Source organism: Burkholderia sp. 10_S31 (assembly GCF_056930375.1).
In genome coordinates, this window is the sequence record NZ_JBXOWK010000003.1 from 1 (window position 1) to 55,749 (window position 55,749).

Annotated in this window: 56 protein-coding genes, 4 tRNA genes, 3 rRNA genes and 1 pseudogene (1 of these 64 only partly in view); 60 read left to right on the forward strand and 4 right to left on the reverse strand. The window is 60.8% G+C overall.

The window, feature by feature from the left end:
* The 54 genes and pseudogenes from AC1Z3W_RS19905 to dsbD form a co-directional block, all read left to right on the forward strand.
* Positions 1-203 (forward strand): annotated as a pseudogene (locus tag AC1Z3W_RS19905) (hypothetical protein); the annotation flags it as partial.
* Between the two features lie 208 nt (positions 204-411).
* A 16S ribosomal RNA gene (locus tag AC1Z3W_RS19910) occupies positions 412-1,944 on the forward strand.
* 394 nt (positions 1,945-2,338) lie between these two features.
* Positions 2,339-5,220, forward strand: a 23S ribosomal RNA gene (locus AC1Z3W_RS19915).
* A gap of 128 nt (positions 5,221-5,348) precedes the next feature.
* Positions 5,349-5,461: ribosomal RNA gene (rrf, locus tag AC1Z3W_RS19920) — 5S ribosomal RNA — on the forward strand.
* Together the 16S, 23S and 5S rRNA genes form the textbook arrangement of a ribosomal RNA operon.
* 1,284 nt (positions 5,462-6,745) lie before the next feature.
* Complete coding sequence (locus tag AC1Z3W_RS19925) at positions 6,746-6,988, forward strand: hypothetical protein (RefSeq protein ID WP_141661777.1); 243 nt, start codon at positions 6,746-6,748, stop codon at positions 6,986-6,988.
* A gap of 161 nt (positions 6,989-7,149) precedes the next feature.
* Positions 7,150-7,235 (forward strand) — tRNA-Tyr (locus AC1Z3W_RS19930).
* Positions 7,236-7,278: 43 nt separating this feature from the next.
* Positions 7,279-7,352: transfer RNA gene (locus AC1Z3W_RS19935), tRNA-Gly, on the forward strand.
* Between the two features lie 25 nt (positions 7,353-7,377).
* Positions 7,378-7,452 (forward strand) — tRNA-Thr (locus AC1Z3W_RS19940).
* 65 nt (positions 7,453-7,517) lie between these two features.
* A complete protein-coding gene (gene tuf, locus AC1Z3W_RS19945; RefSeq protein ID WP_006482910.1) occupies positions 7,518-8,708 on the forward strand; it encodes an elongation factor Tu in 1,191 nt (396 codons plus the stop codon).
* Between the two features lie 59 nt (positions 8,709-8,767).
* Positions 8,768-8,843, forward strand: a tRNA-Trp gene (locus AC1Z3W_RS19950).
* Between the two features lie 42 nt (positions 8,844-8,885).
* The gene (secE, locus tag AC1Z3W_RS19955) at positions 8,886-9,266 is read left to right on the forward strand and encodes a preprotein translocase subunit SecE (RefSeq protein WP_124834844.1); all 381 of its coding nucleotides are present in this window, start codon (positions 8,886-8,888) and stop codon (positions 9,264-9,266) included.
* A 1-nt stretch (position 9,267) separates the two neighbouring features.
* Positions 9,268-9,825 carry a transcription termination/antitermination protein NusG gene (nusG, locus tag AC1Z3W_RS19960; protein WP_006400672.1) on the forward strand — a complete coding sequence of 186 codons (558 nt, stop codon included), beginning with the start codon at positions 9,268-9,270 and terminating at the stop codon, positions 9,823-9,825.
* Positions 9,826-9,965: 140 nt separating this feature from the next.
* Positions 9,966-10,397 (forward strand): 50S ribosomal protein L11, encoded by a 432-nt coding sequence (gene rplK, locus AC1Z3W_RS19965; protein WP_006400671.1) that lies wholly within the window; start codon positions 9,966-9,968, stop codon positions 10,395-10,397.
* The gene (rplA, locus tag AC1Z3W_RS19970) at positions 10,398-11,096 is read left to right on the forward strand and encodes a 50S ribosomal protein L1 (RefSeq protein WP_017333534.1); all 699 of its coding nucleotides are present in this window, start codon (positions 10,398-10,400) and stop codon (positions 11,094-11,096) included.
* A gap of 307 nt (positions 11,097-11,403) precedes the next feature.
* Positions 11,404-11,901, forward strand: a complete 498-nt coding sequence (rplJ, locus tag AC1Z3W_RS19975) for a 50S ribosomal protein L10 (protein ID WP_021161756.1) — start codon at positions 11,404-11,406, stop codon at positions 11,899-11,901.
* Between the two features lie 63 nt (positions 11,902-11,964).
* On the forward strand, positions 11,965-12,339 hold the full coding sequence (rplL, locus tag AC1Z3W_RS19980) for a 50S ribosomal protein L7/L12 (protein ID WP_011350669.1): 375 nt from the start codon (positions 11,965-11,967) through the stop codon (positions 12,337-12,339).
* 377 nt (positions 12,340-12,716) lie between these two features.
* Complete coding sequence (gene rpoB, locus AC1Z3W_RS19985) at positions 12,717-16,823, forward strand: DNA-directed RNA polymerase subunit beta (RefSeq protein ID WP_057924812.1); 4,107 nt, start codon at positions 12,717-12,719, stop codon at positions 16,821-16,823.
* A 21-nt stretch (positions 16,824-16,844) separates the two neighbouring features.
* A complete protein-coding gene (gene rpoC, locus AC1Z3W_RS19990; RefSeq protein ID WP_057924811.1) occupies positions 16,845-21,089 on the forward strand; it encodes a DNA-directed RNA polymerase subunit beta' in 4,245 nt (1,414 codons plus the stop codon).
* A 237-nt stretch (positions 21,090-21,326) separates the two neighbouring features.
* Entirely contained in the window at positions 21,327-23,174 is a 1,848-nt protein-coding gene (gene recQ, locus AC1Z3W_RS19995) for a DNA helicase RecQ (RefSeq protein ID WP_057924843.1), read from the forward strand.
* 226 nt (positions 23,175-23,400) lie between these two features.
* Positions 23,401-23,781 (forward strand): 30S ribosomal protein S12, encoded by a 381-nt coding sequence (gene rpsL, locus AC1Z3W_RS20000; protein WP_006400662.1) that lies wholly within the window; start codon positions 23,401-23,403, stop codon positions 23,779-23,781.
* Between the two features lie 172 nt (positions 23,782-23,953).
* Positions 23,954-24,424, forward strand: coding sequence for a 30S ribosomal protein S7 (gene rpsG, locus AC1Z3W_RS20005; RefSeq protein WP_006477195.1), 471 nt, complete (start codon positions 23,954-23,956; stop codon positions 24,422-24,424).
* 123 nt (positions 24,425-24,547) lie between these two features.
* Complete coding sequence (gene fusA / locus AC1Z3W_RS20010; protein ID WP_057924810.1) at positions 24,548-26,650, forward strand: elongation factor G; 2,103 nt, start codon at positions 24,548-24,550, stop codon at positions 26,648-26,650.
* Between the two features lie 41 nt (positions 26,651-26,691).
* Positions 26,692-27,882, forward strand: coding sequence for an elongation factor Tu (gene tuf / locus AC1Z3W_RS20015; RefSeq protein WP_011350666.1), 1,191 nt, complete (start codon positions 26,692-26,694; stop codon positions 27,880-27,882).
* Positions 27,883-28,167: 285 nt separating this feature from the next.
* Complete coding sequence (rpsJ, locus tag AC1Z3W_RS20020; protein ID WP_004199280.1) at positions 28,168-28,479, forward strand: 30S ribosomal protein S10; 312 nt, start codon at positions 28,168-28,170, stop codon at positions 28,477-28,479.
* Positions 28,480-28,657: 178 nt separating this feature from the next.
* A complete protein-coding gene (gene rplC / locus AC1Z3W_RS20025; protein WP_006752926.1) occupies positions 28,658-29,308 on the forward strand; it encodes a 50S ribosomal protein L3 in 651 nt (216 codons plus the stop codon).
* A complete protein-coding gene (gene rplD / locus AC1Z3W_RS20030; protein WP_006477192.1) occupies positions 29,308-29,928 on the forward strand; it encodes a 50S ribosomal protein L4 in 621 nt (206 codons plus the stop codon). The genes rplC and rplD overlap by 1 nt, the downstream gene beginning before the upstream one ends.
* Positions 29,925-30,239 (forward strand): 50S ribosomal protein L23, encoded by a 315-nt coding sequence (gene rplW / locus AC1Z3W_RS20035; RefSeq protein WP_004199275.1) that lies wholly within the window; start codon positions 29,925-29,927, stop codon positions 30,237-30,239. Before rplD ends, rplW begins: the two co-directional genes overlap by 4 nt.
* A gap of 2 nt (positions 30,240-30,241) precedes the next feature.
* The gene (gene rplB, locus AC1Z3W_RS20040) at positions 30,242-31,069 is read left to right on the forward strand and encodes a 50S ribosomal protein L2 (RefSeq protein ID WP_006482900.1); all 828 of its coding nucleotides are present in this window, start codon (positions 30,242-30,244) and stop codon (positions 31,067-31,069) included.
* Positions 31,070-31,079: 10 nt separating this feature from the next.
* Positions 31,080-31,355 (forward strand): 30S ribosomal protein S19, encoded by a 276-nt coding sequence (rpsS, locus tag AC1Z3W_RS20045; protein WP_004199273.1) that lies wholly within the window; start codon positions 31,080-31,082, stop codon positions 31,353-31,355.
* A gap of 12 nt (positions 31,356-31,367) precedes the next feature.
* Positions 31,368-31,697, forward strand: coding sequence for a 50S ribosomal protein L22 (rplV, locus tag AC1Z3W_RS20050; protein ID WP_004199272.1), 330 nt, complete (start codon positions 31,368-31,370; stop codon positions 31,695-31,697).
* Positions 31,698-31,708: 11 nt separating this feature from the next.
* Positions 31,709-32,509, forward strand: a complete 801-nt coding sequence (gene rpsC, locus AC1Z3W_RS20055; protein ID WP_006482899.1) for a 30S ribosomal protein S3 — start codon at positions 31,709-31,711, stop codon at positions 32,507-32,509.
* Positions 32,510-32,511: 2 nt separating this feature from the next.
* Positions 32,512-32,928: a 50S ribosomal protein L16 gene (gene rplP, locus AC1Z3W_RS20060; RefSeq protein ID WP_006482873.1), complete on the forward strand. Its 417-nt coding sequence runs from the start codon at positions 32,512-32,514 to the stop codon at positions 32,926-32,928.
* A 9-nt stretch (positions 32,929-32,937) separates the two neighbouring features.
* Positions 32,938-33,132 carry a 50S ribosomal protein L29 gene (gene rpmC / locus AC1Z3W_RS20065; protein WP_006400652.1) on the forward strand — a complete coding sequence of 65 codons (195 nt, stop codon included), beginning with the start codon at positions 32,938-32,940 and terminating at the stop codon, positions 33,130-33,132.
* A complete protein-coding gene (rpsQ, locus tag AC1Z3W_RS20070) occupies positions 33,129-33,401 on the forward strand; it encodes a 30S ribosomal protein S17 (RefSeq protein ID WP_043191859.1) in 273 nt (90 codons plus the stop codon). The genes rpmC and rpsQ overlap by 4 nt, the downstream gene beginning before the upstream one ends.
* A gap of 309 nt (positions 33,402-33,710) precedes the next feature.
* Positions 33,711-34,079: a 50S ribosomal protein L14 gene (rplN, locus tag AC1Z3W_RS20075; protein WP_006752929.1), complete on the forward strand. Its 369-nt coding sequence runs from the start codon at positions 33,711-33,713 to the stop codon at positions 34,077-34,079.
* A 9-nt stretch (positions 34,080-34,088) separates the two neighbouring features.
* Positions 34,089-34,397: a 50S ribosomal protein L24 gene (gene rplX, locus AC1Z3W_RS20080; RefSeq protein ID WP_006477187.1), complete on the forward strand. Its 309-nt coding sequence runs from the start codon at positions 34,089-34,091 to the stop codon at positions 34,395-34,397.
* 16 nt (positions 34,398-34,413) lie between these two features.
* Complete coding sequence (gene rplE, locus AC1Z3W_RS20085; protein ID WP_006477186.1) at positions 34,414-34,953, forward strand: 50S ribosomal protein L5; 540 nt, start codon at positions 34,414-34,416, stop codon at positions 34,951-34,953.
* Positions 34,954-34,960: 7 nt separating this feature from the next.
* Positions 34,961-35,266, forward strand: a complete 306-nt coding sequence (gene rpsN, locus AC1Z3W_RS20090) for a 30S ribosomal protein S14 (protein ID WP_006482884.1) — start codon at positions 34,961-34,963, stop codon at positions 35,264-35,266.
* A gap of 14 nt (positions 35,267-35,280) precedes the next feature.
* The gene (gene rpsH / locus AC1Z3W_RS20095) at positions 35,281-35,676 is read left to right on the forward strand and encodes a 30S ribosomal protein S8 (RefSeq protein ID WP_006477185.1); all 396 of its coding nucleotides are present in this window, start codon (positions 35,281-35,283) and stop codon (positions 35,674-35,676) included.
* An 18-nt stretch (positions 35,677-35,694) separates the two neighbouring features.
* Complete coding sequence (rplF, locus tag AC1Z3W_RS20100) at positions 35,695-36,225, forward strand: 50S ribosomal protein L6 (RefSeq protein ID WP_006758786.1); 531 nt, start codon at positions 35,695-35,697, stop codon at positions 36,223-36,225.
* 12 nt (positions 36,226-36,237) lie between these two features.
* On the forward strand, positions 36,238-36,603 hold the full coding sequence (gene rplR, locus AC1Z3W_RS20105; protein ID WP_006477183.1) for a 50S ribosomal protein L18: 366 nt from the start codon (positions 36,238-36,240) through the stop codon (positions 36,601-36,603).
* Between the two features lie 14 nt (positions 36,604-36,617).
* Positions 36,618-37,136 (forward strand): 30S ribosomal protein S5, encoded by a 519-nt coding sequence (rpsE, locus tag AC1Z3W_RS20110; RefSeq protein WP_006752931.1) that lies wholly within the window; start codon positions 36,618-36,620, stop codon positions 37,134-37,136.
* A 15-nt stretch (positions 37,137-37,151) separates the two neighbouring features.
* Positions 37,152-37,334: a 50S ribosomal protein L30 gene (gene rpmD / locus AC1Z3W_RS20115; protein WP_006400644.1), complete on the forward strand. Its 183-nt coding sequence runs from the start codon at positions 37,152-37,154 to the stop codon at positions 37,332-37,334.
* Between the two features lie 26 nt (positions 37,335-37,360).
* The gene (gene rplO / locus AC1Z3W_RS20120) at positions 37,361-37,795 is read left to right on the forward strand and encodes a 50S ribosomal protein L15 (protein ID WP_006482880.1); all 435 of its coding nucleotides are present in this window, start codon (positions 37,361-37,363) and stop codon (positions 37,793-37,795) included.
* A 42-nt stretch (positions 37,796-37,837) separates the two neighbouring features.
* Positions 37,838-39,187, forward strand: a complete 1,350-nt coding sequence (gene secY, locus AC1Z3W_RS20125) for a preprotein translocase subunit SecY (protein ID WP_006400642.1) — start codon at positions 37,838-37,840, stop codon at positions 39,185-39,187.
* A 9-nt stretch (positions 39,188-39,196) separates the two neighbouring features.
* The gene (gene infA, locus AC1Z3W_RS20130) at positions 39,197-39,415 is read left to right on the forward strand and encodes a translation initiation factor IF-1 (protein WP_004521905.1); all 219 of its coding nucleotides are present in this window, start codon (positions 39,197-39,199) and stop codon (positions 39,413-39,415) included.
* A gap of 20 nt (positions 39,416-39,435) precedes the next feature.
* Entirely contained in the window at positions 39,436-39,552 is a 117-nt protein-coding gene (gene rpmJ / locus AC1Z3W_RS20135; protein WP_004199844.1) for a 50S ribosomal protein L36, read from the forward strand.
* Between the two features lie 38 nt (positions 39,553-39,590).
* Positions 39,591-39,956, forward strand: a complete 366-nt coding sequence (gene rpsM, locus AC1Z3W_RS20140) for a 30S ribosomal protein S13 (protein ID WP_014898353.1) — start codon at positions 39,591-39,593, stop codon at positions 39,954-39,956.
* 28 nt (positions 39,957-39,984) lie between these two features.
* Positions 39,985-40,386, forward strand: a complete 402-nt coding sequence (gene rpsK, locus AC1Z3W_RS20145) for a 30S ribosomal protein S11 (protein WP_004197937.1) — start codon at positions 39,985-39,987, stop codon at positions 40,384-40,386.
* A gap of 156 nt (positions 40,387-40,542) precedes the next feature.
* Positions 40,543-41,166, forward strand: a complete 624-nt coding sequence (gene rpsD, locus AC1Z3W_RS20150; RefSeq protein ID WP_006752934.1) for a 30S ribosomal protein S4 — start codon at positions 40,543-40,545, stop codon at positions 41,164-41,166.
* Between the two features lie 124 nt (positions 41,167-41,290).
* Complete coding sequence (locus tag AC1Z3W_RS20155) at positions 41,291-42,268, forward strand: DNA-directed RNA polymerase subunit alpha (protein ID WP_006477176.1); 978 nt, start codon at positions 41,291-41,293, stop codon at positions 42,266-42,268.
* A 147-nt stretch (positions 42,269-42,415) separates the two neighbouring features.
* Positions 42,416-42,811 (forward strand): 50S ribosomal protein L17, encoded by a 396-nt coding sequence (rplQ, locus tag AC1Z3W_RS20160; RefSeq protein ID WP_006477175.1) that lies wholly within the window; start codon positions 42,416-42,418, stop codon positions 42,809-42,811.
* A 207-nt stretch (positions 42,812-43,018) separates the two neighbouring features.
* Positions 43,019-43,345, forward strand: coding sequence for a divalent-cation tolerance protein CutA (gene cutA / locus AC1Z3W_RS20165; protein ID WP_057924809.1), 327 nt, complete (start codon positions 43,019-43,021; stop codon positions 43,343-43,345).
* Positions 43,338-45,185, forward strand: a complete 1,848-nt coding sequence (gene dsbD, locus AC1Z3W_RS20170) for a protein-disulfide reductase DsbD (RefSeq protein ID WP_483508347.1) — start codon at positions 43,338-43,340, stop codon at positions 45,183-45,185. The genes cutA and dsbD overlap by 8 nt, the downstream gene beginning before the upstream one ends.
* 52 nt (positions 45,186-45,237) lie before the next feature.
* Here dsbD and hemB read toward each other — a convergent pair whose 3' ends face one another.
* Positions 45,238-46,236: a porphobilinogen synthase gene (gene hemB / locus AC1Z3W_RS20175; RefSeq protein WP_057924807.1), complete on the reverse strand. Its 999-nt coding sequence runs from the start codon at positions 46,234-46,236 to the stop codon at positions 45,238-45,240.
* A 253-nt stretch (positions 46,237-46,489) separates the two neighbouring features.
* A complete protein-coding gene (gene yihA, locus AC1Z3W_RS20180) occupies positions 46,490-47,149 on the reverse strand; it encodes a ribosome biogenesis GTP-binding protein YihA/YsxC (RefSeq protein ID WP_044848923.1) in 660 nt (219 codons plus the stop codon).
* A 216-nt stretch (positions 47,150-47,365) separates the two neighbouring features.
* Here yihA and AC1Z3W_RS20185 point away from each other — a divergent pair, with 216 nt between their 5' ends.
* The 5 genes from AC1Z3W_RS20185 to msrQ all read left to right on the forward strand — a co-directional run bounded on the left by AC1Z3W_RS20185 (position 47,366) and on the right by msrQ (position 53,505).
* Positions 47,366-48,019: a c-type cytochrome gene (locus AC1Z3W_RS20185; RefSeq protein WP_483509571.1), complete on the forward strand. Its 654-nt coding sequence runs from the start codon at positions 47,366-47,368 to the stop codon at positions 48,017-48,019.
* A 207-nt stretch (positions 48,020-48,226) separates the two neighbouring features.
* Positions 48,227-50,443 carry a cytochrome c biogenesis protein ResB gene (locus tag AC1Z3W_RS20190; protein WP_057924805.1) on the forward strand — a complete coding sequence of 739 codons (2,217 nt, stop codon included), beginning with the start codon at positions 48,227-48,229 and terminating at the stop codon, positions 50,441-50,443.
* A gap of 4 nt (positions 50,444-50,447) precedes the next feature.
* A complete protein-coding gene (ccsB, locus tag AC1Z3W_RS20195; RefSeq protein ID WP_057924804.1) occupies positions 50,448-51,638 on the forward strand; it encodes a c-type cytochrome biogenesis protein CcsB in 1,191 nt (396 codons plus the stop codon).
* A gap of 161 nt (positions 51,639-51,799) precedes the next feature.
* Complete coding sequence (gene msrP / locus AC1Z3W_RS20200) at positions 51,800-52,795, forward strand: protein-methionine-sulfoxide reductase catalytic subunit MsrP (RefSeq protein ID WP_483508349.1); 996 nt, start codon at positions 51,800-51,802, stop codon at positions 52,793-52,795.
* A 20-nt stretch (positions 52,796-52,815) separates the two neighbouring features.
* Positions 52,816-53,505 (forward strand): protein-methionine-sulfoxide reductase heme-binding subunit MsrQ, encoded by a 690-nt coding sequence (gene msrQ / locus AC1Z3W_RS20205; protein WP_124834839.1) that lies wholly within the window; start codon positions 52,816-52,818, stop codon positions 53,503-53,505.
* Positions 53,506-53,590: 85 nt separating this feature from the next.
* Here msrQ and lptM read toward each other — a convergent pair whose 3' ends face one another.
* Entirely contained in the window at positions 53,591-53,872 is a 282-nt protein-coding gene (gene lptM, locus AC1Z3W_RS20210; RefSeq protein ID WP_057924802.1) for an LPS translocon maturation chaperone LptM, read from the reverse strand.
* A gap of 36 nt (positions 53,873-53,908) precedes the next feature.
* Here lptM and cyaY point away from each other — a divergent pair, with 36 nt between their 5' ends.
* A complete protein-coding gene (cyaY, locus tag AC1Z3W_RS20215; protein WP_057924801.1) occupies positions 53,909-54,235 on the forward strand; it encodes an iron donor protein CyaY in 327 nt (108 codons plus the stop codon).
* Between the two features lie 96 nt (positions 54,236-54,331).
* Here the strand turns inward: cyaY and AC1Z3W_RS20220 are convergent, their stop codons facing one another.
* A protein-coding gene (locus AC1Z3W_RS20220) for a penicillin-binding protein 1A (protein ID WP_141661776.1) crosses the window boundary here: on the reverse strand, positions 54,332-55,749 show its 3' portion. It continues 970 nt past the right edge of the window; 1,418 of the gene's 2,388 nt are visible here — the last part of the coding sequence; its start codon lies beyond the right edge, outside the window — the gene reads right to left on this strand; the stop codon is at positions 54,332-54,334.

Here is a 55,749-nt window from a genome sequence, read left to right on the forward strand (position 1 = left end):
AGAATCACGCCTCTTTCGCGCTAACGGAAACGCAGCGCGGGAGAAGAAGGGAAGCGGTGCGGTTGAGGGCGGGTTGTAGAGCCCCGGCGCACACGGAGTTGAACCCCAGCCGTCGCAACGAAGCAGTTAAAAAAGTTGTTGACGAACTGAGAAACACGGTTCATAATCTCGCTTCTCTGCTGCTGAAAACGCAGCGCTGCTGAGAAACACGAAGTTCCTCGCAGAAACGCTCTTTAAAAATTAACAGCCGATAAGTGTGGGCGCTTGATGGCCGCGAGCTGATCCTCGGATCAGATAGCGAAAGTATCAAGAGTCTCACACTAAAGTAAGTCAGGTTTATGAAGTGATTCATATACCTGTCAGCTTTGAGTGAGCGACCGGTTCGAAAGAACCGAAAACAGTAACAGGTTTAAACTGAAGAGTTTGATCCTGGCTCAGATTGAACGCTGGCGGCATGCCTTACACATGCAAGTCGAACGGCAGCACGGGTGCTTGCACCTGGTGGCGAGTGGCGAACGGGTGAGTAATACATCGGAACATGTCCTGTAGTGGGGGATAGCCCGGCGAAAGCCGGATTAATACCGCATACGATCTATGGATGAAAGCGGGGGACCTTCGGGCCTCGCGCTATAGGGTTGGCCGATGGCTGATTAGCTAGTTGGTGGGGTAAAGGCCTACCAAGGCGACGATCAGTAGCTGGTCTGAGAGGACGACCAGCCACACTGGGACTGAGACACGGCCCAGACTCCTACGGGAGGCAGCAGTGGGGAATTTTGGACAATGGGCGAAAGCCTGATCCAGCAATGCCGCGTGTGTGAAGAAGGCCTTCGGGTTGTAAAGCACTTTTGTCCGGAAAGAAATCCTTGGTTCTAATATAGCCGGGGGATGACGGTACCGGAAGAATAAGCACCGGCTAACTACGTGCCAGCAGCCGCGGTAATACGTAGGGTGCAAGCGTTAATCGGAATTACTGGGCGTAAAGCGTGCGCAGGCGGTTTGCTAAGACCGATGTGAAATCCCCGGGCTCAACCTGGGAACTGCATTGGTGACTGGCAGGCTAGAGTATGGCAGAGGGGGGTAGAATTCCACGTGTAGCAGTGAAATGCGTAGAGATGTGGAGGAATACCGATGGCGAAGGCAGCCCCCTGGGCCAATACTGACGCTCATGCACGAAAGCGTGGGGAGCAAACAGGATTAGATACCCTGGTAGTCCACGCCCTAAACGATGTCAACTAGTTGTTGGGGATTCATTTCCTTAGTAACGTAGCTAACGCGTGAAGTTGACCGCCTGGGGAGTACGGTCGCAAGATTAAAACTCAAAGGAATTGACGGGGACCCGCACAAGCGGTGGATGATGTGGATTAATTCGATGCAACGCGAAAAACCTTACCTACCCTTGACATGGTCGGAATCCTGCTGAGAGGCGGGAGTGCTCGAAAGAGAACCGGCGCACAGGTGCTGCATGGCTGTCGTCAGCTCGTGTCGTGAGATGTTGGGTTAAGTCCCGCAACGAGCGCAACCCTTGTCCTTAGTTGCTACGCAAGAGCACTCTAAGGAGACTGCCGGTGACAAACCGGAGGAAGGTGGGGATGACGTCAAGTCCTCATGGCCCTTATGGGTAGGGCTTCACACGTCATACAATGGTCGGAACAGAGGGTTGCCAACCCGCGAGGGGGAGCTAATCCCAGAAAACCGATCGTAGTCCGGATTGCACTCTGCAACTCGAGTGCATGAAGCTGGAATCGCTAGTAATCGCGGATCAGCATGCCGCGGTGAATACGTTCCCGGGTCTTGTACACACCGCCCGTCACACCATGGGAGTGGGTTTTACCAGAAGTGGCTAGTCTAACCGCAAGGAGGACGGTCACCACGGTAGGATTCATGACTGGGGTGAAGTCGTAACAAGGTAGCCGTATCGGAAGGTGCGGCTGGATCACCTCCTTTCCAGAGCTTCTCGCACAAGTTGAGCGCTCACGCTTATCGGCTGTAAATTTAAAGACAGACTATCTGTCTGCGGTTAAACCGGTTATAATGCCGGCCGCTTTCAATAATCTTCAATGACAAACATTCGAATGAAGTTTGGTTCGAGTTTTTCTCATTGGCGATTGAGCCAGTCAGAGTGATACGTAGTATGTATCGGCTGTCGTTCTTTAACAATCTGGAAGAAGTAAGTAATTTGGATAGCGGAAGCGTCTTGAGATGGACGTGAAAGCTATCCGGGTTGTGATTGTATCGATGTATCTCAAGATGATTCGAACTTAATGTTCGGCTCAATTGGAATACGGCACAACGCGAGAACTCAACCTGTAGCGACTGTCGCAAGACAGACTCGTTATAGGGTCAAGCGAACAAGTGCATGTGGTGGATGCCTTGGCGATCACAGGCGATGAAGGACGCGGTAGCCTGCGAAAAGCTACGGGGAGCTGGCAAACGAGCTTTGATCCGTAGATGTCCGAATGGGGAAACCCACTCCTTTTGGAGTATCCATGGCTGAATACATAGGCCATGTGAAGCGAACGCGGTGAACTGAAACATCTAAGTAACCGCAGGAAAAGAAATCAACCGAGATTCCCAAAGTAGTGGCGAGCGAAATGGGATGAGCCTTGCACTCTTTATTTGTATTGTTAGCCGAACGCTCTGGAAAGTGCGGCCATAGCAGGTGATAGCCCTGTAGGCGAAAACAGTATGAAAGAACTAGGTGTGCGACAAGTAGGGCGGGACACGTGAAATCCTGTCTGAAGATGGGGGGACCATCCTCCAAGGCTAAATACTCGTGATCGACCGATAGTGAACCAGTACCGTGAGGGAAAGGCGAAAAGAACCCCGGGAGGGGAGTGAAATAGATCCTGAAACCGCATGCATACAAACAGTCGGAGCCTCGTAAGGGGTGACGGCGTACCTTTTGTATAATGGGTCAGCGACTTACGTTCAGTAGCAAGCTTAACCGTATAGGGCAGGCGTAGCGAAAGCGAGTCCGAATAGGGCGTTCAGTTGCTGGGCGTAGACCCGAAACCAGGTGATCTATCCATGGCCAGGATGAAGGTGCGGTAACACGTACTGGAGGTCCGAACCCACTAACGTTGAAAAGTTAGGGGATGAGCTGTGGATAGGGGTGAAAGGCTAAACAAACCTGGAAATAGCTGGTTCTCTCCGAAAACTATTTAGGTAGTGCCTCGTGTCTCACCTTCGGGGGTAGAGCACTGTCATGGTTGGGGGGTCTATTGCAGATTACCCCGCCATAGCAAACTCCGAATACCGAAGAGTGCAATCACGGGAGACAGACATCGGGTGCTAACGTCCGGTGTCAAGAGGGAAACAACCCAGACCGCCAGCTAAGGTCCCCAAATATAGCTAAGTGGGAAACGAAGTGGGAAGGCTAAAACAGTCAGGAGGTTGGCTTAGAAGCAGCCACCCTTTAAAGAAAGCGTAATAGCTCACTGATCGAGTCGTCCTGCGCGGAAGATGTAACGGGGCTAAGCTATATACCGAAGCTGCGGATGCGTGCTTTGCACGCATGGTAGGAGAGCGTTCCGTAAGCCTGCGAAGGTGCCTTGTAAAGGGTGCTGGAGGTATCGGAAGTGCGAATGCTGACATGAGTAGCGATAAAGGGGGTGAAAGGCCCCCTCGCCGTAAGCCCAAGGTTTCCTACGCAACGTTCATCGGCGTAGGGTGAGTCGGCCCCTAAGGCGAGGCAGAAATGCGTAGCTGATGGGAAGCAGGTCAATATTCCTGCACCATTGTTAGATGCGATGGGGGGACGGATCGCGGAAGGTTGTCCGGGTGTTGGAAGTCCCGGTCGCTGCATTGGAGAAGGCACTTAGGCAAATCCGGGTGCGTAATTCAAGGGTGTGGCGCGAGCTCCTTAGGGAGCGAAGCAATTGGAAGTGGTTCCAAGAAAAGCCTCTAAGCTTCAGTCTAACGATGACCGTACCGCAAACCGACACAGGTGGGCGAGATGAGTATTCTAAGGCGCTTGAGAGAACTCGGGAGAAGGAACTCGGCAAATTGGTACCGTAACTTCGGGATAAGGTACGCCCTTGTAGCTTGATGCGCCTGCGCGCAGAGGGTGAAGGGGTTGCAATAAACTGGTGGCTGCGACTGTTTAATAAAAACACAGCACTCTGCAAACACGAAAGTGGACGTATAGGGTGTGACGCCTGCCCGGTGCCGGAAGATTAAATGATGGGGTGCAAGCTCTTGATTGAAGTCCCGGTAAACGGCGGCCGTAACTATAACGGTCCTAAGGTAGCGAAATTCCTTGTCGGGTAAGTTCCGACCTGCACGAATGGCGTAACGATGGCCACACTGTCTCCTCCCGAGACTCAGCGAAGTTGAAGTGTTTGTGATGATGCAATCTACCCGCGGCTAGACGGAAAGACCCCATGAACCTTTACTGTAGCTTTGCATTGGACTTTGAACCGATCTGTGTAGGATAGGTGGGAGGCTATGAAACCGGAACGCTAGTTTCGGTGGAGCCGTCCTTGAAATACCACCCTGGTTTGTTTGAGGTTCTAACCTTGGCCCGTGATCCGGGTCGGGGACAGTGCATGGTAGGCAGTTTGACTGGGGCGGTCTCCTCCCAAAGCGTAACGGAGGAGTACGAAGGTACGCTAGGTACGGTCGGAAATCGTGCTGATAGTGCAATGGCATAAGCGTGCTTAACTGCGAGACCGACAAGTCGAGCAGGTGCGAAAGCAGGTCATAGTGATCCGGTGGTTCTGTATGGAAGGGCCATCGCTCAACGGATAAAAGGTACTCTGGGGATAACAGGCTGATACCGCCCAAGAGTTCATATCGACGGCGGTGTTTGGCACCTCGATGTCGGCTCATCTCATCCTGGGGCTGTAGCCGGTCCCAAGGGTATGGCTGTTCGCCATTTAAAGAGGTACGTGAGCTGGGTTTAAAACGTCGTGAGACAGTTTGGTCCCTATCTGCCGTGGGCGTTGGATATTTGAAGGGGGCTGCTCCTAGTACGAGAGGACCGGAGTGGACGAACCTCTGGTGTACCGGTTGTCACGCCAGTGGCATCGCCGGGTAGCTATGTTCGGAAGAGATAACCGCTGAAAGCATCTAAGCGGGAAACTCGCCTTAAGATGAGATATCCCTGGGGACTAGATCCCCTTGAAGGGTCGTTCGAGACCAGGACGTTGATAGGTCAGGTGTGTAAGCGCAGTAATGCGTTCAGCTAACTGATACTAATTGCCCGTAAGGCTTGATCCTATAACAAGTCTGTTTCGCGCTAGAGAGCGCGTCGGACAAGTTGGATTCTCGTGTGTGATACACACAACCTGAATTACTGCTTCTTCCAAGATTGGTTGTGCTGCGAAGCAGCGCAACAACCCTCTTTGCCTGATGACCATAGCGAGTCGGTCCCACCCCTTCCCATCCCGAACAGGACCGTGAAACGACTCTACGCCGATGATAGTGCGGATTCCCGTGTGAAAGTAGGTAATCGTCAGGCTCCCTAAGCCAAGAACCCCCGCCCGAAAGGCGGGGGTTTTTGCATTTGCGGCGTCGGAAAAGGAAAAGGGCGATGGCCGCCAGGCGTTGGCTTGGGAGCTCGTGCCGGTAGGCCGGTGAGCTGGCCAGGCAGGATCCTCATCACGTCGCACCCGCGTCGCAGCCGGGCCCAGTAGCTCGATTCCGCTGCAACTGCCGTCTCGACTGCCGAGCAAGCCAGTCTTGCACCGCTCGCAGAGCGGGAATCGGATCGACGGCGAGTCGATTGGTCTGATGGTGTCAGGCTGACGTACCTCGGTTCTGGTCACGGTCGACAGTATCGAACCCGCGGGGCGAAATCTGCCGCATCCGTCAGTTCTTGTTACGTTGGTATCCAACTCCACGCCGGCGTCCATCCTTCGAACGATCGACCATTGCATTGGGGGTACGGGCGATCGTCCTTGCGGAGAGGAAGATTTCGTCACTTGTCCGGCTGTCGTCAGTGGCCGTTTCATGCTCGGAGTGATCTCGTCTCCCACCCGTTCTCTCATTGTTTGCGGCCTTGGGCGCATCGCACAACGTGCCGAGTCGTCGCGCCTGATAATCCATCATCGCGGCCCATCGGCCCGTATATTTCGGCTATCTGCGCCCAATGTCGGTAATTTTGTTCAAGGTGTCGGCGAATGACCGATGCGCTTCTTGGTGAATCTCCGTGGTTGCAGGCGACGTTGCAGCCAGGCGCGCGAGTGCACATCGTTGTATCGGGCGGCTGCAAGGCATCAAGGCGAGCCGAACTGTCGGCGGCGCCTCCGGGCGGTGTCCCCATTGTTGCCGGCCGCGACAAGGTTGGTCGAAGCGTCGGCCAGCAGCCACGCGCACGTGATCGCTTCCCGAGCTCTGCGCTTACAGGAGTCGCTCTTATCGGCCGCGATCAAGCAGCTGGCGTCGATTGGCGGTTTCAGCGTGTCCCACACAGCGCGAGTTGCAGCATCTGTCGTAGGCCTTGCGGCGTGGCTCTCGGAAAGTGCTTGCTGTCGGATTGCCGTGATCCTTTCAGCACGACCCGCGCATTTTCGGTATCGTCCCTATGGGCTGCGGAAGCGGCGAAGATCAGCGCGAGGGCAAGGAGGTTGACCCGGCTTTCGGGTGGGACGTGAGAGGGGACGGGCGGGGTTGATCGCAACAGGGGATGGTGTCGCACCAGCTCTTCTGTCTGCGGTGATATGAGGGCGCCATCCTGAGACATTGAGATTCCCGCGTCGCGGCGGACCTGACGAGAACGCCCGCCCTTTACGCCGAATCTGGCTTGAGCGTCGATGTGCCGGCAACCACTGCGGAGGTGTCGGCCGTGCATAACGGCTTCATTGACGCATCTCCCGCTAACCAACTGCGGCCGGTCCGAGCCCTTGGTGGAGGCCTCGCAGACCCCTCCGGCATGAAATTTGCGATTTTTTTCATCTACCCGCTTGGCATTATGCGCGAGAGGCCTTATGATGGCGGTCTTTCGTTTTCAGCGAAGATGCAAATCGACGTTGAAGGCGGAGTCTGACGAAGATGTGGACGCCGGATGGCGATCCTCTCGTGCTTGCCTCAGCCGGGCGAGCGTGGGTGTCGGGTGAGTCGCTCGAGCGTGTTGGAAGAGAATGAAAATAATCTTCCGGATGTGCTTGACAAGACTGCGATGCACCCCCATAATCGTCAGTTCTCTACGGAGGGGTGCCCGAGTGGCTAAAGGGGGCAGACTGTAAATCTGTTGGCTTACGCCTACGTTGGTTCGAATCCAACCTCCTCCACCAGAACATCAGCGCAGAGAGCGGTAAGGAATCGTTAGTGGCCCGTGCGGGTGTAGCTCAATGGTAGAGCAGAAGCCTTCCAAGCTTACGACGAGGGTTCGATTCCCTTCACCCGCTCCAGTCCGTGAAGTTGAAGCGTAATACCGCCCATGTGGCTCAGTGGTAGAGCACTCCCTTGGTAAGGGAGAGGTCGGCAGTTCGATCCTGCCCATGGGCACCAGCAGTAAAAAGTCAGTGTCTGTTTGCGCGCGGCGCAACATGTGAAATTCCTTTCGGGAGTTGAAAATGGCCAAGGAAAAGTTTGAGCGGACCAAGCCGCACGTCAACGTTGGAACGATTGGTCACGTTGACCACGGCAAGACGACGCTGACGGCAGCTATCACGACGGTGCTGACGAAGAAGTTCGGCGGCGAAGCGAAGGCCTACGACCAGATCGACGCGGCACCGGAAGAAAAGGCGCGTGGCATCACGATCAACACGGCACACGTCGAGTACGAAACGGCTAACCGCCACTACGCACACGTCGACTGCCCGGGCCACGCTGACTATGTGAAGAACATGATCACGGGCGCAGCGCAGATGGACGGTGCGATCCTGGTTTGCTCGGCAGCAGACGGCCCGATGCCGCAAACGCGTGAGCACATCCTGCTGGCGCGTCAGGTTGGCGTTCCGTACATCATCGTGTTCCTGAACAAGTGCGACATGGTGGACGACGCTGAACTGCTCGAGCTGGTCGAGATGGAAGTTCGCGAACTCCTGTCGAAGTACGATTTCCCGGGCGACGACACGCCGATCGTGAAGGGTTCGGCCAAGCTGGCGCTGGAAGGCGACACGGGCGAGCTGGGCGAAGTGGCGATCATGAGCCTGGCAGACGCACTGGACACGTACATCCCGACGCCGGAGCGTGCGGTTGACGGCGCGTTCCTGATGCCGGTGGAAGACGTGTTCTCGATCTCGGGCCGTGGTACGGTTGTGACGGGTCGTGTCGAGCGCGGCATCGTGAAGGTCGGCGAGGAAATCGAAATCGTCGGTATCAAGCCGACGGTGAAGACGACCTGCACGGGCGTTGAAATGTTCCGCAAGCTGCTGGACCAAGGTCAGGCAGGCGACAACGTTGGTATCCTGCTGCGCGGCACGAAGCGTGAAGACGTGGAGCGTGGCCAGGTTCTGGCGAAGCCGGGTTCGATCACGCCGCATACGCACTTCACGGCTGAAGTGTACGTGCTGAGCAAGGACGAAGGCGGCCGTCACACGCCGTTCTTCAACAACTACCGTCCGCAGTTCTACTTCCGTACGACGGACGTGACGGGCTCGATCGAGCTGCCGAAGGACAAGGAAATGGTGATGCCGGGCGACAACGTGTCGATCACGGTGAAGCTGATCGCTCCGATCGCGATGGAAGAAGGTCTGCGCTTCGCAATCCGCGAAGGCGGCCGTACCGTCGGCGCCGGCGTCGTCGCCAAGATCATCGAGTAAGCCAGTTATTCGTTGATCGACAGTTTTGGGGCTGGCATCAGCCAGTCCCAACATGGTTTAGGGGTATAGCTCAACTGGCAGAGCGTCGGTCTCCAAAACCGAAGGTTGGGGGTTCGATTCCCTCTGCCCCTGCCAAAAATCGCCACGTGCCACACGTGGCATTTGTTTTAAGGTGTTATGGCGAATCCATCCGTCGAAACTGTAAATACCTCCGGCGATAAGCTGATGCTGGCCCTGAGCGTATTGCTGGTCTTGGCCGGATTCGTGGGCTTCTTCTGGCTGGCCAACCAGCAGTGGTATGTCCGCGGTGCCGCGCTGGCGGTAGGTATCATCGCCGGCGTGGCCGTCGGGCTGATGTCCGCACCTGGCAAGAGCCTCATCGCATTTGCCAAGGATTCGTACAAGGAAGTCCGCAAGGTCGTTTGGCCCACCCGCAAGGAAGCAACGCAAACCACACTCGTCGTGTTCGGTTTCGTGCTCGTGATGGCGATTTTCCTCTGGTTGAGTGACAAATCGATCGAATGGGTGATTTTCTCGGCGATTCTGGGTTGGAAATGATATGAGCGATACTCCGGCATCCCCGAGCGGAAAGCGTTGGTACGTCGTGCACGCCTACTCCGGTATGGAGAAGAGCGTGCAGCGTGCGCTTCAGGAGCGCATCGAACGTGCTGGCATGCAGGACAAATTCGGTCAGATCCTGGTTCCGACCGAAGAAGTGGTCGAAGTCAAAGGCGGTCACAAGGCTGTGACCGAGCGTCGTTTCTTCCCCGGCTACGTGCTGGTGGAAATGGAAATGACGGACGAAACGTGGCACCTCGTGAAGAACACGGCAAAGGTCACCGGTTTCGTCGGCGGTGCGCGTAACCGCCCGACCCCGATTTCTCCGAAGGAAGTCGAAAAGATCATGTCGCAGATGCAGGAAGGCGTTGAGAAACCGCGCCCGAAAACCCTGTTCGAAGTTGGCGAGATGGTGCGTGTCAAGGAAGGTCCTTTCACGGATTTCAACGGCACGGTCGAAGAAGTCAACTACGAAAAATCGCGCGTGCGTGTGTCGGTCACCATCTTTGGCCGTTCCACCCCGGTCGAACTCGAGTTCGGTCAGGTCGAAAAAGTTTGATCCCGATTCGGTGGGCAGCCTCGGCTGCCCACGTTCGCGCTTACGGTCCGCGTTATGGCCGTTGAGGAGCGTCAGTAGCCAGCGGCGAACGCGCGTTATCACTCACCGAACGCCGTCTGGCGTTCCAACGAGGTTTACAAATGGCAAAGAAGATTGTCGGCTTTATCAAGCTGCAGATTCCTGCAGGTAAAGCCAACCCGTCGCCGCCGGTCGGTCCGGCACTGGGCCAGCGCGGCCTGAACATCATGGAGTTCTGCAAGGCGTTCAACGCGCAGACTCAAGGCATGGAGCCGGGTCTGCCGGTGCCGGTGGTCATCACGGCATACGCTGACAAGAGCTTCACGTTCGTGATGAAGACGCCGCCGGCGACCGTCCTGATCAAGAAGGCGGCGAAGGTGGACAAGGGCTCGAGCAAGCCGCACACCGACAAGGTCGGTTCGATCACGCGCGCCCAAGCCGAAGAAATCGCGAAGACCAAGATGCCGGACCTTACGGCAGCTGATCTGGACGCAGCCGTTCGCACCATCGCTGGTAGCGCACGCTCGATGGGCATCACTGTGGAGGGCGTGTAAATGGCTAAGATCTCCAAGCGCCGTCAGGCATTTGCCGCCAAGGTCGACCGTCAGAAGCTGTACGCGATCGAAGACGCACTGGCACTCGTGAAGGAATGCGCGAGCGCGAAGTTCAACGAGTCGATCGACGTCGCAGTTCAGCTCGGCATCGATGCAAAGAAGTCGGACCAGGTTGTTCGTGGTTCGGTCGTTCTGCCGGCAGGTACGGGCAAGTCGGTTCGCGTTGCTGTGTTCGCGCAAGGCGAGAAGGCTGAGCAGGCTCGTGCAGCAGGCGCGGAAATCGTCGGTATGGAAGACCTGGCTGAGCAGATCAAGGCTGGCCAGATGGACTTCGACATCGTGATCGCTTCGCCGGACACGATGCGTATCGTCGGTACGCTCGGTCAGATCCTCGGCCCGCGCGGCCTGATGCCGAACCCGAAGGTCGGCACGGTCACGCCGGACGTCGCGACCGCAGTCAAGAACGCGAAGGCTGGTCAGGTGCAATTCCGTGTCGACAAGGCCGGTATCATCCACGCGACCATCGGCCGTGCATCGTTCGAATCGACCGCACTGCGTTCGAACCTGTCGGCGCTGATCGAAGCGCTGCAGAAGGCGAAGCCGGCAACGAGCAAGGGTGTCTACCTGCGCAAGATCGCACTGTCGAGCACGATGGGCGTCGGCGTGCGTGTCGACCAGGCTACGCTGGCAGCACAGTAAGCAAGTATTCGGGCCGCTTCGTTCGCGAAGCGGCCTACATGGGCTTTGGGCGGTTGTTCGTGCAGTAGGGCGGGCGACCGGTTATCAAAGACCGTTGGTGGGACGCAGCAGGCAGGCGATCCCTTAATTCAAGCCAACGCAGATGGCGAACCCGAAAAAGTTTTGCAGTGGTGAAGCCGCAGGTCGTGAAGCGATTCACGGCGTGAGGTGGAAATACTCCTAACGAGGTCGGACGCCGTTGTTGAACGAGGTACGTGAGGTTCATGCCATACCGGCAAGCTGAACGTATCGTTTCTGGAGGCTAACCGTGCCGCTTAATAGAGAAGACAAGCAAGCCGTCGTCGCTGAGGTTTCCGCGCAAGTCGCGAAGGCTCAGACCGTTGTGCTGGCTGAGTATCGTGGAATTGCGGTTGGCGATCTGACCAAGCTGCGCGCGAAAGCGCGTGAGCAACAGGTTTACCTGCGCGTGTTGAAGAACACGCTGGCGCGTCGCGCTGTTGAAGGTACGCCTTTCGCTCCGCTGGCAGAGCAGATGACTGGTCCGCTGATCTACGGCATCTCGGAAGATGCAATTGCCGCTGCTAAGGTCGTCAACGACTTCAGCAAGAGCAATGACAAGTTGGTCATCAAGGCTGGTTCGTTCGATGGCAAGGTGATGGACAAGGCTGGCGTGCAAGCGCTGGCAAGCATCCCGAGCCGCGAAGAACTGCTCTCGAAGCTGCTGTTCGTTATGCAATCGCCTGTTTCGGGCTTCGCGCGTGCTCTGGCCGCGCTCGCCGAGAAGAAGCAAGCGGAAGCTGCGTAAGCGAACGTGCATCAGCGTTACTGATCGCTGGCTGTATCCGAATTCAATTTAGGAGTATTTCAAATGGCAATCGCAAAAGAAGACATCCTGGCAGCAGTCGAAGGGATGACCGTTCTGGAACTGAACGAACTGGTCAAGGCGTTCGAAGAGAAGTTTGGCGTGTCGGCAGCTGCAGTGGCAGTCGCTGGCCCGGCAGGCGGCGGCGCTGCTGCTGCTGCTGAAGAGCAGACCGAATTCACGGTCATGCTGCTCGAAGCAGGCGGCAACAAGGTTGCAGTCATCAAGGCAGTTCGTGAACTGACGGGCCTGGGCCTGAAGGAAGCGAAGGACCTGGTTGACGGCGCACCGAAGCCCGTCAAGGAAGCGGTGCCCAAGGCTGCTGCTGACGAAGCCAAGAAGAAGCTGGAAGACGCAGGCGCGAAGGCCGAAATCAAGTAAGTTTCGACGCGCTGTGCGAAGGCTGGCGGTATTTTCACCGCCGGCCTTTTTGTGCTTTGTGGGGACGTTATTCTGGCACTCTTTTGGGAGCCCGAATAATCGGCCCCAGAAGCCAAAGAAAACCGCCAAATCGTTGTCGATGGTCACGATTGGCGTTTCTCTTTGTCTTCTGAAGCGACTGCAGAAGGCAAGTTTGGTCGGGTAGCGGGCAACACAGGCATCCGCTGCCGTCAGCCAGCGGTTGGTAGCGGCCAACCACCAAGCTTCTCGGCTCGTTCAAGCCGTTGGACGGCCATCGGGTCTCAGTCGGTGAACACTCGGGTTTGAAACGTCCAGGTATTCCGCCTCGACAGCACCCGCCGTGATTCGGAGATCGTATGCAATATTCCTTCACCGAGAAGAAGCGCATTCGCAAGAGTTTCGCGAAGCGCCCCATCGTTCACCAAGTTCCGTTCTTGCTGGCCACCCAGCTTGAATCATTCAGCACGTTTCTGCAAGCCGATGTGCCGGTCACGCAACGCAAGCCTGAAGGTTTGCAGGCCGCATTCACATCGGTATTTCCCATTGTTTCGCACAACGGCTTCGCGCGCCTCGAGTTCGTGAGCTATGCGCTGTCCTCGCCGGCATTCAACATCAAGGAATGCCAGCAGCGGGGCCTGACGTACTGCTCCGCACTGCGCGCGAAGGTCCGCCTCGTCATCCTCGACAAGGAATCGCCGAACAAGCCGGTCGTCAAGGAAGTGAAGGAGCAGGAAGTGTACATGGGCGAAATGCCGCTCATGACGCCGACGGGCTCGTTCGTCATCAATGGCACCGAGCGTGTCATCGTCTCGCAGCTGCACCGTTCGCCGGGCGTGTTCTTCGAACACGACAAGGGCAAGACGCACAGCTCGGGCAAGCTGCTGTTCTCGGCACGGATCATTCCGTACCGCGGCTCGTGGCTCGACTTCGAATTCGATCCGAAGGACATCCTGTACTTCCGCGTCGACCGTCGCCGCAAGATGCCGGTCACGATCCTGCTGAAGGCCATCGGCCTCACGCCGGAACAGATCCTCGCGAACTTCTTCGTGTTCGACAACTTCACGCTGATGGACGAAGGCGCGCAACTCGAGTTCGTGCCCGAGCGCCTGCGTGGTGAAGTCGCGCGCTTCGACATCACGGATCGTGATGGCAAGGTCATCGTCCAGAAGGACAAGCGGATCAACGCGAAGCACATTCGCGACCTCGAAGCCGCGAAGACCAAGTTCATCTCGGTGCCGGAAGACTATCTGCTCGGCCGCGTGCTGGCGAAGAACGTCGTCGACGGCGATACCGGCGAAGTGATCGCGAACGCGAACGACGAAGTCACGGAAAGCGTGCTCGAGAAGCTGCGTGAAGCGGGCATCAAGGACATCCAGACGCTCTACACGAACGATCTGGACCAGGGTCCGTACATCTCGTCGACGCTGCGTGTCGACGAAACGACCGACAAGACGGCCGCGCGCATCGCGATCTACCGCATGATGCGTCCGGGCGAGCCGCCGACCGAAGAAGCGGTCGAGGCCCTGTTCAACCGTCTGTTCTACAGCGAAGAAGCGTACGACCTGTCGAAGGTCGGCCGTATGAAGTTCAACCGCCGTGTCAGCCGTGACGAGATCACCGGCCCGATGACGCTGCAGGACGACGACATCCTCGCGACGATCAAGATCCTCGTCGAGCTGCGCAACGGCAAGGGCGAAGTGGACGACATCGACCACCTCGGCAACCGTCGCGTGCGTTGCGTCGGCGAACTGGCGGAAAACCAGTTCCGCGCGGGTCTTGTGCGTGTCGAGCGCGCGGTCAAGGAACGCCTCGGCCAGGCCGAAAGCGAAAACCTGATGCCGCACGACCTGATCAACTCGAAGCCGATTTCGTCGGCGATCCGCGAGTTCTTCGGTTCGTCGCAGCTGTCGCAGTTCATGGACCAGACCAACCCGCTGTCGGAAATCACGCACAAGCGCCGTGTTTCCGCACTGGGCCCGGGCGGTCTGACGCGCGAACGCGCAGGCTTCGAAGTGCGTGACGTGCACCCGACCCACTATGGCCGCGTGTGCCCGATCGAAACGCCGGAAGGTCCGAACATCGGTCTGATCAACTCGCTCGCACTGTATGCGCACCTGAACGAGTACGGCTTCCTCGAGACGCCGTACCGCAAGGTCGTGGACAGCAAGGTGACCGACCAGATCGACTACCTGTCGGCGATCGAGGAAGGCCGCTACATGATCGCGCAGGCGAACGCCGCGATCGACGAGAACGGCCAACTGGTCGACGAACTCGTGTCGTCGCGTGAAGCCGGCGAAACGATGATGGTCACGCCGGACCGTATCCAGTACATGGACGTCGCGCCGTCGCAGATCGTGTCGGTTGCAGCTTCGCTGATTCCGTTCCTTGAACACGATGACGCGAACCGTGCACTGATGGGTTCGAACATGCAGCGTCAGGCCGTGCCGTGTCTGCGTCCGGAGAAGCCGGTCGTCGGTACGGGCATCGAGCGCACCTGCGCGGTCGACTCGGGCACGACGGTTCAGGCGTTCCGCGGCGGCGTCGTCGACTATGTCGACGCAGGCCGTATCGTGATTCGCGTGAACGACGACGAAGCGGTCGCAGGTGAAGTCGGTGTCGACATCTACAACCTGATCAAGTACACGCGTTCGAACCAGAACACGAACATCAACCAGCGTCCGATCGTGAAGATGGGCGACAAGGTCTCGCGCGGCGACGTGCTGGCCGACGGCGCCTCGACGGACCTGGGCGAGCTCGCGCTCGGCCAGAACATGCTGATCGCGTTCATGCCGTGGAACGGCTACAACTTCGAGGATTCGATCCTGATCTCGGAGAAGGTCGTGGCCGACGATCGCTACACGTCGATCCACATCGAAGAGCTGAACGTCGTTGCACGCGACACGAAGCTCGGACCGGAAGAAATCACGCGCGACATCTCGAACCTGGCGGAAGTCCAGCTCGGCCGTCTCGACGAATCGGGCATCGTGTACATCGGTGCGGAAGTCGAAGCGGGCGACGTGCTGGTCGGCAAGGTCACGCCGAAGGGCGAAACCCAGCTGACGCCGGAAGAGAAGCTGCTGCGCGCGATCTTCGGCGAGAAGGCTTCGGACGTGAAGGACACGTCGCTGCGCGTGCCGTCGGGCATGAACGGTACCGTGATCGACGTCCAGGTGTTCACGCGTGAAGGCATCCAGCGCGACAAGCGTGCGCAACAGATCATCGACGACGAACTGAAGCGCTACCGTCTCGACCTGAACGACCAGCTGCGCATCGTGGAAGGCGACGCGTTCCAGCGTCTCGCACGCATGCTGGTGGGCAAGGTCGCGAACGGCGGTCCGAAGAAGCTCGCGAAGGGCACGAAGATCGACCAGGCTTACCTGGAAGACCTCGACCACTACCACTGGTTCGACATCCGCCTGGCGGAAGACGAAGCAGCGGCACAGCTCGAAGCGATCAAGAACTCGATCGAAGAGAAGCGTCACCAGTTCGACCTCGCGTTCGAAGAGAAGCGCAAGAAGCTCACGCAAGGCGACGAACTGCCGCCGGGCGTGCTGAAGATGGTCAAGGTGTACCTCGCAGTGAAGCGTCGTCTGCAGCCTGGCGACAAGATGGCAGGCCGTCACGGTAACAAGGGTGTCGTGTCGAAGATCGTGCCGATCGAAGACATGCCGTACATGGCCGATGGCCGTCCGGCAGACGTCGTGCTGAACCCGCTCGGTGTTCCGTCGCGGATGAACGTGGGGCAGGTTCTGGAAGTGCACCTCGGCTGGGCCGCGAAGGGCCTCGGCTGGCGTATCGGCGAAATGCTGCAGCGTCAGGCGAAGATCGAGGAACTGCGCGTGTTCCTGACGAAGATCTACAACGAGTCGGGCCGCCAGGAAGACCTGGAAAGCTTTACCGACGACGAGATCCTCGAACTCGCGAAGAACCTGCGCGAAGGCGTGCCGTTCGCGACGCCGGTGTTCGACGGTGCGACCGAGGAAGAAATGGGCAAGATGCTCGACCTCGCGTTCCCGGACGAGATCGCAGAACAGCTCGGCATGAATCCGTCGAAGAACCAGGTCCGCCTGTACGACGGCCGCACGGGTGAAATGTTCGAACGTCGCGTGACGCTTGGCTACATGCACTACCTGAAGCTGCACCACTTGGTCGACGACAAGATGCACGCCCGTTCGACCGGTCCGTACTCGCTCGTCACGCAGCAGCCGCTGGGTGGTAAGGCGCAGTTCGGTGGCCAGCGTTTCGGTGAAATGGAAGTGTGGGCACTCGAAGCGTATGGCGCGTCCTACGTGCTGCAGGAAATGCTGACGGTGAAGTCGGACGACGTGAACGGCCGGACCAAGGTTTATGAAAACCTCGTCAAGGGCGATCACGTGATCGATGCAGGCATGCCGGAATCCTTCAACGTGCTCGTGAAGGAAATCCGCTCGCTCGGTATCGACATCGATCTCGACCGCAATTAATCGGACTACGGAGAGAAAGCAATGAAAGCTCTGCTCGATCTATTCAAGCAAGTCCAACAGGAAGAAGTTTTCGACGCGATCAAGATCGGTCTGGCCTCCCCGGACAAGATCCGTTCGTGGTCGTTCGGTGAAGTGAAGAAGCCGGAGACCATCAACTACCGTACGTTCAAACCGGAACGCGATGGTCTCTTCTGCGCGAAGATCTTCGGGCCGATCAAGGACTACGAGTGCCTGTGCGGCAAGTACAAGCGCCTGAAGCACCGTGGCGTGATCTGCGAGAAGTGCGGCGTCGAAGTGACGCTGGCGAAGGTGCGTCGCGAACGCATGGGCCACATCGAACTGGCCTCGCCGGTCGCGCACATCTGGTTCCTGAAGTCGCTGCCGTCGCGTCTGGGCATGGTGCTCGACATGACGCTGCGCGACATCGAACGCGTGCTGTACTTCGAAGCGTACGTGGTGATCGAACCGGGCATGACGCCGCTGAAGGCGCGGCAGATCATGACCGAAGAGGATTACTACAACAAGGTCGAGGAATACGGCGACGAATTCCGTGCCGAGATGGGCGCGGAAGGCGTGCGTGAACTGCTGCGCGCGATCAACATCGACGAGCAGGTCGAGACGCTGCGCACCGAGCTGAAGAACACCGGCTCGGAAGCGAAGATCAAGAAGTACGCGAAGCGCCTGAAGGTCCTCGAGGCATTCCAGCGCTCGGGCATCAAGCCCGAGTGGATGATCCTCGAAGTGCTGCCGGTGCTGCCGCCGGAACTGCGTCCGCTCGTGCCGCTGGATGGCGGCCGTTTCGCGACCTCGGACCTGAACGACCTGTACCGCCGCGTGATCAACCGTAACAACCGGTTGAAGCGTCTGCTCGAGCTGAAGGCGCCTGAAATCATCGTCCGCAACGAAAAGCGGATGCTGCAGGAAGCCGTCGACTCGCTGCTCGACAACGGTCGTCGCGGCAAGGCGATGACGGGCGCGAACAAGCGTCCGCTGAAGTCGCTCGCCGACATGATCAAGGGCAAGGGCGGTCGTTTCCGTCAGAACCTGCTGGGCAAGCGCGTCGACTACTCGGGCCGTTCGGTCATCGTGGTCGGCCCGACGTTGAAGCTGCACCAGTGCGGTCTGCCGAAGCTGATGGCGCTCGAGCTGTTCAAGCCGTTCATCTTCAACAAGCTGGAAGTGATGGGCGTCGCGACGACCATCAAGGCTGCGAAGAAGGAAGTCGAGAACCAGACGCCGGTGGTGTGGGACATCCTCGAAGAGGTGATCCGCGAGCACCCGGTGATGCTGAACCGTGCGCCGACGCTGCACCGTCTCGGTATCCAGGCGTTCGAGCCGGTCCTGATCGAAGGCAAGGCAATTCAGCTGCACCCGCTCGTCTGCGCGGCGTTCAACGCCGACTTCGACGGTGACCAGATGGCCGTTCACGTGCCGCTGTCGCTCGAAGCGCAGATGGAAGCGCGTACGCTGATGCTGGCGTCGAACAACGTGCTGTTCCCGGCCAACGGCGATCCGTCGATCGTGCCGTCGCAGGATATCGTGCTGGGTCTGTACTACGCGACCCGCGAAGCGATCAACGGCAAGGGCGAAGGCCTGTCGTTCACCGGCGTGTCGGAAGTGATCCGCGCGTACGAGAACAAGGAAGTCGAGCTCGCATCGCGCGTCAACGTGCGGATCACCGAAATGGTCCACAACGAGGACACGTCGGAAGGCGCGCCGCAATTCGTGCCGAAGATCTCGCTGTACGCGACGACCGTCGGTCGCGCGATTCTGTCGGAGATCCTGCCGCACGGCTTGCCGTTCTCGGTGCTGAACAAGCCGCTGAAGAAGAAGGAAATCTCGCGCCTGATCAACACCGCATTCCGCAAGTGCGGCCTGCGTGCGACGGTCGTGTTCGCCGATCAGCTGATGCAGTCGGGTTTCCGTCTCGCGACGCGCGCAGGTATTTCGATCTGCGTGGACGACATGCTCGTGCCGCCGCAGAAGGAAACGATCGTCGGCGACGCCGCGAAGAAGGTGAAGGAGTACGACCGCCAGTACATGTCGGGTCTCGTCACCGCGCAGGAACGCTACAACAACGTGGTCGACATCTGGTCGGCAACGTCGGAAGCGGTCGGCAAGGCGATGATGGAGCAGCTGTCGACGGAGCCGGTGACGGACCGCGACGGCAACGAGACGCGCCAGGAGTCGTTCAACTCGATCTACATGATGGCCGACTCGGGCGCCCGGGGTTCGGCGGTGCAGATTCGTCAGCTGGCCGGTATGCGAGGCCTGATGGCGAAACCGGACGGCTCGATTATCGAGACGCCGATTACCGCGAACTTCCGCGAAGGTCTGAACGTGTTGCAGTACTTCATCTCGACCCACGGTGCACGTAAGGGTCTGGCTGATACGGCACTGAAGACCGCGAACTCGGGTTACCTGACGCGTCGTCTCGTCGACGTCACGCAGGATCTGGTGGTGGTCGAGGACGACTGCGGCACGTCGAACGGCGTGGCGATGAAGGCGCTGGTCGAAGGCGGTGAAGTTGTCGAAGCACTGCGCGACCGTATCCTCGGCCGCGTCGCGGTCGCGGACGTCGTGAACCCGGAAACGCAGGAAACGCTGTACGAATCGGGCACGCTGCTCGACGAAACAGCGGTCGAGGAAATCGAACGCCTCGGCATCGACGAAGTGCGCGTGCGCACGCCGCTGACCTGCGAAACGCGTTACGGTCTGTGCGCGGCCTGCTACGGTCGCGATCTGGGCCGCGGCTCGCTCGTGAACGTCGGCGAAGCAGTCGGCGTGATCGCGGCTCAGTCGATCGGTGAACCGGGCACGCAGCTGACGATGCGTACGTTCCACATCGGTGGTGCGGCATCGCGTGCGGCAGTGGCGTCGTCGGTCGAAGCGAAGAGCAACGGTATCGTGCGTTTCACGGCGACGATGCGTTACGTCACCAACGCGAAGGGCGAGCAGATCGTCATTTCGCGTTCGGGCGAGGCGCTGATCACCGACGATATCGGCCGCGAGCGCGAACGTCACAAGATCCCGTACGGCGCGACGCTGCTGCAGCTCGACGGCGCGGCGATCAAGGCCGGCACGCAGCTGGCGACGTGGGATCCGATGACGCGTCCGATCATCACCGAGTACGGTGGTACGGTGAAGTTCGAGAACGTCGAGGAAGGCGTGACCGTCGCGAAGCAGATCGACGACGTGACCGGCCTGTCGACGCTGGTCGTGATCGACGTGAAGCGTCGTGGTTCGCAAGCTTCGAAGAGCGTGCGTCCGCAGGTGAAACTGCTCGACGCGAACGGCGACGAAGTGAAGATCCCGGGCACGGAGCACGCAGTGCAGATCGGCTTCCAGGTCGGCGCACTGATCACCGTGAAGGACGGCCAGCAGGTGCAGGTGGGTGAAGTGCTCGCACGTATCCCGACCGAAGCGCAGAAGACGCGTGACATTACCGGCGGTCTGCCGCGGGTGGCGGAACTGTTCGAAGCGCGTTCGCCGAAGGATGCCGGCATTCTCGCGGAAGTCACCGGTACGACGTCGTTCGGCAAGGACACGAAGGGCAAGCAGCGTCTCGTCATCACGGACCTCGAAGGCAATCAGCACGAGTTCCTGATCGCGAAGGAAAAGCAGGTGCTGGTCCACGATGCTCAGGTCGTCAACAAGGGCGAAATGATCGTGGACGGCCCGGCGGATCCGCACGACATCCTGCGTCTGCAGGGTATCGAGGCGCTGTCGCGCTACATCGTCGACGAAGTGCAGGACGTGTATCGTCTGCAGGGCGTGAAGATCAACGACAAGCACATCGAGGTGATCGTTCGCCAGATGCTGCGTCGTGTGCAGATCACCGATAACGGCGATACGCGCTTCATCCCGGGCGAACAGGTCGAGCGTTCCGACATGCTGGACGAGAACGATCGCATGATCGCCGAGGACAAGCGCCCGGCTTCGTACGACAACGTGCTCCTCGGTATCACGAAGGCGTCGCTGTCGACCGACTCGTTCATCTCGGCGGCATCGTTCCAGGAAACGACCCGCGTGCTGACCGAAGCGGCGATCATGGGCAAGCGCGACGATCTGCGTGGCCTGAAGGAAAACGTGATCGTCGGCCGTCTGATCCCGGCCGGTACGGGTCTCGCGTTCCACAAGGCACGCAAGGCGAAGGAATCGTCGGATCGCGAGCGTTTCGACCAGATCGCAGCGGAAGAGGCATTCGACTTCGGCACGCCGAGCGCGCCGGCGGAAGAGCCGCAGCAACACCCGACAGCCGAGTAAGTGCGGGCGGCGCGAGCCGCCTCGCGTTGCTGTATTCGCTGTCATCGAAACCGCCCGGTTCGCCGGGCGGTTTTTTTTTCGTCGTTCACGTGCATGACGGGCTTGCTGCGCGACTGCGCAGGCCTGTCATGCGCACTCGAACCCTGTCCGATTGGCCAACGTTGCACGATTCGCCACGCGCTGCGCGAGCGGGTTGTTAAAATTGCGGTCATCGTTCTGCCGTCCACTTTCTCGTTCATGTCCCGCGCCCTCGAAATCCTCGACGAAGTCTTTGGTTATTCCGCATTTCGCGGCCAGCAGGGCGAGATCGTCGAACACGTCGCTAGCGGCGGCGATTGCCTCGTGCTGATGCCGACGGGCGGCGGCAAGTCGCTGTGCTACCAGATTCCGGCGCTGCTGCGCCGCGAGGCCGGGCAGGGGGCGGGCATCGTCGTGTCGCCGCTGATCGCGCTGATGCAGGACCAGGTCGCCGCGCTCAGCGAAGTCGGTGTGCGCGCGGCCTACCTGAATTCGACGCTGTCGGGCGCCGAAGCCGCGGCGACCGAGCGTGCGCTGCGCGAAGGCGAGATCGACCTGTTGTATGTCGCGCCCGAGCGGCTGATGACCGGCCGCTTCCTCGACCTGCTCGAGCGCGCGAAGATCGGCCTGTTTGCAATCGACGAGGCGCACTGTGTGTCGCAGTGGGGACATGACTTCCGTCCCGAATACATTCAGCTGTCGGTGCTGCACGAGCGCTTCCCGTCAGTGCCGCGTATCGCGCTGACGGCGACCGCCGACGCGATCACGCGCGACGAGATCATCCATCGCCTCGCGCTCGACGATGCGCGCGTGTTCGTGTCGAGCTTCGACCGGCCGAACATCCGCTACCGTATCGTCGAGAAGGACAACGCTCGCTCGCAGCTGCTCGACTTCATCCGCGCGGAGCACACGAACGCGGACGGCACGACCGACGCGGGTGTCGTCTACTGCCTGTCGCGCCGCAAGGTCGAGGAAACGGCCGAATGGCTGAAGGCACAGGGCGTGCGCGCCCTGCCGTATCACGCGGGGATGGAGTTCGAGGTGCGGCAGAAGCACCAGGAAATGTTCCAGCGCGAGGAGGGCATCGTGATGTGCGCGACCATCGCGTTCGGCATGGGCATCGACAAGCCGGACGTGCGTTTCGTCGCGCACCTGGATCTGCCGAAGAGCGTCGAAGGCTATTACCAGGAAACGGGTCGTGCGGGCCGCGATGGGATGCCGGCGAACGCGTGGATGGCGTATGGGCTCGGCGACGTCGTCCAGCAGCGCAAGATGATCGACGAGTCTGATGCGGACGACGCGCACAAGCGCGTCCAGACGTCGAAGCTCGACGCGCTGCTTGGGCTGTGCGAGACGATCTCGTGCCGGCGCGTGCGATTGCTGAACTACTTCGGCGAGGCGAGCCAGCCGTGCGGCAACTGCGACACGTGCCTCGAGCCGCCCGATTCATGGGATGCGACGCGCGAGGCGCAGATGGCGCTGTCGTGCGTGTTCCGCGCACAGCGCGCGAGCGGCTTCAATTTCGGCTCGAGCCACCTGATCGAGATCCTGCGCGGCGGCCGCACCGAGAAGGTGCTGCAGCGCGGTCACGACCAGCTCAGCACGTTCGGGATCGGCGCGTCGCTGTCCGAGCCCGAGTGGCGCGCGATTTTCCGGCAGCTCGTGGCGTATGGCTACCTCGCGGTCGATCATGGCGGTTTCGGTGCGCTCATGCTGACCGAAGCCGCGAAACCGGTGCTGAAGAACGAGGAGAAGGTCACGCTGCGCCGCTACGTGAAGCCGCAGCGCACGCGCCAGTCGTCGAGCCGCAGCGGCACGCGCGTCGACCCGACGGCCGGCATGGGCACGCGCGAGCGCGCCCGCTGGGACGCGCTGAGAACATGGCGCGCGGAAACCGCGAAGTCCGACGGCGTGCCGGCCTACGTGATCTTCCACGATGCGACGCTCGCGGAAATCGCGCGCAACGCGCCCGAGACGATTGACGACCTGCGCCATATCCCGGGCATGGGTGTGCGCAAGCTCGAACGCTTCGGCGACGAGATCATCGATGTCGTCGAATCGGCGTGACACTGTGTTCCGACCCTTCCGGTAAACCGCCGGCGCGGGCGGCAAATCACGCAAGCCGTTGACTTAGTTGGCATTTCCGGAATATCATGTTGGGTTCCGGTATTCGGTGGGCCGAGTCGCGTTCGAAGGTTCGTGTCTGTATCGCCGGTTCGGAAGTCAACTGTGCGCCGATTCTCGCTTTGCCCGAAATCGATGTGCAGATTTTGTTCAATTTCAGGAATAAACAATGCCAACCATCAACCAACTGGTTCGCAAAGGCCGTCAGTCGGAAACGACGAAGAGCAAGAGCCCGGCCCTGCAGGACTGCCCCCAGCGTCGCGGCGTGTGCACCCGTGTGTACACGACGACGCCGAAGAAGCCGAACTCGGCACTCCGTAAGGTCGCCAAGGTTCGTCTGACGAACGGCTTCGAAGTGATTTCGTACATCGGCGGTGAAGGCCACAACCTGCAGGAACACTCGGTTGTGCTGATCCGCGGCGGCCGTGTGAAGGACTTGCCGGGTGTGCGTTACCACATGGTTCGCGGCTCGCTGGATACCCAGGGCGTCAAGGACCGTAAGCAAGCGCGCTCGAAGTACGGCGCGAAGCGTGCAAAGGCTGCCAAGTAAGCAGTTTTTGATCAGGGATCGCCGAAGGGCGGTCAAGGCGGGAGTGCCGGATTGCCGGTGCTGTCGAGTAAGTGGTCACCCGGCCAAGCTGGTTAGTCGTGAAGATGTGATCGGGTTTGTTGGTGGCCGCGGGGCTGGAACCAGCTCCAACTGAACAGGTAAAGGAAGAATCATGCCGCGTCGTCGCGAAGTCCCCAAGCGGGAAGTGTTGCCGGATCCGAAGTTCGGCAACGTTGATGTAGCCAAGTTCATGAACATGCTGATGCTGTCCGGCAAGAAGTCGGTCGCAGAGCGCATCGTTTATGGCGCATTCGAACAAATCCAGACCAAGGGTGGCAAGGACCCGCTGGAAGTGTTCACCGTTGCGCTCAACAACGTGAAGCCGGTGGTCGAAGTGAAGAGCCGCCGCGTTGGTGGTGCCAACTATCAGGTTCCGGTCGAAGTGCGCCCGTCGCGTCGTATGGCATTGGCGATGCGCTGGCTGCGTGAGGCTGCGAAGAAGCGCAGCGAGAAGTCGATGGCTCTGCGCCTGGCAGGCGAACTCTCCGAAGCGGCCGAAGGCCGTGGCGGCGCGATGAAGAAGCGCGACGAAGTTCACCGCATGGCAGAAGCCAACCGCGCGTTCTCGCATTTCCGTTTCTAAGCGCCTGGCTGGGCTGTTTGCGGAAATAAATTCCGGGCGGGTGCGCTTTTCAGGCGCCTCGCCCGTTTGTGTTGAAGCACGATGCAGCAGGGCTGCATCGTGTCATCCCAGTAGAGGATCAAAGTGGCTCGCAAGACTCCTATCGAGCGCTACCGCAATATCGGTATTAGCGCTCACATCGACGCCGGCAAAACGACGACGACCGAGCGCATTCTGTTTTACACCGGTGTGAACCACAAGATCGGTGAAGTCCACGACGGCGCAGCAACGATGGACTGGATGGAGCAGGAGCAAGAGCGTGGCATCACGATCACGTCCGCTGCTACCACGGCCTTCTGGAAGGGCATGGGTGGCAACTATCCGGAACACCGCATCAACATCATCGACACCCCGGGTCACGTCGACTTCACGATCGAAGTGGAGCGTTCGATGCGCGTGCTCGACGGCGCGTGCATGGTGTACTGCGCAGTGGGCGGCGTGCAGCCGCAGTCGGAAACGGTGTGGCGCCAGGCTAACAAGTACAAGGTGCCCCGTCTCGCGTTCGTCAACAAGATGGACCGTACCGGCGCGAACTTCTTCAAGGTCTACGACCAGCTCCGTCTGCGCCTGAAGGCGAACCCGGTTCCGGTCGTGGTGCCGATCGGTTCGGAAGAAAACTTCAAGGGCGTGGTCGACCTGATCAAGATGAAGGCGATCATTTGGGACGAAGCGTCGCAAGGCACGAAGTTCGACTACGTCGACATCCCGGCCGAGCTCGCAGAGACCTGCAAGGAATGGCGCGAAAAGATGGTCGAAGTGGCTGCTGAAGCCAGCGAAGACCTGATGAACAAGTACCTGGAAGAAGGCGATCTGCCGGAAGCCGACATCGTCAAGGCGCTGCGCGACCGTACGATCGCGTGCGAAATCCAGCCGATGCTGTGCGGTACCGCGTTCAAGAACAAGGGCGTGCAGCGTATGCTCGACGCCGTGATCGACTTCCTGCCGTCGCCGGTCGACATCCCGCCGGTCAAGGGCGAGCTCGAAAACGGCGAAGCTGCGGAGCGCAAGGCATCGGACGACGAAAAGTTCTCGTCGCTCGCGTTCAAGATCATGACCGACCCGTTCGTCGGCCAGCTGATCTTCTTCCGTGTGTACTCGGGCGTCGTCAACTCGGGCGACACGCTGCTGAACTCGACCAAGGGCAAGAAGGAACGCCTCGGCCGTATTCTGCAGATGCACGCGAACCAGCGTGAAGAAATCAAGGAAGTCCGTGCAGGCGACATCGCCGCAGCGGTCGGCCTGAAGGAAGCAACCACGGGCGACACGCTGTGCGACCCGGCGAACCCGATCGTTCTCGAGCGCATGGTGTTCCCGGAGCCGGTGATTTCGCAGGCTGTCGAGCCGAAGACGAAGGCTGACCAGGAGAAGATGGGCCTCGCGCTGAACCGCCTGGCGCAGGAAGACCCGTCGTTCCGCGTGCAGACCGACGAAGAGTCGGGCCAGACCATCATTTCGGGCATGGGCGAGCTCCACCTCGAAATTCTGGTCGACCGGATGAAGCGTGAATTCGGCGTGGAAGCGACCGTCGGCAAGCCGCAGGTTGCGTACCGCGAAACGATCCGTTCGACGGCGAAGGATGTCGACGGCAAGTTCGTCAAGCAGTCGGGTGGTCGCGGTCAGTACGGTCACGCGGTCATCACGCTCGAGCCGAACGAGCAAGGCAAGGGCTACGAGTTCTTCGACGAGATCAAGGGTGGTGTGATTCCGCGTGAATACATCCCGGCGGTCGATAAGGGTATCCAGGACACGCTGAAGTCGGGCGTGCTGGCTGGCTTCCCGGTCGTCGACGTGAAGGTTCACCTGACGTTCGGTTCGTACCACGACGTTGACTCGAACGAAAACGCGTTCCGCATGGCCGGTTCGATGGCGTTCAAGGAAGCGATGCGCAAGGCGAACCCGGTCGTCCTCGAGCCGATGATGGCTGTCGAAGTCGAGACGCCGGAAGACTACATGGGCAACGTGATGGGCGACCTGTCGGGCCGTCGCGGCATCGTCCAGGGCATGGAAGACATGGTTGGCGGCGGCAAGATCGTTCGCGCCGAAGTGCCGCTGTCGGAAATGTTCGGTTACTCGACGTCGCTGCGTTCGCTGACGCAAGGTCGTGCAACGTACACGATGGAGTTCAAGCACTACGCTGAAGCTCCGCGCAACGTTGCTGAAGCGATCATCAGCGCGAAGTCGAAGTAAATCTGTAGCTACCAACCGATATTTTTTGAAAGAAGAGAATCATGGCAAAAGGTAAATTTGAGCGGACCAAGCCGCACGTCAACGTTGGAACGATTGGTCACGTTGACCACGGCAAGACGACGCTGACGGCAGCTATCACGACGGTGCTGACGAAGAAGTTCGGCGGCGAAGCGAAGGCCTACGACCAGATCGACGCGGCACCGGAAGAAAAGGCGCGTGGCATCACGATCAACACGGCACACGTCGAGTACGAAACGGCTAACCGCCACTACGCACACGTCGACTGCCCGGGCCACGCTGACTATGTGAAGAACATGATCACGGGCGCAGCGCAGATGGACGGCGCGATCCTGGTTTGCTCGGCAGCAGACGGCCCGATGCCGCAAACGCGTGAGCACATCCTGCTGGCGCGTCAGGTTGGCGTTCCGTACATCATCGTGTTCCTGAACAAGTGCGACATGGTGGACGACGCTGAACTGCTCGAGCTGGTCGAGATGGAAGTTCGCGAACTCCTGTCGAAGTACGATTTCCCGGGCGACGACACGCCGATCGTGAAGGGTTCGGCCAAGCTGGCGCTGGAAGGCGACACGGGCGAGCTGGGCGAAGTGGCGATCATGAGCCTGGCAGACGCACTGGACACGTACATCCCGACGCCGGAGCGTGCGGTTGACGGCGCGTTCCTGATGCCGGTGGAAGACGTGTTCTCGATCTCGGGCCGTGGTACGGTTGTGACGGGTCGTGTCGAGCGCGGCATCGTGAAGGTCGGCGAGGAAATCGAAATCGTCGGTATCAAGCCGACGGTGAAGACGACCTGCACGGGCGTTGAAATGTTCCGCAAGCTGCTGGACCAAGGTCAGGCAGGCGACAACGTTGGTATCCTGCTGCGCGGCACGAAGCGTGAAGACGTGGAGCGTGGCCAGGTTCTGGCGAAGCCGGGTTCGATCACGCCGCACACGCACTTCACGGCTGAAGTGTACGTGCTGAGCAAGGACGAAGGCGGCCGTCACACGCCGTTCTTCAACAACTACCGTCCGCAGTTCTACTTCCGTACGACGGACGTGACGGGCTCGATCGAGCTGCCGAAGGACAAGGAAATGGTGATGCCGGGCGACAACGTGTCGATCACGGTGAAGCTGATCGCTCCGATCGCGATGGAAGAAGGTCTGCGCTTCGCAATCCGCGAAGGCGGCCGTACCGTCGGCGCCGGCGTCGTCGCCAAGATCATCGAGTAACATCGACGATCCGCGGATCCCTCCGGGGTCCGCGATTCCACGGTAGGCAGTTGTACCGTCGAAGCCGGGTGTCCAGTTCGATCTGGCACCCGGTTTTGTTTTTGTGGTGCGTGCGTCGCTGTATTGCAAACGTACACCACTGTTGAGAATTTTCGTGTAGAATCGCGGGTTTAGCAGTGGAAGTGCCGTTCGGAACCAGGCGCCTCGCTCCCCGCAGGCAACAGGTTTCGCGTTCTTTTAGTGTCCGGCGATGCAACATCGCCTCGCTCTTTTCAAGGAATCGTCATGCAGCAACAGAAAATCCGGATTCGCCTGAAGGCTTTCGACTATCGTCTGATCGATCAATCGGCTGCCGAGATCGTCGATACCGCGAAGCGGACTGGCGCAATCGTCCGTGGCCCGGTGCCGCTGCCGACGCGCATTCAGCGTTTTGACATCCTGCGTTCGCCGCACGTCAACAAGACGTCGCGCGATCAGCTCGAAATCCGTACCCACCAGCGCCTGATGGACATCGTCGATCCGACCGACAAGACGGTTGATGCGCTGATGAAGCTCGACCTGCCGGCTGGCGTCGACGTGGAAATCAAGCTGCAGTAAGGCTTTCGGTGCCAACCGGCTTGCTGGGTGGCGCTAAGTCTTTGTATTGCTTGCGGAAATCGAGAAGTCGGGCTATACTGCTTGGCTTTTCGCGTATTCGCGTAAAAAAGTTGGGCCTTGCGTGCCTGGCATTTTGTAAATCAGCCCCGACCAATCGCAGTCGGGAATGGAGAAAATGATGAGCCTTGGACTCGTAGGTCGCAAGGTTGGCATGACCCGTATCTTCACGGCTGAAGGGGATTCGATTCCCGTCACCGTGCTGGACGTGTCGGACAACCGCGTGACGCAGATCAAGACTGTTGAAACCGACGGCTACACGGCCGTGCAGGTTGCATTCGGCTCCCGCCGCGCATCGCGCGTGACGAAGCCGCTGGCAGGTCATCTCGCCAAAGCCGGTGTCGAAGCCGGTGAAATCCTCAAGGAATTCCGCATTGATGCGGCCAAGGCAGCTGAGCTGTCGAATGGCGCCGTGGTCGGTGCTGATCTTTTCGAAGTGGGCCAGAAGGTCGACGTGCAAGGCGTGTCGATCGGTAAGGGCTACGCCGGTACGATCAAGCGTTACAACTTCTCCTCTGGCCGTGCTACCCACGGTAACTCGCGCTCGCACAACGTGCCGGGCTCGATCGGTATGGCGCAGGATCCGGGTCGCGTTTTCCCGGGTAAGCGCATGACGGGTCACCTCGGTGACGTTACGGTGACGGTGCAGAACCTCGAAATCGCTCGTATCGACGCAGAGCGCAAGCTGCTGCTCGTCAAGGGCGCGATTCCGGGCGCGAAGGGCGGCAAGGTTTTCGTGACGCCGGCCGTCAAGACCAAGGGGGCGAAATAATGGAACTCAAGCTCCTGAACGAAAATGGTCAGGAAGGTGCAGTGGTTAACGCGTCGGATGTCGTGTTCGGCCGTGACTACAACGAAGCGCTGATCCACCAGGTCGTCGTCGCGTACCAGGCGAATGCTCGCCAGGGTAACCGCGCACAGAAGGACCGTGAGCAAGTCAAGCACACCACCAAGAAGCCGTGGCGTCAGAAGGGTACGGGCCGCGCTCGTGCCGGTATGTCGTCGAGCCCGTTGTGGCGTGGCGGTGGTCGCATCTTCCCGAACTCGCCGGAAGAAAACTTCTCGCACAAGGTCAACAAGAAGATGCATCGCGCAGGTCTCTGCTCGATCTTCTCGCAGCTGGCCCGTGAAGGCCGTCTGTCGGTCGTCGAGGACATCATCCTCGAGGCGCCGAAGACCAAGCTGCTGGCTGACAAATTCAAGACCATGGGTCTCGACTCCGTTCTGATCATCACGGACACGGTCGATGAGAACCTGTACCTGGCTTCGCGCAACCTGCCGCACGTGGCGATTGTCGAGCCGCGCTACGCTGACCCGCTGTCGCTGATCTACTTCAAGAAAGTGCTGGTCACGAAGGCTGCGGTCGCCCAGATCGAGGAGTTGCTGTCATGAGCGAGATTCGCAAGAACGATCATCGTTTGATGCAGGTCCTGCTCGCACCGGTGATCTCGGAAAAGGCGACGCTGGTTGCCGACAAGAACGAGCAAGTCGTGTTCGAAGTCGCACCGGATGCCACGAAGCAGGAAGTGAAGGCGGCTGTCGAGCTGCTGTTCAAGGTTGAAGTTGATTCGGTCAACGTGCTGGTTCAGAAGGGCAAGCAAAAGCGCTTCGGCCGTTCGATGGGCCGCCGTAAGGACGTGAAGAAGGCGTACGTTTGCCTGAAGCCCGGCCAGGAAATCAACTTTGAAGCGGAGGCCAAGTAATCATGGCAATCGTGAAAGTTAAACCGACTTCGCCGGGTCGCCGCGCGATGGTCAAGGTGGTCAACAAGAACCTGCACCAGGGCAAGCCGTTCGCGGCACTGCTCGACTCGCAGAGCTCGACCGCCGGTCGTAACAACAACGGCCGTATCACCACGCGTCACAAGGGTGGTGGTCACAAGCAGCACTACCGTATCGTCGATTTCCGTCGCACGAAGGACGGCATCCCGGCAAAGGTCGAGCGTCTCGAGTACGACCCGAACCGTAGCGCGAACATCGCGCTGGTGCTCTACGCAGACGGCGAGCGTCGCTACATCATCGCCCCGAAGGGCCTGACCGTCGGCCAACAGCTGATGTCGGGTTCGGAAGCGCCGATCCGTGCAGGTAACACGCTGCCGATCCGCAACATTCCGGTCGGTACGACGATCCACTGCATCGAGATGCTGCCGGGCAAGGGCGCGCAAATGGCGCGTTCGGCTGGCACGTCGGCCATGCTGCTGGCACGTGAAGGCGTCTACGCGCAGGTTCGTCTGCGTTCGGGCGAAATCCGCCGCGTGCACATCGAGTGCCGTGCAACGATCGGTGAAGTCGGCAACGAAGAGCATAGCCTGCGCCAAATCGGCAAGGCTGGCGCGAACCGCTGGCGCGGTATCCGCCCGACGGTGCGTGGCGTTGCGATGAACCCGGTTGATCACCCGCACGGTGGTGGTGAGGGCAAGACGGCTGCAGGTCGCGACCCGGTGAGCCCGTGGGGTACGCCGGCTAAGGGTTACCGCACCCGCAGCAACAAGCGCACGACGACGATGATCGTCCAGCGCCGTCACAAGCGTTAAGGAGTAGGCAATGGCACGTTCTGTAAAAAAAGGTCCGTTCTGCGACGCCCATTTGCTGAAGAAAGTTGAGGCGGCTGCAGCTTCGCGCGACAAAAAGCCGATCAAGACCTGGTCGCGTCGCTCGACGATTCTGCCGGATTTCATCGGCCTGACGATCGCTGTTCACAACGGCCGTCAACACGTTCCGGTGTACATCTCGGAAAACATGGTCGGCCACAAGCTTGGCGAGTTCGCACTGACCCGTACGTTCAAGGGTCACGCGGCCGACAAGAAGGCCAAGAAATAAGGGGCAATCAAGATGGAAGTGAAAGCAATTCATCGCGGTGCCCGCATCTCGGCGCAAAAAACGCGCCTTGTGGCTGACCAGATCCGCGGTTTGCCGGTCGACAAGGCGCTGAACGTTCTGACGTTCTCGCCGAAGAAGGCGGCTGGCATCGTGAAGAAGGTTGTGCTGTCGGCAATCGCGAATGCGGAGCACAACGAAGGCGCTGATATCGACGAGCTCAAGATCAAGAGCATCTACGTCGACAAGGCTGCATCGCTCAAGCGTTTCACCGCGCGCGCCAAGGGCCGCGGTAACCGCATCGAGAAGCAATCCTGTCACATCACTGTGACGGTCGGGAATTAAGGAGCCATACGATGGGACAGAAAATTCATCCGACTGGCTTCCGCCTGGCTGTCAGCCGCAATTGGGCTTCGCGTTGGTACGCGAACAACAACAATTTCGCGGCGATGCTGCAGGAAGACATCGGTGTTCGTGAATACCTGAAGAAGAAGCTGAAGAACGCTTCGGTCGGTCGGGTCGTCATCGAGCGTCCGGCAAAGAACGCGCGCATCACGATTTACAGCTCGCGTCCGGGCGTCGTCATCGGCAAGAAGGGCGAGGATATCGAACAGCTGAAGACGGAACTGCAACGCCGCATGGGCGTGCCGGTTCACGTCAACATCGAAGAAATCCGCAAGCCGGAAACCGATGCTCAACTGATCGCTGACTCGATCACGCAACAGCTCGAACGCCGGATCATGTTCCGTCGCGCGATGAAGCGTGCGATGCAGAACGCGATGCGTCTGGGTGCCCAGGGCATCAAGATCATGAGCGCAGGCCGTCTGAACGGTATCGAAATCGCTCGTACGGAGTGGTATCGCGAAGGTCGCGTGCCCCTTCATACGCTGCGTGCCGACATCGACTACGCAACCTCGGAAGCGAAGACGACCTACGGGATCATCGGCGTCAAGGTGTGGGTATACAAGGGCGACACGCTCGGCCGCAATGACGCGCCGGTGGTCGAGGAAGTAGCCGAAGACAAGCGTCCGCGTCGCAATGCGCGTCCGGGCGACCGTCGTCCGCGCCGTGACGGCGAAGGCGGCGCTCCGGGTGCTCGTCGTGGCGCACCGCGCCGCGGCGCCGGCAAGCCGGAAGACGGCAAGACTGGAGAATAACGATGCTGCAACCGAAACGCAGGAAGTATCGCAAAGAGCAGAAGGGTCGTAACACCGGCAAGGCGACGCGCGGCAACGCAGTGTCGTTCGGTGAATTCGGCCTGAAGGCGATCGGTCGCGGTCGTTTGACCGCACGTCAGATTGAAGCGGCGCGTCGTGCAATGACGCGTCACATCAAGCGTGGCGGCCGCATCTGGATCCGGATCTTCCCGGACAAGCCGATTTCGCAAAAGCCGGCAGAAGTGCGTATGGGTAACGGTAAGGGTAACCCGGAGTACTACGTCGCTGAGATCCAGCCGGGCAAGATGCTCTATGAAATGGACGGCGTAACCGAAGAACTGGCACGCGAAGCGTTCCGTCTGGCTGCAGCCAAGCTGCCGCTGAAGACGGCATTCATCGTGCGCCAGCTCGGCGCCTAAGGAGAAAACATGAAGGCTTCCGAACTTCTCCAGAAAGACCAGGCCGCGCTCAACAAGGAGCTGGCGGACCTGCTGAAGGCGCAATTCGGCCTGCGCATGCAACTCGCGACCCAGCAGCTCACGAACACGAGCCAGCTGAAGAAGGTTCGTCGCGACATCGCACGTGTGCGGACCGTCATGACTCAGAAGGCGAACCAGAAATGAACGATAGCGTGAAAACCTCGCTGAAGCGGACGCTGGTCGGTCGGGTCGTCAGCAACAAGATGGACAAGACCGTCACCGTGCTGATCGAGCACCGCGTCAAGCACCCGATCTACGGCAAGTATGTCGTGCGCTCGAAGAAGTACCACGCGCATGATGAAGCGAACACCTACAACGAGGGTGACCTCGTTGAAATCCAGGAAACTCGTCCGCTGTCGAAGACGAAGGCCTGGACGGTGTCGCGCCTCGTCGAAGCAGCTCGCGTCATCTAAGCGGGCAGCGCAGTAGGCAGTAACAAGCACTTCGCCACGAAGTGCTTGAAATCGCAAAGTTTTTGCTTGCGTGACCAGGGTTATTTGTTATAATCCTGGTCTTCCCTCTTTATGGGAGCCCCGTCGCGGGCGAAGTTGGTGGGGGAAGCGGACTGGCGCCAGCCTGTCCGAAAGATTCACCGAATTGCGATGGCGGGTTTCGTTTGCCGTCGCTGCTGTTCCAACCCAAGCAGCCGATTGGCTGACGGGACCAAGACTGACCGAATGCATCATGGTGGTGCATCCGGATTAAGTTGGGAAAGACAAACCATGATCCAGACCGAATCTCGGCTCGAAGTAGCCGACAACACGGGTGCGCGTGAAGTCATGTGCATCAAGGTGCTCGGCGGCTCGAAGCGTCGTTATGCCGGCATTGGCGACATCATCAAGGTGACCGTCAAAGAAGCAACGCCGCGCGGGCGCGTGAAGAAAGGCGAAATCTACAACGCCGTGGTGGTCCGCACCGCCAAGGGTGTTCGCCGTCAAGACGGCTCGCTGATCAAGTTCGACGGCAACGCCGCTGTGCTTTTGAATAACAAGCTTGAGCCGATCGGCACCCGTATTTTTGGGCCGGTGACGCGTGAGCTGCGTAGCGAACGATTCATGAAGATCGTTTCGCTGGCGCCGGAAGTGCTGTAAGGAGTCGCGATGAACAAGATTCGCAAAGGTGACGAAGTCATCGTCGTCACTGGCAAAGACAAGGGCAAGCGCGGCGTCGTGCTGGCTGTCGGTGCAGAACATGTGACGGTTGAGGGTATCAACCTCGTCAAGAAGCATGTGAAGCCGAACCCGATGAAGGGTACGACGGGCGGCGTGGAAGCGAAGACGATGCCCCTGCATATTTCGAACGTCGCACTGGTCGACGCGAATGGCAAGGCGTCGCGTGTTGGCATCAAGGTCGAGGAAGGCAAGAAGGTTCGCTTCCTGAAGACGACCGGTGCCGTACTGAGCGCCTGACGCAGCGGAGTAAAAAATGGCTCGTTTTCAAGAGTTTTACAAAGAAAAGGTTGTGCCCGGCCTGATCGAGAAGTTCGGTTACAAGTCGGTCATGGAAGTGCCGCGCATCACCAAGATCACGCTGAACATGGGTCTTGGCGAAGCGATCGCTGACAAGAAGATCATCGAGAACGCCGTTGGCGATCTCACGAAGATCGCAGGTCAGAAGCCGGTCGTCACGAAGGCACGCAAGGCAATCGCAGGCTTCAAGATCCGCCAGGGATACCCGATCGGCGCGATGGTGACGCTGCGTGGTCAAGCGATGTACGAATTCCTCGACCGTTTCGTGACCGTTGCCCTGCCCCGCGTGCGTGACTTCCGCGGTGTGTCGGGTCGTGCCTTCGATGGCCGCGGCAACTACAACATCGGTGTGAAAGAGCAGATCATTTTCCCCGAAATCGACTACGACAAGATCGACGCACTGCGTGGGCTGAACATCAGCATCACGACGACTGCGAAGACCGACGACGAAGCAAAGGCTCTGCTCGCCAGCTTCAAGTTCCCGTTCAGAAACTGAGGTTACCGTGGCTAAACTGGCACTGATCGAACGTGAAAAGAAGCGCGCCCGCCTGGTCGCGAAGTTCGCAGCAAAGCGCGAAGCGCTGAAGGCGATCGTCGAAGACCAAAGCAAGTCGGAAGAAGAGCGCTACGAAGCACGCCTTGAGCTGCAGCAACTGCCCCGCAACGCAAACCCGACCCGCCAGCGTAACCGCTGCGCGATCACGGGCCGTCCGCGTGGCACGTTCCGTAAATTCGGCCTCGCGCGTAACAAGATTCGTGAAATCGCATTCCGTGGCGAGATTCCTGGCCTGACCAAGGCGAGCTGGTAATAGGAGAAACGTAAATGAGCATGAGTGATCCTATCGCCGATATGCTGACTCGCATCCGCAACGCGCAGATGGTTGAGAAGGTATCGGTTGCGATGCCCTCGTCGAAGGTCAAGGTTGCAATCGCGCAAGTCCTGAAGGACGAAGGCTATATCGACGATTTCGCCGTCAAGGCGGAAGGTGCGAAGTCCGAACTGAATATCGCGCTGAAGTACTACGCAGGTCGCCCGGTCATCGAACGCCTCGAGCGCGTGTCGAAGCCTGGTCTGCGCGTGTACCGCGGCCGTAACGACATTCCGCAGGTCATGAACGGCCTGGGTGTGGCAATCGTGTCGACGCCGAAGGGCGTGATGACCGACCGCAAGGCGCGCGCTACCGGCGTCGGCGGCGAAGTCATCTGCTACGTTGCTTAAAGCCGAGGAGAGAGAAACATGTCTCGAGTAGGTAAAAGCCCGATCGCGCTGCAAGGCGCGGAAGTCAAGCTGGCCGACGGTGCAATCACCGTCAAGGGCCCGCTGGGCACCATCACGCAAGCGATCAATCCGCTCGTGAACGTGGCGAACAACGACGGCACGCTGAATCTGTCGCCGGTCGACGAAAGCCGCGAAGCAAACGCACTGTCGGGCACGATGCGCGCGATCATCGCGAATGCCGTGCACGGCGTGACCAAGGGTTTCGAGCGCAAGCTGACGCTGGTTGGCGTCGGTTATCGTGCGCAGGCGCAAGGCGACAAGCTGAACCTGTCGCTGGGTTTCTCGCACCCGGTGGTGCACCAGATGCCGGAAGGCGTCAAGGCTGAAACCCCGACGCAAACCGAAATCGTGATCAAGGGGATCAACAAGCAACAAGTCGGTCAAGTGGCTGCGGAAGTCCGCGGTTACCGTCCGCCGGAGCCGTACAAGGGCAAGGGCGTGCGCTATTCCGACGAGGTTGTGATCCTCAAAGAAACGAAGAAGAAGTAAGGGTGCGCAATCATGGATAAGACTCAATCTCGCCTGCGCCGCGCTCGCCAGACGCGTATCAAGATCGCTGAGCTGCAGGTCGCGCGTCTCGCCGTGCATCGCACGAACACGCACATCTACGCTCAAGTGTTCTCGCCCTGCGGCACCAAGGTGCTCGCCAGCGCGTCGACGCTCGAAGCAGAAGTGCGCGCAGAACTGGCCGACAAGTCGGGCAAGGGCGGCAACGTTAATGCCGCGACGCTGATCGGCAAGCGTATTGCCGAGAAGGCAAAGGCTGCCGGCATCGAATCCGTCGCCTTCGACCGCTCGGGCTTCCGCTACCATGGCCGCGTCAAGGCGCTGGCTGAGGCAGCTCGCGAAGCTGGGCTCAAGTTCTAAGGAAGGAATTCGTCATGGCAAAGATGCAAGCGAAAGTTCAGGCTGACGAGCGCGACGACGGCCTTCGCGAAAAGATGATTTCGGTCAACCGCGTGACCAAGGTCGTGAAGGGTGGCCGTATTCTCGGCTTCGCCGCACTGACCGTGGTTGGCGACGGCGATGGCCGCATCGGTATGGGCAAGGGCAAGGCGAAGGAAGTGCCGGTCGCTGTCCAGAAGGCAATGGAACAAGCTCGCCGCAACATGTTCAAGGTGCCGCTCAAGAACGGCACGCTGCAGCACGAAGTGCACGGCAAGCATGGCGCATCCGCTGTCCTCCTCGCTCCGGCGAAGGCAGGTACGGGCGTGATCGCCGGCGGCCCGATGCGCGCAGTGTTCGACGTGATGGGCGTTCAGAACGTCGTGGCAAAGAGCCACGGTTCGACGAACCCGTACAACCTCGTTCGCGCCACGCTGGACGGCCTGCGCAAGCAGTCGACCCCGGCAGACATCGCGGCGAAGCGCGGCAAGTCCGTCGAAGATATTTTGGGCTAAGCCCGGGTGGTCACCATGTCTGAAAAAACTGTCAAGGTTCAGCTCGTGAAGAGCCTGATCGGGACCCGCGAATCGCACCGTGCGACCGTGCGTGGCCTCGGCCTGCGCCGACTCAACTCGGTTAGCGAGCTGCAGGATACGCCGGCGGTCCGCGGCATGATCAACAAGGTCTCGTACCTCGTTAAGGTCATCGCGTAAGCGGCCCTACGGATCAAGGAGTTGATATGGAATTGAATAACCTGAAGCCGGCCGCTGGTGCAAAGCACGCCAAGCGTCGCGTCGGCCGCGGCATCGGTTCGGGCCTCGGCAAGACGGCTGGCCGTGGTCACAAGGGTCAGAAATCGCGTTCGGGCGGCTTCCACAAAGTCGGTTTCGAAGGCGGTCAGATGCCGCTGCAACGTCGTCTGCCGAAGCGCGGTTTCACGTCGCTGACGAAGGAATTCGTCGGTGAAGTGCGCCTGGGCGACCTCGAGAAGCTGCCGGTCGATGAAATCGATCTGCTCGCACTGAAGCAAGCCGGCCTGGTCGGCGAGCTGACGAAGAGCGCAAAGATCATCGCGACGGGCGAACTGAAGCGCAAGATCGTCGTGAAGGGTCTCGGTGCCACCAAGGGTGCGCGCGCTGCGATCGAAGCGGCTGGCGGTTCGTTCGCCGAGTGACACGCGTAGCGCGTCGTTACTTGCATTCATCGGAGAAGGTACTTGGCTAACAGCCCGAGTCTTGCAAAACCCGGTCGAAGCACGGCGAAATTCGGCGATCTGCGTCGGCGAGCGATGTTCCTGCTCCTGGCGCTGATCGTCTATCGCATCGGCGCGCACATCCCCGTGCCGGGCATCGATCCGGATCAACTGGCGAAGCTGTTTCAGAGCCAGGCGGGCGGTATCCTGGGCATGTTCAACATGTTCTCGGGTGGCGCGCTTTCCCGCTTCACGATCTTTGCGCTGGGGATCATGCCGTACATCTCGGCGTCGATCATCATGCAGCTGTTGGCGATCGTCTCGCCGCAGCTCGAGGCGCTGAAGAAGGAAGGGCAGGCAGGGCAACGGAAGATCACGCAGTACACGCGGTATTTCACCGTGGTGCTCGCGACCTTCCAGGCGTTCGGTATCGCGGCTGCGCTGGAAAACCAGCCGGGCCTCGTGATCGACCCCGGCATGCTGTTCCGACTGACGACGGTCGTGACGCTGGTTACCGGCACGATGTTCCTGATGTGGCTGGGTGAGCAGATCACCGAGCGTGGTCTGGGCAACGGCATCTCGATCATCATCTTCGGCGGGATCGCAGCAGGGTTCCCGAATGCCGTCGGTGGGCTGTTCGAGCTGGTGCGTACGGGTTCGATGAGCATCATTTCGGCGATCATCATCGTCGTTCTGATTGCCGCGGTGACTTACCTGGTCGTGTTCATCGAACGCGGTCAGCGCAAGATCCTCGTGAACTACGCGAAACGCCAGGTCGGCAACAAGATCTACGGTGGCCAGTCGTCGCACTTGCCGCTGAAGCTGAACATGTCGGGCGTGATTCCGCCGATCTTCGCATCGTCGATCATCCTGTTCCCGGCCACGATTCTCGGCTGGTTCAGCACAGGTCAGCCGTCGGGAAGCTGGATCTCCAACACGTTGCATAACGTCGCGGAGGCGCTGAAGCCGGGCCAGCCGGTCTATGTGCTGCTGTACACGCTGGCAATCGTGTTTTTCTGCTTCTTCTACACCGCACTGGTGTTCAACAGCAGGGAAACCGCGGACAACCTGAAGAAGAGCGGCGCGTTTGTTCCGGGCATTCGTCCGGGCGATCAGACCGCACGATATATCGACCGCATCCTCACGCGTCTGACGCTGGCCGGTGCGATCTACATCGTCTTCGTGTGTCTGCTGCCGGAATTCCTGGTGCTGCGCTGGAACGTGCCGTTTTATTTTGGTGGAACGTCGCTGCTGATCATTGTCGTCGTCACGATGGACTTCATGGCGCAGGTGCAGTCGTACGTTATGTCGCAACAGTATGAGTCGCTGCTCAAGAAGGCAAACTTCAAGGGCGGCAACATCCCAATGCGTTAATTAAGGACTATGGCCAAAGACGATGTAATCCAGATGCAAGGTGAGGTGATCGAAAACCTCCCGAATGCGACCTTCCGCGTGAAGCTGGAAAACGGCCATGTCGTGTTGGGGCATATCTCCGGGAAGATGCGGATGCACTACATCCGCATCCTGCCGGGCGACAAGGTGACGGTTGAATTGACGCCTTACGATCTGTCTCGTGCGCGGATCGTGTTCCGGGCGAAGTGATTTGAAAAAAGGGTATTATCATGAAAGTGATGGCATCGGTTAAGCGCATTTGCCGCAATTGCAAGATCATCAAGCGCAAAGGCGTCGTTCGCGTGATCTGCAGCTCGGATCCGCGCCACAAGCAGCGCCAAGGCTGACCGCGCGTTTGTTTGCGCTTTTTGTTTGAGGAAAAACAATGGCTCGTATCGCAGGGGTTAACATCCCGAATCACCAGCATACCGAGATCGGCCTGACGGCAATCTTCGGTATCGGCCGCACGCGCTCGCGCAGCATCTGCGTGGCGTCTGGCGTGGAATTCTCGAAGAAGGTCAAGGACCTGACCGACGCAGACCTCGAAAAGCTGCGTGAAGAAGTGGGCAAGTTCATCGTCGAAGGCGATCTGCGCCGTGAAGTGACGATGAACATCAAGCGCCTGATGGACCTCGGTTGCTACCGTGGCGTTCGTCATCGCAAGGGCCTGCCGATGCGCGGTCAGCGTACGCGTACGAACGCACGTACCCGCAAGGGTCCGCGTCGTGCAGCGCAAGCGCTGAAGAAGTAAGCGGAACTGACAGTTACAGGAAAACGTAATGGCTAAGGCTTCGAACACCGCGGCGCAACGCGTTCGCAAGAAGGTTAAGAAGAACGTCGCTGAAGGCGTGGTTCACGTTCACGCGTCGTTCAACAACACGATCATCACGATCACCGATCGCCAGGGCAATGCACTGGCATGGGCGACGTCGGGCGGCCAGGGCTTCAAGGGCTCGCGCAAGTCGACGCCGTTCGCTGCTCAGGTTGCTGCTGAGTCGGCCGGCCGCGTGGCGATGGAATACGGCGTGAAGAATCTGGAAGTGCGGATCAAGGGCCCGGGCCCGGGTCGTGAGTCGGCAGTGCGCGCACTGCATGGCCTCGGCATCAAGATCACCGCGATTTCGGACGTCACCCCGATTCCGCACAACGGCTGCCGTCCGCCGAAGCGCCGTCGTATCTAAGAATGTTGCTGGCACGTTCGTGCTGGCACATTTGCCTGTCGCCGCGTAGCGTCGACGGGCGTTGCTTTTTTGATTGACTAAGCCCACCGTTCGCCCCAAAGGGCGCGAACTAGCGCGGATTCCGATCCGCGTGACTGATTGATAAAGGAATGCAAAGTGGCACGTTATATCGGCCCTAAGGCCAAGCTGTCCCGCCGTGAAGGCACCGACCTGTTCCTGAAGAGCGCGCGTCGCTCGCTCGCCGACAAGTGCAAGCTCGACAGCAAGCCGGGTCAGCACGGCCGTACCTCGGGCGCACGTACGTCCGACTATGGTACGCAGCTGCGCGAAAAGCAGAAGGTCAAGCGTATTTACGGCGTTCTGGAGCGTCAGTTCCGCCGCTACTTCGCTGAAGCCGACCGCCGCAAGGGCAACACGGGTGAAAACCTGCTGCAACTGCTCGAATCGCGTCTCGACAACGTCGTATATCGCATGGGCTTCGGCTCGACCCGCGCTGAAGCGCGTCAGCTGGTGAGCCACAAGTCGATCACCGTGAACGGCGTCGTCGCGAACGTGCCGTCGCAGCAAGTGAAGGCTGGTGACATCGTCGCGATCCGCGAAAAGGCGAAGAAGCAGGCGCGTATCGTCGAAGCGCTGTCGCTGGCTGAGCAAGGCGGCATGCCGAGCTGGGTTGCAGTCGATGCGAAGAAGTTCGAAGGCACGTTCAAGCAAATGCCGGAACGCGCTGACATCGCAGGCGACATCAACGAAAGCCTGATCGTCGAATTGTATTCGCGTTAATCCGATTGACGGCCGAGGTACCCCGATTGCGTTTCGCAAGGAGGGGCCTCGGCTGTTTATTTTCTGGTTGTTACCGGTCAGCCTTATCGGTGTAACGAGCCGAGGGTATTGAAAAGGAAAGCCCATGCAAACCAGTTTGCTGAAACCCAAGATCATCGCCGTGGAATCGCTGGGCGAGAACCACGCGAGGGTGGTCATGGAACCGTTCGAACGCGGTTACGGCCACACCTTGGGCAATGCGCTTCGCCGCGTGCTGCTGTCGTCGATGGTTGGCTACGCGCCGACCGAAGTCACGATCGCAGGCGTGGTGCACGAGTACTCGACGCTGGATGGCGTGCAAGAGGACGTCGTCAACCTGCTGCTGAACCTGAAGGGTGTGGTGTTCAAGCTGCACAACCGTGACGAAGTGACGGTGACCCTGCGCAAGGAAGGCGAAGGCGTCGTTACGGCCGGCGATATCGAGCTGGCTCACGATTGCGAAGTCATCAATCCGAATCACGTGATCGCACACCTGTCGAAGGGCGGCAAGCTCGACGTTCAGATCAAGATCGAGAAGGGTCGCGGCTATGTGCCCGGCAACGTTCGTCGCTACGGCGAAGACACGGCCAAGATCATCGGTCGCATTGTCCTCGACGCATCGTTCTCGCCGGTTCGCCGCGTGAGCTACGCCGTTGAAAGCGCCCGTGTCGAGCAGCGTACCGACCTCGACAAGCTCGTGATGAACATCGAGACGAGCGGCGTGATCACCCCGGAAGAGGCGATCCGTCAATCGGCTCGCATCCTGGTCGACCAACTGTCCGTGTTCGCGGCACTGGAAGGCACGGAAACGGCCGCCGAAGCACCGTCGCGCGCACCGCAGATCGATCCGATCCTGCTGCGTCCGGTGGACGATCTCGAGCTGACGGTTCGTTCGGCGAACTGCCTGAAGGCCGAGAACATCTACTACATCGGCGACCTGATCCAGCGCACGGAAAACGAGCTGCTGAAGACGCCGAACCTCGGTCGCAAGTCGCTCAACGAGATCAAGGAAGTGCTTGCTTCGCGCGGTCTCACGCTGGGCATGAAGCTCGAAAACTGGCCGCCGGCTGGTCTCGACAAGTAAGCCCGCTTGTAGCCAAGCTGGAGCTGTAGTTGGCAAAGATGCGGATTTACCTTTAGAATCCGCATCTTGCTTTTTTCGTTACCGGCCCGTGCACCCCAGCGGTGCGATAGAAGAGCTGGATCAAAACTTTGAATCAAGGAAACTGAAATGCGCCATCGTCATGGTCTGCGGAAACTGAACCGCACGAGCAGCCACCGTCTGGCTATGCTCCGTAACATGTCCAACTCGCTGATCGAGCACGAAGTCATCAAGACGACGCTGCCGAAGGCGAAGGAACTCCGTAAAGTCGTCGAGCCGCTGATCACGCTCGGCAAGAAGCCGTCGCTGGCAAACCGTCGACTGGCGTTCAACCGCCTGCGCGATCGTGACTCAGTGGCGAAGCTGTTTGACGTGCTCGGTCCGCGCTTCGCGAACCGTCCGGGCGGCTACCTGCGCGTGCTGAAGTTCGGCTTTCGCGTCGGCGACAACGCACCGATGGCACTGGTCGAACTGCTCGATCGTCCGGAAGTCGACGAAACGGAAAACGTGCAAGAAGCTGAGTAAGCTTCCTGTACGCAGCAGTATCTGAAAAAGGGGCCGAGCAATTGCTTGGCCCTTTTTGTTTTTTGCGGCCCACGAGCTGCGATCGATTGTCGCAGGCCAGTGCCGGCAGCGTCGCGCGCGCTGCGCTACGATACTGGACTGTCGGCACGGGCTCGCGATGGGCGATCCGCGGCGGCGAAAGCCGGTAGACCAGCCAGGGGGGCGCGTATGGTGGTGGTGTTGATGCTGACGACAGTGCCCGATGCGGCGACGGCCGCGGCGCTCGCCGACGGTGCGCTCGACGCACGGCTTGCCGCGTGCGTGTCGGAGCTCGGTGCGATCAAATCGCGCTATCACTGGCAGGGCAAGGTCGAAACGGCCGACGAGATCCAGTTGCTGTTCAAGACGAGCCCCGTGCGCTCGCTCGAACTGGAGCGATTTATTCTCGCGCATCATCCGTACGAGACGCCGGAAATCGTCTCGTGGCAGGCGACGGCCTCGGCCGCGTATGGCCAGTGGGTGACCAGCGAAACTCAACGTCTATTTCATGTTTAACGGTATGGCGCTTTCCGTGCGCGTGCGCGTGCTGCGGTTCCTCGTAGTCCTGTTGTCGCTCATGTTCGTGCTGGGCGACCTGTCGATCGCGCGCGCGGCCGACGATTTTCTCGATCCGTCGGTGGCGTTCAAGTTCAGCGCGAGCGAATCGCCGGGGCAGGTGGACGTCCGCTTCAAGGTCGCCAACGGCTACTACCTGTACCGCGAGCGGTTCGCGTTCGCGGTGAAGAGCGGGCAGGCGATGCTCGGCGCCCCTCAATTCCCTGCCGGTCATGTGAAGTTCGACCAGACGTTCCAGAAGGAAGTCGAAACCTATCGCGACGAGGTTGTAATTCACGTGCCGGTCAAGCAGGCAGCGGGGCCGTTTGAACTTGCGGTGACGTCGCAGGGGTGCGCCGACGAAGGAATCTGCTACCCGCCTGCGGAGCATGTCGTGAAGATCGACGGCGCTGCGCTGGGCGTGGTCGCGCCGGCCGATGGCGCGGCAGCTTCGGGTAGCTGGTTCGACAAGGTCACGAGCGCGGATTTCGCGCAGTCGCTGCTCGAGGGGCACGGCTTCTTCACGATCGTCGCGCTGTATTTCGTCGCAGGCGTCGTGCTGAGCCTCCTGCCCTGTTCGTATCCGATGATTCCGATCGTGTCCGCGATCATCATCGGCCAGGGTACGCGCGCGACGCATGCCCGCGGCTTTGCGCTGTCGCTTACCTACGTGGTCGGCATGGCGCTCGTTTATACGGTGCTCGGCATCGCTGCCGCACTGGTCGGCCAGAGCCTCGGCGCGTGGCTGCAGAATCCGTGGGTGCTCGGCGCGTTCGGCGTGCTGCTCACCGCATTCGCTGTATCGCTGATTTCGGGCAAGGACATCGCGCTGCCCGAGCGCTGGCAGAACGGCGCGGCCGAAGCATCGAGCGCGCGCCAGGGCGGCCATTTCGTCGCGGTCGCCGCGATGGGCGCATTGTCGGCGCTGGTCGTCGGCGCATGCATGACGGCACCGCTGTTTGCAGTGCTCGCATTCATTGCCCATACCGGCAATGCATTGCTCGGCGGCGCCGCGCTGTTCGCGATGGGACTGGGGCTCGGCGTGCCGCTGCTGGTCGTCGGCATCGGTGCCGGCACGGTGCTGCCGCGCGCGGGCGCATGGATGGACGGCGTGAAGGTGTTCTTCGGTATCGTACTGCTCGCGGCCGCGCTGTGGGTCGTGTGGCCGGTGCTGGCGGGCGGCTTGAAGATGGTGCTCGCTGCGTTGTGGCTGTTGGTCGCGGCCGCGGCGCTCGGCCTGTTCACGCCGCATGCCGGCGCCGCGTCGATCTGGCGCCGTCTCGGCCGCGGCCTCGGCGCTGCGCTTGCGATCTGGGCTGCGACGCTGCTCGTCGGCCTCGCAGCAGGATCCAACGATCCGGTGAAGCCGCTGGCCGTCCTCGCGGCGCGCACGGTTGCGTCGGGCGATGCGTCGGCAGCCGGTGCGGCTGCCGGGCCGCAGGGGCCGGCGTTTGCATCGGTACGCTCCAGCGGGGAACTCGACGCGCTACTGAAGACCTCGGGCCAGCCTGTGATGCTCGACTTCTATGCCGATTGGTGCGTGAGCTGCAAGGAGATGGAGCATCTGACGTTCACCGATTCACGCGTGCAGGCGCGGCTCGCCCGGCTTCATCTGGTGCGTGCGGACGTCACCGCGAACAATCCGGACGACCAGGCGCTGCTCAAGCGCTTCAACCTGTTCGGGCCGCCGGGCATCATCTTCTTCGATCGCAACGGCAACGAAATCGGGCGCGTGGTCGGCTATCAGGCGGCCGAGACGTTCCTGCGCAGCCTCGATCGCGCAGCGGTACCGACGGTGTAACGCGCGCTTGTCAGCCCTGCATGGGCGGCCTCTGTGCCGGCCGGCGCGCGGCTCAGCGTTGCGCTTTCAGCAGACGCGCGGCATCGAGCGCGAAGTACGTGAGCACGCCATCGGCACCCGCACGCTTGAATGCGAGCAGCGATTCGAGCACGACCTTGTCGTGGTCGAGCCAGCCGTTCATCGCGGCAGCCTTCAGCATCGCGTATTCACCACTCACCTGGTACACGTAGGTCGGGAAGCGGAACTCGTCCTTCACGCGGCGCACGATGTCGAGATACGGCATGCCGGGCTTGACCATCACCATGTCGGCGCCTTCGTCGATGTCGAGGCGTACTTCGCGCAGCGCTTCGTCGCTGTTCGCCGGATCCATCTGGTAGGTCATCTTGTTGCCCTTGCCCAGATTGGACGCCGAGCCGACCGCATCGCGGAACGGGCCGTAGAACGCCGACGCGAACTTGGCCGAATAGGCCATGATGCGCGTATGGATGTGGCCGTCGCTTTCCAGCATTTCGCGTATCGCGCCGATGCGCCCATCCATCATGTCCGACGGCGCGACGATGTCGACGCCGGCCTCCGCCTGTGCGCACGCCTGGTCGACCAGGATCTCGATCGTGTCGTCGTTGATTACGTAGCCGTTTTCGTCGAGCACGCCGTCCTGGCCGTGGCTCGTGTACGGATCGAGCGCGACGTCGGTCAGCACGCCGAGTTCGGGGAAGCGCTTCTTCAACTCCCGCACCGCGCGCGGGATCAGGCCTTCGGGATTGGCCGCTTCGCGCCCGTCAGGCGTTTTCAGCGACGGTTCGATGGCCGGGAACAGCGACAGCACGGGTACGCCGAGTTCGACGCACTGCTCGGCGACATGCATCAGCAGATCGACCGACACGCGCTCGACGCCGGGCATCGACGGTACGGGCTGGCGTTCGTTGGTGCCTTCGACGACGAACACCGGGTAGATCAGGTCGTCGGTGGTCAGGCGGTTTTCGCGCATCAGGCGGCGGGAGAAGTCGTCGCGGCGCATCCGGCGCGGACGGTGAAGCGGATGGAAGCTCATGGCGATTTGGCAGAAATCAGGGCAAGAAGGACCTTACGGAACCCTTAGGTCATTTTCGAGATCGTTGGTATATGATAGCGATCGAGCGGCACGCGTAGCGCGCTGCTCCCCGCTTCTCCTCCCTGAGCGGGTGCCTGTCGTTTTTCGATTAGGCTGTTTGACCCGCCGTTCAACGGCGGGTTTTTTTATGAGCCGGCCGAATCCGCAGGTGCCGTCAGGTGCGCACAGCCGATCCCGGCCGCGCGTTGCCCGCTCATTGTGCTACAGGCTCGCTTTTTTCGTCGGCGACGGACGGCCGCACCCAGCTTTCGATCAGTTCGTGCGCCTCGTCGAGCCCGGTGCGCTTCAGTGCCGAGAACAGCTGGACGGTCAGTTTGCCCTTCACGCCCTGGTCGCGGTACGCGTCGAGCCCCTTCTGCGTGTTGCGCAGCGCGTTGATGCTTTCCTGCCGCGTCAATTTGTCGCACTTCGTCAGCAGCGTGTGGATCGGCTTGCCGGTCGGCGCGAACCACTCGATCATCCGGCGATCGAGGTCGGTCAGCGGGCGGCGCGAATCCATCATCAGGATCAGGCCGCACAGCTGCGAACGGGTTGCGAGGTAGGACGACAGCAGCATTTCCCAGTGGGCCTTCGCGGCCCCCGGCACTTCCGCGTAGCCGTAGCCGGGCAGGTCGACGAGGTTCGCGACGGGCTCGGCGGCCGGGCCGACGGAGAAGTAGTTGATGTGCTGCGTGCGGCCGGGCGTCTTCGACGCGAAGGCGAGCCGCTTCTGGTTGCACAGCACGTTGATCGCCGTCGATTTGCCGGCATTCGAGCGGCCCGCGAACGCGATTTCCGGCTGCACCGTCGGCGGCAGGTCGCGCAGATGGTTGACGGTCGTGTAGAAGCGGGCTTGATGGAGCAAAAAGGCCATGGGAAACCGGAGGGACGGGGCGGCGCGAGCCGCTTGGTGGAGGCGGGGTAGCCCCGATAGGCGCGGGAGCTTTCAGCGCGATATTGTACAATACGACGGTTTTGCCGAAGGGCTGCGGGCGCCTGCCTCGCGCTTTTATGCAGCTTCTGCGGTAGACTGGTCGATGTCGTTTTTTGCAGAACCTCAAATTCCCACAAGACGAAACAGGGTGTGCGAATGAATCGACTGTGCAAGTCTCTGATGGTGCTTCAGGTTGCAGCAGGGTTCGTAGGTTTCGTAGCGGAGGCAAACGCGGCGGATACGGCAAAGCCGGATCTGGACCGCGGCAAGGCGATTGCCGGGCAGGTCTGTGCGTCGTGTCACGGCGCCGACGGCAACAGCGCGTCGGGCAGTTTCCCGAAGCTCGCCGGCCAGCATCCCGAATATCTGGTCAAGCAGTTGAACGACTTCAAGGCCCAACCGGGTGCGAAGGGGCCGGCGCGGACCAATCCGGTGATGGTCGGGTTCGCGAGCGCGTTGAGTGCGGACGACATGCGCAACGTCGCCGCGTATTACGGGTCGCAGACGACGAAGCTCGGCACCGCACGTGATGCGGCGACCGTGCCGATCGGTCAGAAGATCTATCGAGGCGGCATCGCGGAAAAGGGTGTACCCGCCTGCGCGAGCTGCCACGGGCCGACGGGGCAGGGGATGCCGGTCCAGTACCCGCGTCTGTCGGGGCAGTGGGCCGATTACACGGTTGCCCAGTTGACCGCGTTCCAGCAGGGTGTCGGCGCGCGCAACAACAACGAGGCGATGCATCAGATCGCATCGCGTCTGTCGGACACCGAAATCAAGGCCGTCGCGGATTACATCGCGGGCCTGCGTTGAGCGGATCGTCGCGAATGGAATGACCGGGCGCCCGAAGGGCGGCCGGAGTCAGAACAAGAAAAGGGTGGGGCGCCGCGTGATTGCGGCCGCCTTGCCCTTTTTTGTTGTCAGCACTCGCCGGGGGCCGCCCCAAGCGTGCTGACCGCCCCCTCGGGGGCAGCGAACATAGTGAGCGTTGGGGGCTGTTTCCCCTTAGTCGGAGTTTGAATGAGCGTTACCACGTCGGGGTTGCAGTCGAAGTCGGGTCAAAGTGCGTCCAGGCGCGCAATCGAGTTGCTGAGCTCGATGCGCTTCGCGATCGCGCTGCTGGTGGTGCTGTCGATCGCGAGCATTGTCGGCACGGTCCTGACCCAGGACGACCCGTATCCGAACTACGTGAACCAGTTTGGGCCGTTCTGGGCGGACATCTTCCGCTCGCTGGGCCTGTACAACGTGTACAGCGCGTGGTGGTTCATGCTGATCCTGATCTTCCTCGTCGTGTCGATTTCGCTGTGCGTGATCCGCAACGCACCGAAGATGCTCGCCGATGCGAAGAGCTGGAAGGACAAGGTCCGCGAAGGCAGTCTGCGCGCGTTCCACCACAAGGCCGAATACACGGCGTCCGGCACGCGTGCGACCGCTGCGGCCACGCTCGCCACGTTCGTCACCAAGGCCGGCTACAAGCACGTCGTGCGTGAAACCGACGGCGCGACGCTGATCTCCGCGAAGCGCGGCGCGCTGACGAAGTGGGGCTACATCTCCGCGCACCTTGCGATCGTCGTGATCTGTATCGGCGGCCTGCTCGACAGCAACCTGCCGATCAAATTCCAGATGTGGATGTTCGGCAAGAGCCCGGTCAACACGAGCGCGACGATCAGCGAGATCTCGTCCGACCACCGGCTGTCCGCGTCGAATCCGACGTTCCGCGGCTACGCATGGGTGCCGGAAGGCCAGTTCGTGTCGACCGCGATCCTGAACCAGCCGAGCGGTTCGCTGATCCAGGATCTGCCGTTCTCGATCCAGCTCAACAAGTTCATCGTCGACTACTACACGACGGGGATGCCGAAGCTGTTCGCGAGCGACATCGTCGTGATCGATCGCGAGACGGGCCAGAAGATCCCGGCGCGCGTCGAGGTCAACAAGCCGTTCACGTACAAGGGCGTGTCGATCTACCAGTCGAGCTTCCAGGACGGCGGCTCGCAGATGCAGATGACGGCCTACCCGATGACGGGCGACAACGCGAAGACCTTCGCGGTGAAGGGCACGATCGGCAGTACGGCGCCGCTGCAGATGCCGGGCAGCGACGGCGACACGATCGAGTTTTCCGACTTCCGCGCGATCAACGTCGAGAACATGGCCGACGCGAACGGCAAGCCGGACGTGCGCGGCGTTGCGAAGACGGAGTCGCTCAAGGAGGTGTTCGACGAGCGGCTCGGTTCCGGCGCGAAGACGTCGAAGCCGATGCAACTCCACAACATCGGCCCTTCGGTGCAGTACAAGATTCGTGGCAAGGACGGCCAGGCGCGCGAATTCAACAACTACATGCTGCCCGTCGACATGGGCGGCACGCGTGTGTTCCTCGCCGGCGTGCGTGCGAGCCCGAACGATCCGTTCCGCTACATGCGGATTCCGGCCGACAGCCAGGATTCGATCGGCGAATGGATGCGCCTGCGCGCAGCGCTCGAGGATCCGGCTGTTCGCGCCGATGCCGCCGCACGCTTCGCGCAACGTTCGCTGCCGACGACCGAGGCGTCGCTGCGCAGCCGCCTGCAGGACAGCGCGTTCAAGGTGCTGACCCTTTTTGCGGCGAGTGACGACAGCGTCGGTCGTGGCGCCGACGGCCAGCCGGTCGGCGGCTTCCAGGCAGTGGCGACGTTCATCGACCGTTCGGTGCCGAAGGCCGAGCAGGAAAAGGCGGCCAGCCTGCTGCTGCGCATGCTCGAGGGCTCGATGTGGGAGGTCTGGCAGATCGCGCGCGAGCGCGCCGGCGAGCCGGCTGCCCAGCAGGGCACGGACACGATCCGCTTCGTTCAGAACGCGATCAATGCGCTATCCGACAGCTTTTTGTATGGATCGCCGGTCTATTTGCAGCTTGACTCCTTCAAGCAGGTGCAAGCTTCGGTATTTCAGTTGACGCGCGCACCCGGCAAGAATCTGGTGTATCTTGGCAGCCTGCTGTTGGTCGCCGGCATCTTCTCGATGTTCTACGTGCGCGAGCGGCGCCTCTGGTTCTGGCTCAAGGATGCCGGCTCGGGCGTCGATGTGGTGATGGCAATGTCCACGGCCCGCAAGACCTTCGATTTCGAGAAAGAATTCGTGCAGACGCGCGACGCGGCCGGCGCCGCCTTGCGCGCCGCACCGCGCGACGCCGCGCCGGCTGGTGCGGCAGCGACTGCCCGTCCGCCCGCCGGCGGCGGTTCCGATTCCGAGAATTCCACCCGGTAACATCATGGATCTCACTCAAGTTTCCTCTTCCCGTTCGGGGCCGGTCCTGGCCCCGAATCCGGCGCCGTTGTTCGACGACCGTCCGTTCCTCGCCCGCCTGTCGGTCATCGACTGGCTGTTTGCCCTGGCGCTCGTGGTCGGCGCGGGCTATGCGTTCGTGCACTACAACGAACACATGAATTACTACGACAAGGCAGTGATGATCGGCACGGTGCCGGCGCTTGTCGTGCTCGGCTGGCGCTGGAAGCCCGCGCGGCTGATGATGGCGTCGATCGCGGTGCTGTCACTGCTGTCGATCCAGATCTACCAGGGCGATCTCGCGCGCGCCGATTCGGCGTTCTTCCTCAAGTACTTCCTGTCGAGCCAGTCGGCGATCCTGTGGATGAGCGCGCTGTTCGTGCTCGCGACGATCTTCTACTGGATCGGCTTGCTCGCACGTTCGGAGTCGGGCTCCGCGATCGGACAGAAGCTCACGTGGGTCGCCGTGCTGATGGGTTTCACCGGCCTGATGGTGCGCTGGTACGAGTCCTATCTGATCGGTGCCGATGTCGGGCACATCCCCGTGTCGAACCTGTATGAAGTGTTCGTGCTGTTCAGCCTGATCACCGCACTGCTTTATCTGTATTACGAAGGCCACTACGGCACGCGCTCGCTTGGCGCATTCGTGCTGCTGGTCATCAGCGCGGCCGTCGGCTTCCTGATGTGGTACTCGGTCGCGCGCGATGCGCAGCAGATCCAGCCGCTCGTGCCGGCGCTGCAGAGCTGGTGGATGAAGATCCACGTGCCGGCGAACTTCATCGGCTACGGCAGCTTCGCGCTGTCGGCGATGGTGTCGGTCGCTTACCTGATGAAGGAGCGCGGCGTGCTCGCCGATCGCCTGCCGACGCTCGAGGTGCTCGACGACGTGATGTACAAGTCGATCGCGGTCGGCTTCGCTTTCTTCACGATCGCGACGATCCTCGGCGCGTTGTGGGCCGCGGAAGCATGGGGCGGCTACTGGAGCTGGGACCCGAAGGAAACCTGGGCGCTGATCGTGTGGCTCAATTACGCAGCCTGGCTGCACATGCGCCTGATGAAGGGCTTGCGCGGCGCGGTTGCCGCCTGGTGGGCGCTCACGGGCCTGCTCGTGACGACGTTCGCGTTCCTCGGCGTCAACATGTTCCTGTCCGGGCTGCACAGCTACGGCAAGCTGTAAGATTTCCGACGCTGGTCCGACAAAAGACCGCCGGCGCACTGCGTGCCCGGCGGTTTTCTTTTGTAACGGGCGGGCGGTCCCGGGCGTCGAACGGCGCATGATGGGTCGGGTCGAACGCTCATGAAGCGTGCGCGCCGCGCATGCAGGAGAGGAGCAGCACGATGTGGATCAAACACCCTATGCGCACCGTACTGACCGGCGGTGATATCGCGCAGAGCCAGATTACGCCGCGCGCGGTGTTCGAGAACCGGCGGCGCGTATTGCAGGTGGCCGGCCTCGCTGCGGCGGGCGGATTGCTCGGCGGCAGCGGCACGGCGTTCGCCGCGTATGCGTCGCCCGACGCGCGAGCCGCGAAGCTTGCGGCGAAAACCAACCCGAAGTTCGTCGCGGCCGACAAGGTGACGCCGTTCAAGGACATCACGTCCTACAACAACTTCTACGAATTCGGCACCGACAAGGGTGACCCGGCGCAGAACGCCGGCTCGTTGCGGCCGCACCCGTGGCGCGTGAGCGTCGAGGGCGAGGTGCTGCACCCGAAGGTATTCGATCTCGACGAACTGCTGAAGCTCGCGCCGCTCGAGGAGCGCGTGTACCGGCTGCGCTGCGTCGAGGGCTGGTCGATGGTGATTCCGTGGATCGGCGTGCCGTTGTCAGAGCTGATCAAGCGCGTGCAGCCGACCGGCAACGCGAAATACGTGCAGTTCATCACGCTGGCTGATCCGTCGCAGATGCCGGGGCTGTCGACGCCGGTGCTCGACTGGCCGTACTCGGAAGGGCTGCGGATGGACGAGGCGATGAATCCGCTGACGCTGCTGACGATGGGTGTCTACGGGCAAGTGCTGCCGAACCAGAACGGTGCGCCGGTGCGGATCGTCGTGCCATGGAAGTACGGTTTCAAGAGCGCGAAGTCGCTCGTGAAGATCCGCTTCGTCGACAAGCAGCCGAAGACGAGCTGGAACACGTATGCGTCGAACGAATACGGTTTCTATTCGAACGTGAACCCGAATGTCGATCACCCGCGCTGGAGCCAGGCGACCGAGCGCCGGATCGGCGAGGACGGCTTCTTCACGCCGAAGCGCAAGACGCTGATGTTCAACGGCTATGGCGATCTCGTCGCGTCGATGTACCAAGGCATGGACCTGAAGAAGAACTTCTGAGTGCGACGGTGAGAAACGACATGCCTCCTTCGACGCTGACACCGGCTCGCGCGTCCGGCACGCACACGGCTACTGCGGAGACATCCCGGCGCGGCCCGGCACGTATTGCGTCGCCGAGCTGGCTCGCGCCCGCCAAGGTGCTGGTTTTCGCGGTCGGCCTCTATCCGCTCGCGCGTCTCGTGCTGTTCGGGCTGACCGACCGGCTCGGCGCGAACCCGATCGAATTCATCACGCGCTCGACGGGCCTCTGGACGCTGGTGATGCTCTGCGTCACGCTCGCCGTCACGCCGCTTCGGCGCGTGACGGGCGTTCCCGCGTTGCTGCGCTTTCGCCGGATGATCGGCCTGTTCGCGTTCTTTTACGCGACGCTGCATTTCACGACGTATCTGTGGTTCGACAAGTGGTTCGACGTGCTCGCGATCCTGAAGGACGTCGGCAAGCGTCCGTTCATCACGGTCGGTTTCGCCGCGTTCGTGCTGCTGATTCCGCTGGCCGCGACATCGCCGCGTGCGATGGTGCGCCGGCTCGGCCGTCACTGGGCGACGCTACATCGCGCGATCTATGCAATCGCGCTGTTCGGCGTGCTGCATTTCTGGTGGATGCGGGCCGGCAAGGACGATCTCGCGCAGCCGAAGCTTTACGCGACGATCGTCGCGGTGCTGCTCGGCTGGCGGCTGCTTGGATGGGGCTGGCGGCGCATCCGCGCGTGACGATGCCGACCCGAAAAAACAAAAGGCGATGACGGGAGGTCATCGCCTTTTTCGCGAAAGAAACCGCGCGCGCGGCGGCGCGCGACTACTGCGTGGAGGCTGGGCCCGATGCCGGCGTGGCGGCCTTCGACGCACCGTTCGACAGCTCGGGCGACAGCGTGAGCGGCGTGCCGGAAGAATCGGGAATGCTGTCGGACGACGCGTTTTCATCGGTCGGCGTGACGTCCGACGGCGGCGTGTCCTGCTGCTGGATGGGCTTCGCCGGCAACGGGGGCACGGTAGGCAGATAGAGCGGACCGCGTTGACCGCAGCCGGCAAGAATCGCCAAAGCCGCTACAATCGCGCTCATCCGGAAAACGACTCGCATGATCGTCCCTGAACAATTTAACCGATAGAGTTTAGCATGTCCGATACTGAATACCTGGCCCGTGCCGAGGCCGTGCTGGCGGCCGTCGAGCGTACCGTGGATGCCGCGAACGACGGCGATCACGACATCGATCTGGAGCGCAACGGCGGCGTGCTGACGCTGACGTTCGAGAACGGCTCGAAGATCATCATCAACCTGCAGCCGCCGATGAAGGAGCTGTGGATCGCCGCGAAGGCGGGCGGTTTCCATTACCGTTTCGTGGACGGCGAATGGCGCGATACGCGCACCGGCACCGAATTCTTCTCGGCACTCACCGACTACGCGACGCAGCAGGCCGGCCTGCCGATCTCGTTCGGCGCGTAACGACCGGCACGCCCGCCCGGCGGGGCGCCGATACGTCGGATCAACGCACAAAGAAAAAGCGCCCCGCGGGGCGCTTTTGCATGTTCGGGCCGTTCGTCAGTGGCCGCGGAACAGGTTCATGATGTCCTGCTTTTCCTGCTCGTCGACGTGCGGCACCGCTTCTTCGACGTTCTGCGTGGACGGCGCCTGCGGCACGCCGACCGTCGACACGAAGCCGTGCCCCGGCGCGAACTCGGTGAAGTACAGTTCGCCGCCGAGCGACTGGACGTCGTCCGGCATCGTCGGCTTGAACTCCGGCACGCCCTTCAACGCCGCGCCCATGTAGTCGATCCAGACCGGCAGCGACAGGCCGCCGCCGGTTTCGCGATCGCCGAGGCTGCGCGGGTTGTCGTAGCCGATCCATGCGATCGCCGCGAGCGTGTGCTGGTAGCCGGCGAACCACGCGTCGTGCGAGTCGTTCGTCGTGCCGGTCTTGCCCGCGAGGTCGGTACGCTTCAGCACGTTGGTGCGCGCGCCCGTGCCGCGCTGCGCGACGCTCTGCAGCAGGCTGTTCATCACGTACGCGTTGCGTGCGTCGATCGCGCGCGGCGCGTTCTGCTCGGCAACGAGCGGCTGCGCGCGGGCGACGATCGCGCCGTTCGGATCGGTCACTTCGGCGATCAGGTACGGATTCACGCGGAAGCCGCCGTTCGCGAATACCGAGTACGCGCCGGCCATCTGCAGCGGCGTGACCTGGCCCGCGCCGAGCGCCATCGGCAGGTAGGCCGGATGACGGTCGGCGTCGAAGCCGAAGCGCGTGATGTACTGCTGCGCGTACTTCGTGCCGATGTGGTTCAGGATCCGGATCGACACGAGGTTGCGCGAGCGCTGCAGCGCGGTGCGCATCGACATCGGGCCTTCGAAGCCGCCGCCGTAGTTCTTCGGTTCCCACGGCTGGCCGCCGGTTTCCGCGGCGCTGAAATACAGCGGGCCGTCGTTGATCACCGTGGCCGGGCCGAGGCCCTTGTCGAGCGACGCCGAGTAGATGAACGGCTTGAACGACGAACCCGGCTGCCGCCACGCCTGCGTGACGTGGTTGAACTTGTTCTTGTTGTAGTCGAAGCCGCCGACGAGCGAGCGGATCGCGCCGTCCTGCGGGACGATCGAGATGAACGCACCCTCGACTTGCGGCAACTGCGTGATCGACCACTTGCCGGCGTCGTTCTTCACGACACGGACGATCGCGCCCGGGCGGATGCGGCGGTTCGGCTGCGCGCTGGCCGACAGCGCGCTCGATGCGAAGCGCAGGTTGTCGCCTTCGATCGTCGCGCTGCTGCCGTCGATGAAGGCAACCGTGATCTGGCGCGGGGTTGCCGCGGTGACGACCGCCGCGATCAGCTCGCCGTTGTCGGGGTGCTCGAGCAGCGCGTCGTCGATTGCCTGCTCGCGGTCGTCGGCTCCGGCCGGCAGCTCGATGAAGCCTTCCGGCCCGCGATAGCCGTGGCGGCGCTCGTAATCCATGATGCCCTTGCGCA

Excerpts from the sequence above, each read along its gene's own strand:
- tuf (WP_006482910.1), top strand. The coding sequence starts at position 7,518 with ATGGCCAAGGAAAAGTTTGAGCGGACCAAGCCGCACGTCAACGTTGGA.
- secE (WP_124834844.1), top strand. The coding sequence starts at position 8,886 with ATGGCGAATCCATCCGTCGAAACTGTAAATACCTCCGGCGATAAGCTG.
- nusG (WP_006400672.1), top strand. The coding sequence starts at position 9,268 with ATGAGCGATACTCCGGCATCCCCGAGCGGAAAGCGTTGGTACGTCGTG.
- rplK (WP_006400671.1), top strand. The coding sequence starts at position 9,966 with ATGGCAAAGAAGATTGTCGGCTTTATCAAGCTGCAGATTCCTGCAGGT.
- rplA (WP_017333534.1), top strand. The coding sequence starts at position 10,398 with ATGGCTAAGATCTCCAAGCGCCGTCAGGCATTTGCCGCCAAGGTCGAC.
- rplL (WP_011350669.1), top strand. The coding sequence starts at position 11,965 with ATGGCAATCGCAAAAGAAGACATCCTGGCAGCAGTCGAAGGGATGACC.
- rpoB (WP_057924812.1), top strand. The coding sequence starts at position 12,717 with ATGCAATATTCCTTCACCGAGAAGAAGCGCATTCGCAAGAGTTTCGCG.
- rpoC (WP_057924811.1), top strand. The coding sequence starts at position 16,845 with ATGAAAGCTCTGCTCGATCTATTCAAGCAAGTCCAACAGGAAGAAGTT.
- recQ (WP_057924843.1), top strand. The coding sequence starts at position 21,327 with ATGTCCCGCGCCCTCGAAATCCTCGACGAAGTCTTTGGTTATTCCGCA.
- rpsL (WP_006400662.1), top strand. The coding sequence starts at position 23,401 with ATGCCAACCATCAACCAACTGGTTCGCAAAGGCCGTCAGTCGGAAACG.
- rpsG (WP_006477195.1), top strand. The coding sequence starts at position 23,954 with ATGCCGCGTCGTCGCGAAGTCCCCAAGCGGGAAGTGTTGCCGGATCCG.
- tuf (WP_011350666.1), top strand. The coding sequence starts at position 26,692 with ATGGCAAAAGGTAAATTTGAGCGGACCAAGCCGCACGTCAACGTTGGA.
- rpsJ (WP_004199280.1), top strand. The coding sequence starts at position 28,168 with ATGCAGCAACAGAAAATCCGGATTCGCCTGAAGGCTTTCGACTATCGT.
- rplC (WP_006752926.1), top strand. The coding sequence starts at position 28,658 with ATGAGCCTTGGACTCGTAGGTCGCAAGGTTGGCATGACCCGTATCTTC.
- rplD (WP_006477192.1), top strand. The coding sequence starts at position 29,308 with ATGGAACTCAAGCTCCTGAACGAAAATGGTCAGGAAGGTGCAGTGGTT.
- rplW (WP_004199275.1), top strand. The coding sequence starts at position 29,925 with ATGAGCGAGATTCGCAAGAACGATCATCGTTTGATGCAGGTCCTGCTC.
- rplB (WP_006482900.1), top strand. The coding sequence starts at position 30,242 with ATGGCAATCGTGAAAGTTAAACCGACTTCGCCGGGTCGCCGCGCGATG.
- rpsS (WP_004199273.1), top strand. The coding sequence starts at position 31,080 with ATGGCACGTTCTGTAAAAAAAGGTCCGTTCTGCGACGCCCATTTGCTG.
- rplV (WP_004199272.1), top strand. The coding sequence starts at position 31,368 with ATGGAAGTGAAAGCAATTCATCGCGGTGCCCGCATCTCGGCGCAAAAA.
- rpsC (WP_006482899.1), top strand. The coding sequence starts at position 31,709 with ATGGGACAGAAAATTCATCCGACTGGCTTCCGCCTGGCTGTCAGCCGC.
- rplP (WP_006482873.1), top strand. The coding sequence starts at position 32,512 with ATGCTGCAACCGAAACGCAGGAAGTATCGCAAAGAGCAGAAGGGTCGT.
- rpmC (WP_006400652.1), top strand. The coding sequence starts at position 32,938 with ATGAAGGCTTCCGAACTTCTCCAGAAAGACCAGGCCGCGCTCAACAAG.
- rpsQ (WP_043191859.1), top strand. The coding sequence starts at position 33,129 with ATGAACGATAGCGTGAAAACCTCGCTGAAGCGGACGCTGGTCGGTCGG.
- rplN (WP_006752929.1), top strand. The coding sequence starts at position 33,711 with ATGATCCAGACCGAATCTCGGCTCGAAGTAGCCGACAACACGGGTGCG.
- rplX (WP_006477187.1), top strand. The coding sequence starts at position 34,089 with ATGAACAAGATTCGCAAAGGTGACGAAGTCATCGTCGTCACTGGCAAA.
- rplE (WP_006477186.1), top strand. The coding sequence starts at position 34,414 with ATGGCTCGTTTTCAAGAGTTTTACAAAGAAAAGGTTGTGCCCGGCCTG.
- rpsH (WP_006477185.1), top strand. The coding sequence starts at position 35,281 with ATGAGCATGAGTGATCCTATCGCCGATATGCTGACTCGCATCCGCAAC.
- rplF (WP_006758786.1), top strand. The coding sequence starts at position 35,695 with ATGTCTCGAGTAGGTAAAAGCCCGATCGCGCTGCAAGGCGCGGAAGTC.
- rplR (WP_006477183.1), top strand. The coding sequence starts at position 36,238 with ATGGATAAGACTCAATCTCGCCTGCGCCGCGCTCGCCAGACGCGTATC.
- rpsE (WP_006752931.1), top strand. The coding sequence starts at position 36,618 with ATGGCAAAGATGCAAGCGAAAGTTCAGGCTGACGAGCGCGACGACGGC.
- rpmD (WP_006400644.1), top strand. The coding sequence starts at position 37,152 with ATGTCTGAAAAAACTGTCAAGGTTCAGCTCGTGAAGAGCCTGATCGGG.
- rplO (WP_006482880.1), top strand. The coding sequence starts at position 37,361 with ATGGAATTGAATAACCTGAAGCCGGCCGCTGGTGCAAAGCACGCCAAG.
- infA (WP_004521905.1), top strand. The coding sequence starts at position 39,197 with ATGGCCAAAGACGATGTAATCCAGATGCAAGGTGAGGTGATCGAAAAC.
- rpmJ (WP_004199844.1), top strand. The coding sequence starts at position 39,436 with ATGAAAGTGATGGCATCGGTTAAGCGCATTTGCCGCAATTGCAAGATC.
- rpsM (WP_014898353.1), top strand. The coding sequence starts at position 39,591 with ATGGCTCGTATCGCAGGGGTTAACATCCCGAATCACCAGCATACCGAG.
- rpsK (WP_004197937.1), top strand. The coding sequence starts at position 39,985 with ATGGCTAAGGCTTCGAACACCGCGGCGCAACGCGTTCGCAAGAAGGTT.
- AC1Z3W_RS20155 (WP_006477176.1), top strand. The coding sequence starts at position 41,291 with ATGCAAACCAGTTTGCTGAAACCCAAGATCATCGCCGTGGAATCGCTG.
- rplQ (WP_006477175.1), top strand. The coding sequence starts at position 42,416 with ATGCGCCATCGTCATGGTCTGCGGAAACTGAACCGCACGAGCAGCCAC.
- cutA (WP_057924809.1), top strand. The coding sequence starts at position 43,019 with ATGGTGGTGGTGTTGATGCTGACGACAGTGCCCGATGCGGCGACGGCC.
- dsbD (WP_483508347.1), top strand. The coding sequence starts at position 43,338 with ATGTTTAACGGTATGGCGCTTTCCGTGCGCGTGCGCGTGCTGCGGTTC.
- hemB (WP_057924807.1), bottom strand. The coding sequence starts at position 46,236 with ATGAGCTTCCATCCGCTTCACCGTCCGCGCCGGATGCGCCGCGACGAC.
- yihA (WP_044848923.1), bottom strand. The coding sequence starts at position 47,149 with ATGGCCTTTTTGCTCCATCAAGCCCGCTTCTACACGACCGTCAACCAT.
- AC1Z3W_RS20185 (WP_483509571.1), top strand. The coding sequence starts at position 47,366 with ATGAATCGACTGTGCAAGTCTCTGATGGTGCTTCAGGTTGCAGCAGGG.
- AC1Z3W_RS20190 (WP_057924805.1), top strand. The coding sequence starts at position 48,227 with ATGAGCGTTACCACGTCGGGGTTGCAGTCGAAGTCGGGTCAAAGTGCG.
- ccsB (WP_057924804.1), top strand. The coding sequence starts at position 50,448 with ATGGATCTCACTCAAGTTTCCTCTTCCCGTTCGGGGCCGGTCCTGGCC.
- msrP (WP_483508349.1), top strand. The coding sequence starts at position 51,800 with ATGTGGATCAAACACCCTATGCGCACCGTACTGACCGGCGGTGATATC.
- msrQ (WP_124834839.1), top strand. The coding sequence starts at position 52,816 with ATGCCTCCTTCGACGCTGACACCGGCTCGCGCGTCCGGCACGCACACG.
- lptM (WP_057924802.1), bottom strand. The coding sequence starts at position 53,872 with ATGCGAGTCGTTTTCCGGATGAGCGCGATTGTAGCGGCTTTGGCGATT.
- cyaY (WP_057924801.1), top strand. The coding sequence starts at position 53,909 with ATGTCCGATACTGAATACCTGGCCCGTGCCGAGGCCGTGCTGGCGGCC.